Source organism: Streptomyces sp. ISL-10 (genome assembly GCF_018614575.1).
GTDB lineage: Bacteria > Actinomycetota > Actinomycetes > Streptomycetales > Streptomycetaceae > Streptomyces.
Genome location: NZ_JAGGOJ010000032.1, coordinates 113,627 through 163,247 on the forward strand (window position 1 = coordinate 113,627; position 49,621 = coordinate 163,247).

At 68.3% G+C, this 49,621-nt stretch carries 42 protein-coding genes and 7 pseudogenes (1 of these 49 only partly in view); 26 read left to right on the plus strand and 23 right to left on the minus strand.

Translation table 11 applies throughout. From position 1 onward, the window contains the following. From J7E88_RS29765 to J7E88_RS29780, 4 genes and pseudogenes are all read left to right on the plus strand, one after another. Positions 1-355, plus strand: the end of a protein-coding gene (locus tag J7E88_RS29765; RefSeq protein WP_215186529.1) for an MFS transporter. It extends 1,094 nt beyond the left edge of the window; only the last 355 of its 1,449 coding nucleotides appear in the window; its start codon lies off the left edge, out of view; it ends in the stop codon at positions 353-355. Continuing rightward, positions 355-750 (plus strand): cupin, encoded by a 396-nt coding sequence (locus J7E88_RS29770; protein WP_215186593.1) that lies wholly within the window; start codon positions 355-357, stop codon positions 748-750. The genes J7E88_RS29765 and J7E88_RS29770 overlap by 1 nt, the downstream gene beginning before the upstream one ends. 580 nt (positions 751-1,330) lie before the next feature. Then, positions 1,331-1,528, plus strand: coding sequence for a hypothetical protein (locus J7E88_RS29775; protein WP_215186531.1), 198 nt, complete (start codon positions 1,331-1,333; stop codon positions 1,526-1,528). 330 nt (positions 1,529-1,858) lie between these two features. After that, positions 1,859-2,012 (plus strand): annotated as a pseudogene (locus tag J7E88_RS29780) (IS5/IS1182 family transposase); the annotation flags it as partial. A gap of 85 nt (positions 2,013-2,097) precedes the next feature. Here J7E88_RS29780 and J7E88_RS36450 read toward each other — a convergent pair. Together J7E88_RS36450 and J7E88_RS29790 are read right to left on the minus strand one after the other, a co-directional pair. Beyond that, a complete protein-coding gene (locus tag J7E88_RS36450) occupies positions 2,098-2,490 on the minus strand; it encodes a hypothetical protein (protein ID WP_251023406.1) in 393 nt (130 codons plus the stop codon). Between the two features lie 32 nt (positions 2,491-2,522). Further along, the gene (locus J7E88_RS29790; protein WP_308307654.1) at positions 2,523-4,955 is read right to left on the minus strand and encodes a SpoIIE family protein phosphatase; all 2,433 of its coding nucleotides are present in this window, start codon (positions 4,953-4,955) and stop codon (positions 2,523-2,525) included. Positions 4,956-5,115: 160 nt separating this feature from the next. Between J7E88_RS29790 and J7E88_RS36455 the strand changes: the two are divergent. Then, positions 5,116-5,533: pseudogene (locus J7E88_RS36455) on the plus strand (amidinotransferase); the annotation flags it as partial. 202 nt (positions 5,534-5,735) lie between these two features. On the opposite strand, the gene J7E88_RS29795 reads toward J7E88_RS36455, so the two are convergent. Beyond that, complete coding sequence (locus J7E88_RS29795; RefSeq protein ID WP_308307655.1) at positions 5,736-6,461, minus strand: GAP family protein; 726 nt, start codon at positions 6,459-6,461, stop codon at positions 5,736-5,738. A 390-nt stretch (positions 6,462-6,851) separates the two neighbouring features. On the opposite strand from J7E88_RS29795, the gene J7E88_RS29800 reads away from it, so the two are divergent. Then, positions 6,852-7,436 carry a DUF6245 family protein gene (locus J7E88_RS29800; protein ID WP_215186533.1) on the plus strand — a complete coding sequence of 195 codons (585 nt, stop codon included), beginning with the start codon at positions 6,852-6,854 and terminating at the stop codon, positions 7,434-7,436. Between the two features lie 580 nt (positions 7,437-8,016). On the opposite strand, the gene J7E88_RS29805 is transcribed toward J7E88_RS29800, so the two are convergent. The 4 genes and pseudogenes from J7E88_RS29805 to J7E88_RS29820 form a co-directional block, all read right to left on the minus strand. Continuing rightward, a complete protein-coding gene (locus J7E88_RS29805; RefSeq protein ID WP_374196342.1) occupies positions 8,017-8,634 on the minus strand; it encodes a recombinase family protein in 618 nt (205 codons plus the stop codon). Between the two features lie 245 nt (positions 8,635-8,879). Beyond that, positions 8,880-9,203 (minus strand): GNAT family N-acetyltransferase, encoded by a 324-nt coding sequence (locus tag J7E88_RS29810; protein WP_215186537.1) that lies wholly within the window; start codon positions 9,201-9,203, stop codon positions 8,880-8,882. Beyond that, the gene (locus tag J7E88_RS29815; RefSeq protein ID WP_215186539.1) at positions 9,200-9,637 is read right to left on the minus strand and encodes a hypothetical protein; all 438 of its coding nucleotides are present in this window, start codon (positions 9,635-9,637) and stop codon (positions 9,200-9,202) included. Before J7E88_RS29815 ends, J7E88_RS29810 begins: the two co-directional genes overlap by 4 nt. 99 nt (positions 9,638-9,736) lie before the next feature. After that, positions 9,737-10,171 (minus strand): annotated as a pseudogene (locus tag J7E88_RS29820) (single-stranded DNA-binding protein); the annotation flags it as partial. Positions 10,172-10,310: 139 nt separating this feature from the next. Between J7E88_RS29820 and J7E88_RS29825 the strand changes: the two are divergent. After that, complete coding sequence (locus tag J7E88_RS29825) at positions 10,311-10,526, plus strand: helix-turn-helix domain-containing protein (RefSeq protein ID WP_215186543.1); 216 nt, start codon at positions 10,311-10,313, stop codon at positions 10,524-10,526. Between the two features lie 131 nt (positions 10,527-10,657). Here J7E88_RS29825 and J7E88_RS29830 read toward each other — a convergent pair whose 3' ends face one another. The 3 genes and pseudogenes from J7E88_RS29830 to J7E88_RS29840 form a co-directional block, all read right to left on the minus strand. Continuing rightward, on the minus strand, positions 10,658-13,588 hold the full coding sequence (locus J7E88_RS29830; RefSeq protein WP_215186544.1) for a Tn3 family transposase: 2,931 nt from the start codon (positions 13,586-13,588) through the stop codon (positions 10,658-10,660). Positions 13,589-13,781: 193 nt separating this feature from the next. Then, a complete protein-coding gene (locus J7E88_RS29835) occupies positions 13,782-14,207 on the minus strand; it encodes a hypothetical protein (RefSeq protein WP_374196339.1) in 426 nt (141 codons plus the stop codon). A 377-nt stretch (positions 14,208-14,584) separates the two neighbouring features. Further along, positions 14,585-14,785 (minus strand): annotated as a pseudogene (locus J7E88_RS29840) (IS5/IS1182 family transposase); the annotation flags it as partial. Positions 14,786-15,089: 304 nt separating this feature from the next. Between J7E88_RS29840 and J7E88_RS29845 the strand changes: the two are divergent. Both J7E88_RS29845 and J7E88_RS29850 read left to right on the plus strand, forming a co-directional pair. After that, the gene (locus J7E88_RS29845) at positions 15,090-21,224 is read left to right on the plus strand and encodes a DNRLRE domain-containing protein (protein WP_374196340.1); all 6,135 of its coding nucleotides are present in this window, start codon (positions 15,090-15,092) and stop codon (positions 21,222-21,224) included. A gap of 1 nt (position 21,225) precedes the next feature. Continuing rightward, positions 21,226-21,405, plus strand: a complete 180-nt coding sequence (locus J7E88_RS29850) for a hypothetical protein (RefSeq protein WP_215186548.1) — start codon at positions 21,226-21,228, stop codon at positions 21,403-21,405. Positions 21,406-21,497: 92 nt separating this feature from the next. Here J7E88_RS29850 and J7E88_RS29855 read toward each other — a convergent pair. The 5 genes and pseudogenes from J7E88_RS29855 to J7E88_RS29875 form a co-directional block, all read right to left on the minus strand. Beyond that, positions 21,498-22,109, minus strand: a pseudogene (locus J7E88_RS29855) (transposase); the annotation flags it as partial. 369 nt (positions 22,110-22,478) lie between these two features. After that, positions 22,479-23,234, minus strand: a complete 756-nt coding sequence (locus J7E88_RS29860; protein WP_215186596.1) for a class I SAM-dependent methyltransferase — start codon at positions 23,232-23,234, stop codon at positions 22,479-22,481. A gap of 205 nt (positions 23,235-23,439) precedes the next feature. Then, positions 23,440-24,855 (minus strand): hypothetical protein, encoded by a 1,416-nt coding sequence (locus J7E88_RS29865; protein WP_215186550.1) that lies wholly within the window; start codon positions 24,853-24,855, stop codon positions 23,440-23,442. A 347-nt stretch (positions 24,856-25,202) separates the two neighbouring features. Next, entirely contained in the window at positions 25,203-25,520 is a 318-nt protein-coding gene (locus J7E88_RS29870; protein WP_215186552.1) for a helix-turn-helix transcriptional regulator, read from the minus strand. Between the two features lie 10 nt (positions 25,521-25,530). Further along, entirely contained in the window at positions 25,531-26,610 is a 1,080-nt protein-coding gene (locus tag J7E88_RS29875; protein WP_215186554.1) for a tyrosine-type recombinase/integrase, read from the minus strand. A 754-nt stretch (positions 26,611-27,364) separates the two neighbouring features. On the opposite strand from J7E88_RS29875, the gene J7E88_RS29880 reads away from it, so the two are divergent. The 3 genes from J7E88_RS29880 to J7E88_RS29890 all read left to right on the plus strand — a co-directional run bounded on the left by J7E88_RS29880 (position 27,365) and on the right by J7E88_RS29890 (position 28,203). Beyond that, the gene (locus J7E88_RS29880) at positions 27,365-27,550 is read left to right on the plus strand and encodes a hypothetical protein (protein ID WP_215186556.1); all 186 of its coding nucleotides are present in this window, start codon (positions 27,365-27,367) and stop codon (positions 27,548-27,550) included. Continuing rightward, on the plus strand, positions 27,547-27,780 hold the full coding sequence (locus J7E88_RS29885; protein ID WP_215186558.1) for a hypothetical protein: 234 nt from the start codon (positions 27,547-27,549) through the stop codon (positions 27,778-27,780). The genes J7E88_RS29880 and J7E88_RS29885 overlap by 4 nt, the downstream gene beginning before the upstream one ends. A gap of 132 nt (positions 27,781-27,912) precedes the next feature. Then, entirely contained in the window at positions 27,913-28,203 is a 291-nt protein-coding gene (locus J7E88_RS29890) for a transposase (RefSeq protein WP_308307657.1), read from the plus strand. On the opposite strand, the gene J7E88_RS36460 is transcribed toward J7E88_RS29890, so the two are convergent. Next, on the minus strand, positions 28,187-28,582 hold the full coding sequence (locus J7E88_RS36460; RefSeq protein ID WP_308307658.1) for a GNAT family N-acetyltransferase: 396 nt from the start codon (positions 28,580-28,582) through the stop codon (positions 28,187-28,189). The two genes, J7E88_RS29890 and J7E88_RS36460, sit on opposite strands and share 17 nt — an antisense overlap. 387 nt (positions 28,583-28,969) lie before the next feature. Here J7E88_RS36460 and J7E88_RS29900 point away from each other — a divergent pair, with 387 nt between their 5' ends. Continuing rightward, positions 28,970-29,695, plus strand: a complete 726-nt coding sequence (locus tag J7E88_RS29900) for a hypothetical protein (RefSeq protein WP_215186560.1) — start codon at positions 28,970-28,972, stop codon at positions 29,693-29,695. A gap of 527 nt (positions 29,696-30,222) precedes the next feature. Here the strand turns inward: J7E88_RS29900 and J7E88_RS29905 are convergent. After that, positions 30,223-30,939 carry an SDR family oxidoreductase gene (locus J7E88_RS29905; protein ID WP_215186562.1) on the minus strand — a complete coding sequence of 239 codons (717 nt, stop codon included), beginning with the start codon at positions 30,937-30,939 and terminating at the stop codon, positions 30,223-30,225. A gap of 143 nt (positions 30,940-31,082) precedes the next feature. Between J7E88_RS29905 and J7E88_RS29910 the strand changes: the two genes are divergently transcribed. Together J7E88_RS29910 and J7E88_RS29915 are read left to right on the plus strand one after the other, a co-directional pair. Continuing rightward, positions 31,083-32,030, plus strand: coding sequence for an AraC family transcriptional regulator (locus tag J7E88_RS29910; RefSeq protein WP_215186564.1), 948 nt, complete (start codon positions 31,083-31,085; stop codon positions 32,028-32,030). A gap of 299 nt (positions 32,031-32,329) precedes the next feature. Further along, a pseudogene (locus J7E88_RS29915) lies at positions 32,330-33,457 on the plus strand (IS701 family transposase). A gap of 534 nt (positions 33,458-33,991) precedes the next feature. Here the strand turns inward: J7E88_RS29915 and J7E88_RS29920 are convergent. Continuing rightward, the gene (locus tag J7E88_RS29920) at positions 33,992-34,723 is read right to left on the minus strand and encodes a DUF4386 domain-containing protein (RefSeq protein ID WP_215186566.1); all 732 of its coding nucleotides are present in this window, start codon (positions 34,721-34,723) and stop codon (positions 33,992-33,994) included. Positions 34,724-34,855: 132 nt separating this feature from the next. Between J7E88_RS29920 and J7E88_RS29925 the strand changes: the two genes are divergently transcribed. The 3 genes from J7E88_RS29925 to J7E88_RS36465 all read left to right on the plus strand — a co-directional run bounded on the left by J7E88_RS29925 (position 34,856) and on the right by J7E88_RS36465 (position 36,949). Beyond that, a complete protein-coding gene (locus J7E88_RS29925) occupies positions 34,856-35,566 on the plus strand; it encodes a TetR/AcrR family transcriptional regulator (RefSeq protein ID WP_215186597.1) in 711 nt (236 codons plus the stop codon). Between the two features lie 180 nt (positions 35,567-35,746). Next, entirely contained in the window at positions 35,747-35,908 is a 162-nt protein-coding gene (locus J7E88_RS29930; RefSeq protein ID WP_215186568.1) for a transposase, read from the plus strand. Positions 35,909-36,331: 423 nt separating this feature from the next. Continuing rightward, positions 36,332-36,949 (plus strand): transposase, encoded by a 618-nt coding sequence (locus J7E88_RS36465; protein ID WP_251023408.1) that lies wholly within the window; start codon positions 36,332-36,334, stop codon positions 36,947-36,949. Between the two features lie 43 nt (positions 36,950-36,992). On the opposite strand, the gene J7E88_RS29940 is transcribed toward J7E88_RS36465, so the two are convergent. Together J7E88_RS29940 and J7E88_RS36470 are read right to left on the minus strand one after the other, a co-directional pair. Next, positions 36,993-37,499: a hypothetical protein gene (locus J7E88_RS29940; protein ID WP_251023409.1), complete on the minus strand. Its 507-nt coding sequence runs from the start codon at positions 37,497-37,499 to the stop codon at positions 36,993-36,995. A 180-nt stretch (positions 37,500-37,679) separates the two neighbouring features. Continuing rightward, positions 37,680-38,138, minus strand: coding sequence for a TraM recognition domain-containing protein (locus J7E88_RS36470; protein ID WP_251023410.1), 459 nt, complete (start codon positions 38,136-38,138; stop codon positions 37,680-37,682). 626 nt (positions 38,139-38,764) lie between these two features. Between J7E88_RS36470 and J7E88_RS29950 the strand changes: the two genes are divergently transcribed. From J7E88_RS29950 to J7E88_RS29965, 3 genes are all read left to right on the plus strand, one after another. Continuing rightward, positions 38,765-39,265, plus strand: coding sequence for a hypothetical protein (locus J7E88_RS29950; protein WP_215186570.1), 501 nt, complete (start codon positions 38,765-38,767; stop codon positions 39,263-39,265). 922 nt (positions 39,266-40,187) lie between these two features. Beyond that, entirely contained in the window at positions 40,188-40,562 is a 375-nt protein-coding gene (locus J7E88_RS29955) for a transposase (RefSeq protein ID WP_215186572.1), read from the plus strand. 112 nt (positions 40,563-40,674) lie between these two features. Continuing rightward, positions 40,675-41,166 carry a hypothetical protein gene (locus J7E88_RS29965; RefSeq protein ID WP_215186576.1) on the plus strand — a complete coding sequence of 164 codons (492 nt, stop codon included), beginning with the start codon at positions 40,675-40,677 and terminating at the stop codon, positions 41,164-41,166. Between the two features lie 180 nt (positions 41,167-41,346). Here J7E88_RS29965 and J7E88_RS29970 read toward each other — a convergent pair whose 3' ends face one another. Continuing rightward, a complete protein-coding gene (locus J7E88_RS29970) occupies positions 41,347-42,207 on the minus strand; it encodes a DUF6233 domain-containing protein (RefSeq protein ID WP_215186578.1) in 861 nt (286 codons plus the stop codon). Between the two features lie 600 nt (positions 42,208-42,807). On the opposite strand from J7E88_RS29970, the gene J7E88_RS29975 reads away from it, so the two are divergent. Both J7E88_RS29975 and J7E88_RS29980 read left to right on the plus strand, forming a co-directional pair. Further along, positions 42,808-43,932 carry a PP2C family protein-serine/threonine phosphatase gene (locus tag J7E88_RS29975; RefSeq protein WP_308307659.1) on the plus strand — a complete coding sequence of 375 codons (1,125 nt, stop codon included), beginning with the start codon at positions 42,808-42,810 and terminating at the stop codon, positions 43,930-43,932. A gap of 109 nt (positions 43,933-44,041) precedes the next feature. Beyond that, positions 44,042-44,290 carry a hypothetical protein gene (locus J7E88_RS29980; protein ID WP_215186582.1) on the plus strand — a complete coding sequence of 83 codons (249 nt, stop codon included), beginning with the start codon at positions 44,042-44,044 and terminating at the stop codon, positions 44,288-44,290. A gap of 211 nt (positions 44,291-44,501) precedes the next feature. Here J7E88_RS29980 and J7E88_RS29985 read toward each other — a convergent pair. Both J7E88_RS29985 and J7E88_RS29995 read right to left on the minus strand, forming a co-directional pair. Continuing rightward, positions 44,502-45,853 (minus strand): annotated as a pseudogene (locus tag J7E88_RS29985) (ISL3 family transposase). A gap of 169 nt (positions 45,854-46,022) precedes the next feature. Continuing rightward, positions 46,023-46,856: a universal stress protein gene (locus J7E88_RS29995; RefSeq protein WP_215186583.1), complete on the minus strand. Its 834-nt coding sequence runs from the start codon at positions 46,854-46,856 to the stop codon at positions 46,023-46,025. A gap of 464 nt (positions 46,857-47,320) precedes the next feature. On the opposite strand from J7E88_RS29995, the gene J7E88_RS30000 reads away from it, so the two are divergent. From J7E88_RS30000 to J7E88_RS30010, 3 genes are all read left to right on the plus strand, one after another. Further along, on the plus strand, positions 47,321-47,740 hold the full coding sequence (locus J7E88_RS30000; protein WP_308307660.1) for a hypothetical protein: 420 nt from the start codon (positions 47,321-47,323) through the stop codon (positions 47,738-47,740). Between the two features lie 277 nt (positions 47,741-48,017). Next, positions 48,018-48,898 (plus strand): IS5 family transposase gene (locus J7E88_RS30005; RefSeq protein ID WP_215186599.1). Its coding sequence is split into 2 segments (ribosomal slippage): positions 48,018-48,378 and positions 48,378-48,898, totalling 882 coding nucleotides; the frame shifts between segments, so codons are not numbered across the junction. 120 nt (positions 48,899-49,018) lie between these two features. Further along, complete coding sequence (locus J7E88_RS30010) at positions 49,019-49,525, plus strand: DUF6624 domain-containing protein (protein ID WP_215186584.1); 507 nt, start codon at positions 49,019-49,021, stop codon at positions 49,523-49,525. Positions 49,526-49,621 lie beyond the last annotated feature (96 nt).

Consider the following 49,621-nt stretch of genomic DNA (forward strand, 5'->3'; position numbering starts at 1 on the left):
CCTCGTCACCAGCGTCGGCGCCGGACTGGTCCTGGCCCCGGTCGCCGCCGCCGCGACCAGCGGCGTCGCCCCGCATGAGGCCGGCATGGCCTCCGGCCTCATGAACAGTTCCCGTCAACTCGGAGGTGCCATTGGCCTGGCGGCCTTGGCCACTATCTCCGCGCACCACACCGGCACGACCACCGACCCCGCCGCGCTCAACGACGGCTACGCCCTGGGCCTGGCCATCGCCGCCGCCATTTTCGTGCTCGCGGCGGTCGTGGCCATCGGAGTGCTGCCGCGCCGCCGGACCGTCACACTTCGCCCGCAATCCACCGCTCTCGCAGACGATCAGCTGGAAGGAACACCGTCATGATGACGACCACCACCGTCGACCTGTTCGCCTCGGCGCTGCATTTCCAGCCCGACGGCGATGTCCGAGCCGTCGAACGGCAGATGACAAGCAGCGGCTCCGGCGTCTGGCAGATCGCCACGTTCCACGTCGAGACCGACGCCGACGTACACGCCGACCACTGGGAGATGCACCCGGAAGCCGAGGAAGCGGTGTGCTGCCTGACCGGCGGTGTCCGCCTCTACTTCCGTCCCGAGAGGCCCGGCGGCGCCGAGGACATGGTGCAGTTGCAGTCAGGCACCGCCATGATCGTCCCTCGCGGTCGCTGGCACCGGCTGGAGTTGGAGGCCCCCAGCGACCTGATGTCGATCACCCTTCGCAACGGCACCCGCCTCGAAAAGCGCACCGATACCCACTGAGCGGAAGTGGCCGGCAAAAGGGCCGCTGGGCCACCACGAACCCCGCCCGAGGACTTGGCGGCGCCTTGCCCGCCAGCACAAGGTGTTCATCGCGCTTGCCGGGGACATCGCGCACCCGACCGGACCCCACAAGGTGACGATCGTCCGGGGCGGCACCGTTGTTCACGCGTTCACGGTGTCAGCTGAGCCCTCAGCCCGTTCCATCACCCTGGAGCAGGGGCCGGTTCGCCCCTCGGCGGTGCGCGGCTGGGGCACGGGCCGGGCGGTCAGGTCCAGGTCAAGGCGTCTGTTCATGTCTAGCTCGAACCGGTCGTAAGGGTTCACGTGCGTCCAGAACAGAGGTGACAGTGTCGGCCGGTCCGCGTCGGTCAGGGGGTCGGCCACCGCTGTCGGCCGCCGTCCTCCGGCACGCTGACGGAACCGGGCAGCCTGCAGGTCTGGGCACAGAAGTCCGTACGCGGTGGTGCACGACGAAGTCGTACGCGACTGGGGATGTTCGCCCCGTACTTCCCTCGAGGAGGGGGAAGTACGGGGAAGACGTGCTCAGGTGGCGATGGAGGGTTCGGTGCGGGTGCGGTGGATGAAGTCGCGGACGGCCGGCTCGCGGCGCCAGGGGGCGAGGGCGGCGTTGAACTCGCGGACGGACGTAGTCCTTGGCCCGGGAGGACTGGACGCGGGCGAGGATGTCGACGGACCGGTTGCCCAGTTCGAGGCCCTGGTCGAGGTCGCGGGCCTGGAGGTGGGCGATCCCCACGATCGCGAGCCGCATTCCGACTGAGCGGGTGAACACCCCCGAACGAGGCCGTCGATATGGCCCAGGGCGCCTTCGAACGAGCCAAGGGCCAGGCCGCCCCGCGTGTCCTGGCGTTCACCAAGCTCATCGAGGCCCGTGCTCACGCCCGCGAGAACAACGCCAGGGCCGCCTCACGCGCTCTGGCCGCGTCCGAAGACCTCATCATCCAGGCCGACCAGAGCAGCGGCGACGAGCCGGCCTGGATCGACTTCTATCACCATGCCCGCCCCTCCGCGGATGCCGCCGAGGCCTTCCGCGACCTGAAGAACCCCAAAGCATCGCTCGCCTGGAACCAGCGGGCCGCCGCCACGCGCCAACCGGTCCCAGACGAAAATCCGTGCCCTGGTGGAGCAAGCCGTCGCCACTCTCAAGTCCTGGCGGCTCCTGCGCAAGCTCCGCCATCTCGACCGCCCGCCTCACGAGCCTCGTCCAAGCTGTCCTCACCCTGCATCTGGCCAGCTCAAACTGAGAATGGAAAGAGCTCAGTGTCTGCTTTTCCCTGACGGGAGCGAGGACCTGGGCGCGCTACGTCCGCCGGTGGAGTCGATGCTCGCTCAGCTTGCGGAGCCGCCTCGTGTGCGGACGACTCGGTCGCATAGTTCATTGCGCCGTAATGACGGTTGACGCGCCGGGTTGGCCTTGGGCTTCTTCTGCGCCTTCAGCCTCTCTAAATGTGCCGCCTGCTCTTCCGGCTTCCTGTTCCCGACTCGGCGCAGGAGCTCCGCCGGCTCCTCCCCTGAGACCAGCTTTTCCTTCAGCTCGAGTGGGACGACGATCCGTGCGGCGACGTCGACGAGCAGCGCGGGGATCCGCGGTTCGGCGTCGCGGAGTTCACCCCGTTGCGCTGGTGCGAGCAACCTCGGGTGCTGCTGTGTGTGGAGGCGGTGTGCGCCGAGGTCCGCCGCCTGCTGACTTGGGTCAATCGCAACCGCGCTCTGCTCGGGCACGTGAAGTCCTCGATGCCAGCTGACCTGGACGGTCAGGTGAGCGTGCCGGTCAGCGGTTGTTCGGTCCACACGGTCTTTCCCTCTCGGGTGTAGCGGGTGCCCCAGCGCTCGGCCATCTGGGCTACCAGGAAGAGGCCGCGCCCGCCCTCGTCGGTGGTGCGGGCCCGGCGTAGGTGCGGTGATGTGTGGCTGGCGTCGGTGACCTCGCACACCAGGCACCGTTCACGGATAAGTCGCAGGGTCGCGGGACCGCTGGCGTACCGGTAGGCGTTGGTGATCAGTTCGCTGACGATCAACTCTGTGGTGAACGTCAAGTGCTCCAGCCCCCAGTCGGTGAGCTTGGCGGAGGTCAATGCGCGGGCGCGGGCGGCACTGGCGGGCTCCAGCGGCAGATCCCAGGAGGCGACGTCGTCCGGTGGCAGCGCGCGGGTGCGGGCGATCAGCAAGGCGATGTCGTCGGTGGGGCGCGTCGGCACGAGCGCGTCGACAACCGTCTGGCACGTCCGTTCCAGCGCGTCCGCAGGGCGGGTGAGCGCTGCGCACAGCCGGGTCAGGCCCACGTCGGCATCGATGTGGCGTTCGCCGATGATTCCGTTGGTGTACAGGCAGAGCAGGCTTCCCTCAGCCAGTTCGATCTCCCGGGCCTCGAACGGCAGGCCGCCCAGGCCGAGCGGTGGGCCGGCGGGCAGGTCGAGTACGGCCACCTGCCCGTCCGGGGCAGTCACCACCGGTGGCGGGTGCCCGGCGCGCGCCGCGGAGCAGCGTTGGGCGACCGGGTCATACACGGCGTACAGGCAGGTAGCGCCGACGACTTGCTCGCCCACGGGCCGTTCGCCGACCGCCTCCTGTTCGGCTGCCAGCAAGTTGACCAGGTCGTCCAGGCGGGAGAGGACCTCGTCCGGTTCCAGGTCGAGGCTGGCGAGTGTGTGCACAGCGGTGCGCAGCCGACCCATGGTGGCCGCGGCGTGGACGCCGCGGCCCACGACGTCGCCGACGACGAGGGCGACCCTGGCCCCCGACAGGGGAATGACATCGAACCAGTCACCGCCCAGGCCCGGGGCCCCGCTCGCGGGCAGGTACCGCAAAGCCACCTCGACGGCCGACTGGTGCGGAACCGCCCTGGGCAGCAGGCTGCTTTGCAGGGTGAACGCGGTCTGCTGCTGCTGGGTGAAGCGCCGGGCGTTGTCGATGGAGACGGCGGCGCGCGAGGCGAGTTCGAGGGCCAGTGTGAGATCGTCCGCCTCGAACGGATCCGGGCGGCGTGAGCGCCACAGAGTCATCACGCCCAGCACCAGGCCCCGTGCGGCAAGCGGCACCACCATCAGCGAGTGGACGCCCAGGTTGGGAGCGTGGGCAGGCCGGCGGGGTTCCATTGAGAACCAGTCCGGCGGCAGAACCGGTTCGAGGAGGGGCCGCCCGTCGGCCAGGCACCTGGCCTGGGGTGTGTCTGGTGCGAACTCGACCGGCTCGCCCTGCGGGTGCGGCGGGACGGGTTCTTGGGCACCGACGCTGCAGATGCCCACCCGTACCACTGGCCCTGCCAGTGCCTGCGCCGGTTCCTCACCGCGCGTCACCGGCTGCAACAGGTCCACCGACGCATGGTCGGCGAGGTGCGGGACGATCACTTCAGCGAGTTCCCGTGCGGTCTCGCCCACGTCAAGGGTGGTTCCGATACGCGTGCTGGCTTGGCTGAGGAGGGCGAGGCGATGCTGGGCCCGCTGGCGTTCGGTGATGTCCTGGATCATTTCGGCCACGCCCAGGACCCGGCCGGAGGGATCCTCCATCCGGAAGGATGAGACCAAGGCGACCCGCTCTCGCGCCGGGTCCCGCTCCAGGCGAGCGTACTGCTCGGAGTAGACCATTGATCTTCCGGTCTCCATCACCTGGCGCACACGGTCCACGGAGGTCCGTGCGTCATCGGGGAGGAGCAAAGCGCCGGTGGGCATGCCTCGAAAGTCTGCGGCCGGGACGCCGGTGAACCGTTCGATCGCCCGGTTGACCCGCTGGATCCTCATCTCGGGGTCGTGGACGACCAGGCCGATCGGGCACTGGTGGTACAACCCGTCGAGTACCGCGCGGTCCCTCTGCCACTCCAGGACGTCGGTGGCGAGCGCTCCGGCAAGAAGCCACTCACGGACCCGGTCATCGCGGGAGATCTCATGGACGCTCAGCCCCAGCTCCACGCGCTGTCCGCCGCGGTGTCGTACCGCGAGTACCCCGAACCAGCCGCCGGCCCTCCTGCACCTGGCCGCGGCGTCCTTGGCGGCTGGCAGATCGCGGGGATCCACCAGGGCGTCGGATGCTGGACGACCGATCACGGCTGTGCCCGGGTGGCCGAGCAGTTCCTGGGACCGGCGGCTCCAGCCGACCACTGTTCCTCGGTCGTCGAGCACCGCCAGGACGGCGAGGTGCGCGGCGAACGGATCGTTATGGCTCTCGAAGAAGTCCGTCACCGGCTTGTCCACCGCTGGACACCCCCTCGTACGCGTTTGCCGTTGTTCTTGCCGTCTTCGTCCACGGCCGGTGCAGGATGACCTGCTGATGCCATGTCAGGCCATTGAATCCGTTCGGGATCCAGAGACCTCGCCGGCCGGGCGGCACGGCGTGGCGGCGGACTGCCGTTGTATGGCAGCGCCAGGCCATGGACGAGTTCCGCACGCTCCGCCCAGATCGACCCCACAGGGAAACGCAGACCGCTCAGCCCGCCCCGCGCGTGCGCAATCCGTTTGGCCGCCCGCGACCGACAGGCCCGTACATCCGGTCGTGGCCTGCAACATCCCACGATGTGCAGCGCGGTTGCAGGGGCTTGCCGCCGGCTTCACGTATCCACGCATGCTGATCGAGTCGGCGCAGCATGAGTTCGATCAGTTCACCACTCCTACAGGCCCTCGGCATCGCCGTCACGCGACCAAGACGCGGTCGACCACAGGCAACGCTTTGGCACCCCCAACTGGTCGCGCGGCTTTCCAGCACCTGCCCGTGTGACAGCATGCTCGTGATCGGCGACGAGATCATCGAGACGCCGATGGCACGGCCGTGGCCGGTGTTTCGAGACGGGCTCTGTCGCTGATCCGCCGCCTGGCGCGAACCCGACACCTTCGTTCGCCGACGCCGACGGCACCGAACTCCGCAGGGTCGGGGCCGTGAGGCGCGTTTGGCGCAGGATTCGAGGCCGCCCGCTGCCACTACTACGGCACAACTGCCGCCTCGGCGCCGTCTGGGGCAGATCGTCAAACGGCGGCTCATCAGCTGAGGATGACTGCGATGAAGATCATGCAGGCAGCGATGTTGACCAGCCAACTGTGGGAGTTCACCCACTGCCGCAGCCGAGGCATCATCCGCTGAGCGCGCTTGCCGAACAGCAGATAGAGCAGGAGCGGCAGCGCCGCGATCAGGATGGTGGCCCCGATGAAGGGCAGCGCCGCACCCAGGCCCACATCGTGCTGCTCCATGTGTGCGCCGACGGTCAGCATGACCGCAATGTCGGACGGCATCAGCAGAATCACGACCAGAGCGATCCAGAAAGCCCTGCTCGGACCGACGTCCATCAGCGTTCCGAGCCATTTCGGCGGCTCGGCCGTCTCGCGCTTCACGTATGTCTTCACCGCGGCGATCAGCAGCAGGCCGACCAGTACGAACTGGACGATGGTTTCCACCGATCCCTTGTCGGATGGCATGCTCGCCGAGCCCGCGTGGCCCAGGAGAGCGAAGATGCCCCGCGTGACTGCGACCCCCGCCGTCGTGGCGACCGCCACGCCGAGAAGGTACGCCAGGGACACGCGCACCGCTCGCGGGGTGGTTACGAAAATGATGAAAGGCCGTGGGTTCGAGTTTTCCGAAGGGGGCTCGTAGCCGAACTCGCGGGTGGTGCGCCCAGAACGGTACTGGGGCGGGCTCGGGTTCGTCTCGGCCCGCCGAACCGGGGGCCAGACCTCGACCTCGTACGAGTGACAGACAGCTGCGGCCGACACCGGGCCGGTGGGACACTGCGCCGGTGTTGGTTGGTTCTGTCAGTAGTTGGTGACGTCAGTTGTTCGTGAAAGCTGACGGCACCAGGTGATGGCCCAGAAAGATGTTCGCGAATTCTGCCGTCACCATCGGGGTTGCGGTGTCAAGCTGGATGTGCTCAGTAAAGGAGCACCCCCGATGCTGCCTGGCCAGTCGAAGGTCGAGTTGTACGCCGCGCTGCGGCGCGACTCCCGCGATGGCATGTCGAACCGGGCGTTGCAGTGCAAGTAGGGCTGCCTTTAAGGAAGCTGTCACCAGGGGCAAGGTAGCGCTCGGTGATGCTCTGGGTTACGTCACCGAGGGCGTTGCCACTTCTCCGGACGCGGGATGAGCGGCGTCGATAGCCTTCCCGGGTGAGCGAACAGCAGAAGCACCGGGACGAGACTCCGGCCACGGTAGAGCAGATCGCAGCGGCGATGTCCGCGCTGGGGATGTACCACGGGGAGAACACTCCCAAGGAACACGCGGAGGAGGCCGCCCGGCTCGGCGGCCCGGACGCCTACCGGGTGCGGATGGTCAACGCGCTGCTCGGGGTGGTGCAGACCGAGGCGGCGCTGGCCGATGGCGTGAAGCTGGACGACGACGCTCATCACGCCGCGTGGGAACAGCAGCTCACCGCCGCCGGGGCCGGACTGGACGAGGACCCGGCCAAGCGGGTCGAGTTCATCCGGTGGCAGGTGCTGCGGGCCGGGACACCGCTGCGGCTGATGGCGCAGAACCGGGAGGTCGGGCCGATCCCGCTGGCCGCCGCGCATGCCGCCACGGGCCTGCACACGCTGCTCGGGGTGATCGCCGCCAGCCAGGGCGCGGTCGCCACCGGCGACGTCGCCACCCTGGCCGCCCAGGTCGAGCAGCTCCAGGCCGCCCGCGAGGCGCTGGAGACGGCGATCGGGAACACCGATCTGCTGCTGGACATGCTCAAGTCGGTCGGTCTGTAGGAGTTGTTGATGACGCAGGCGCCTACCCCGGGTGATGTGCAGCAGGTCCGCGAGCGGCAGCTGAACGAGGCCGCGGCGAAGAAGGCCCTCAAGGCCCATCGGCGCGAGGAGAACGAGCGCAACCGGGCGGCCCAAGCTCGCGCGCCAGGCCCGGCTGGCTCTGCCGCCCGAGGAGCGGCTGGCCGCGACGGCCGCGAGCATCGACGCGAAGTGGGTCATGCCGAAGGCGCAGGTCGACGCCGAGGAGGTCAAGGCCGCGCAGCGGGCCGCGATGACCAGGGTCGAAGTGGTCGAGGTCGTACGTGAGATCACCGTCGAGGTTCCGGCGCCGCCACTGCCCGCCGGGTCGTACACCGAGTGCGAAGTGTGCGTCGGGCGCGGGATGCGCGACCGCTACGGGCAGGTGTCGGCCGCCACCGAGCGCCTGGTCCTCAACGACGCGGCGGGGATTGAGGTTGCCACGATCGAGACGTGTCCGACGCATGTGCCGTATGTGCAGGCCACCGCGCGCCGCCGTGGCTTCACCACGGCGAGCGGGTGGCGGCCCGTTGCCTGCTTGGGCGGTATTCCGGCTGACCGGTCAGTCCGAGGGTGCGGCAGGGCCGGGCAGCGCGGTCGCGGGCTCGGCCTCGGCGAGGGCCGCGCGACCGCCTTTGAGTTCGGGCACGTACTTGTAGATGGTATTGCGGGAGACGCCCAGGAGCTTCGCGATGGAGGCGACGGTGTTGTCCGGCTCGGACAGCAGTTGGCGGGCGTGGCGGATCTGCTCGGAGGTCATGGCCGGGGGCCGGCCGAGGCGGGCGCCGCGGGCGCGGGCGGCGTCCAGGCCCTCGTTGGTGCCCTGGACGATGAGTTCGCGGATGAACTCGGCGAGCGCGGCGAAGACGTGGAAGACGAGCCGCCCGCCCGGTGTGGTCGTGTCCAGGTTCTCGTGCAGCGAGGTGAAGCCGATGCCGCGCTTGCGCAGTCCGGCGACGAGGGCGATGAGGTCCTGGATGGAACGCCCGAGCCGGTCGAGGGCGGGCACCACGAGGGTGTCGCCCTCGCGGACGTAGTCGAGAGCCTTCCAGAGCTCTTCGCGTTCGGCGTTCTTGCCGGACTTCTTGTCGGCGTAGATGCGGTGGCACCCGGCGGCTTCGAGTGCGAGGAGCTGGCGGTCGAGGAGCTGTCCCTTGGTCGAGACCCTCGCATATCCGATCAACTTCCCATTCGGGATGGACGGGACGGGGGCGAGGAGGTCCGGTTCGTCGTCGAGTGGCAGCGGCACGGGTGGAAGTGTACGCAAAACGGGGGTGGTCAAGTTGTGGGACACCAAGACTTTCTGACACCGTTTTACGGACACGATCTCGGTATCGGGGCAACCACTTCCCGTGATCGTTGATCTTGCTCATCTATCGACCGATAGATGAGCAAGATCAACAAAGGTGGTCCGGTGGGCCCCGCTCAGCGCCCGGCCAGAAGATCGCCCCACGGCAGCGACTTCGGGTCGCGGTGGCGGACGAACATGCGCTCGCTGTCGTCGCTGCCGGTCTGCACCGCCGGGCCAAGGTGGTGCATCTCGATCTTCGCGCCGACCCCGAGCACGTCGAAGCCGTGGGAGCGGTAGAAGTCCTCCAGGTGGGGCGAGCCGACGTCGAAGGAGCCGTACAGGGTCACGAAGCCGAGCTGGTCGTAGACCTGCATGGCCCGACGCAGCAGGGCACTGCCCCAGCCCTGCCCGCGCGCCGTCTCGTCGACGGCGAGCCCCCGGATCTTGCCCGCGGTCACGGCGAGCGGATCGCCACCACATCCGGGATGCCCATGGTGCGCATCCGCACGATCGTTGACGCCGGCGGCAACACCTCGCACGCCCCGACGATCTGGCCGCCGCTGTCCTCGGCCACCAGGACCAGGGAGCACGGCACCAGTTGCTGGGCCAGGTCCTGGCCCTTGAGGGATTCCAGATAGTGCTCGTGGAACACCTGGACATCGGTGTTCAGTCCGTCCAGCAGCACGGTGCCCAGCGTGTTGTCGTCGATCGCCGCCCGCGCGAGCTCGTCCAGCTCGACCCCGGCGGCGGGCAGCAGCTCGTTCGCCCTGGCCCATTCCCCGGGGCGGATGCGCCGGATCGTCCCGCCCTGTTCGGGCCAGCCGTCGATGACGAGCTGCGCGGGGATACGCCGTACGCGGGGCTGAGCCCGCTTCTTGAGCCTCTTCGCCATCCGGCCACGCTATCCACCGGCTGGTCAGCCAGAGGGCTGAATACGGGAGTTGAGTAACGGCCCGGGTCAGAAGGGGTGAGTTTCGGACGGTGCAGGTTCCCCGGGTCGCCCGGTGTTCGCGGCCGGACTCGGCGCAGGGCCCGGCCCGGCCTGTCCAGCACCGCCGGGGCGGTAGGTCTTGGTGACCTTGGCAGTCGCGTACGTGAGGGAGGCGGCGATCTCCTCGGCGTCGATCTCGACGACGGTGCGGCGGATGCCTTCCTTGTCGTCGAAGGTGCGCTGCTTGAGGCGGCCGGTGACGATGACCCGGGCGCCCTTGACCAGGGACTGGGCGGCGTTCTCGGCGGCCTGGCGCCAGATCGAGCAGCGCAGGAACAGCGGCTCGCCGTCGACGAATTCGTTGCGCTCGCGGTCGAAGACCCTGGGGGTGGACGCGATCGTGAACCCAGCGACAGGGATACCTGAGTTGGTGTGCCGCAGTTCCGGGTCGGCGGTCAGGTTGCCCACCACCGTCACCAGCGTCTCGCCCGCCATCGCTGCCGCCTTTACCGTCGCCTTGCAGGTCAACCTCACCGTACCGGTGGCCACTGACACGGTTCGGCCCAACCGGTAGCCGCCGCCCGCCCCGGGCACGATCATGGCCGTATCTGCTGTCCTTTCGGAGGGGAATCCCATGGCCAGGAAGAAGCCGGCCCGCAAGCTGATGGCGGGCCCGGACCGCGACAAGGTCGCCGCCGACCTCAAGGCCCAGTACGAGAGCGGGGCCTCCATCCGCTCGATCGCCGAGGCCACCAGCCGCTCCTACGGCGGCGTGCACCGCCTTCTCGCCGATGCCGGGGTGAGGTTCCGTTCCCGCGGCGGCGAGCTGCGCAAGAAGGCGGGCGCCTGACCCACGGGCCTACTCCGTGCTGTCGTCGCTGTCCTCGTCGGCTTCGGCATTGGCGGCGGCCGGCCCGGGCGTGGTGGTGTCGGAGAGGCTGAGGCGGCTGGACATGTTCAGCTTCACCTCGCCATACGGCGTCATGTGGGTGGTGAACAGGGGTTGAGGCCGCGGCGGTCCTCGGGGGTGAGGACGTCGGCCCACTCCGGCTCGGCCAGAGCGTCTTGGATCATGAGGGTATTAATGTAGACAAGCGCGGCTTGCAGGACATGCAGGGAGCCGATAGCCAGCTCGTGCTGGTCACGGTGGTTGCTGGAGAGCTCGCCGCTCTTGCCGAAGAAGATGACGTCGTTGACGTCGTTCCAGCCCTCGACGACGTTGAGCCCGGAGTTGATCTCCCGCTGGAGCTCGCGGTCACGGAGATATTGGCACATAAAGATCGTTTTCTGTGCGCGGCCGAGTTCGAGCATGGCCTGGTAGACGGGGTGGGAGGCGTTGCGGGTGAAGCGGCGCAGGATGGCCTCGGTGGAGGCGGTGCCGACCCGGATGGCGGTCGCGTAGCGCACGAGCATGTCGTAGTTCTGCTCGATGAGGTCCCACTTGATGGGGCGGGTCATCGCCGGGGCGAGCCCGGAATAGGGGTCCGTGCCGTTGGTGGGGCCGGGGCGGTAGAGCTTGGCCTTGTTGATCTGCTTGATGCGGGGCAGTAGCTGGTAGCCCAGGAGCTTGGTCACCCCGAAGCCGATTTCCGACTGGCCATGGGAGTCCACGTAGTTCCCGGCGACGTTCATGGCGGTGCCGTGGCGCATGACGCCCTCGATGGCGGCGGCGACCTCGGAGGCCGAGCAGGTCAGGATCTTGGAGTGAATAACCATGCGGCCCTTCTCGATGTTCCAGTACACCAGAACACCCTGTGACCTGCGATAACGCGAATGCCATTCGGTGAAGATGTTGCGGTCCCAGGCCGCGAAGTGGGTGGAGTCGCTGGCCACGGTGGTGGTGCCCTGGCCCCAGATCGTTTCCTGGCGGGCGGCGAAGGTGGCGTTCGCGATGGCCACCGCCATCGCCTTCAGCCCGGTGGGGGTGAGGTAGCGCCGTGCGGTGTAGCGGATGTCCTCCTCGGTGTGCGGGTGGTCTCCCGAGGCGACCGCGCGCAGCCCGGAGTTGGTGCCGTAGCCGTAGGTGCACAGCAGCAGGCGCTCGGCCAGGACGGCCGGGTCGAGCCCGGAGCGGGTGCCCACCCCGGTCAGCTCGGTGAGCACGCCGGTGCGCAGGACGGCTTCCTTGAGGAACTCGATCAGCGGCGTGGTGCCCCAGCGCCCTTCGATGTACTTCTTCAGGCGGCGCAGGTTCTTCGGTTCGGGCACCGGCTCCAGCGGGGTGAGCTTGATGGCGCCGCCCAGGTGCTTCTCGGAGATCTCCAGCCAGGGCAGCTTGGGCAGCGCGGTGTGGAGCTTGTCGAGTTCCTCGCGCATCTCGCACCGTACGGCCTCGGTGTACTCCAGGGCCTGGTGCGGGAGGTCGAGCTTGGCGTAGTTCTCGTCGCGCTTGGCGTCGAAGTCCTGGGGGAGGTCTTCGTCGGGGTTGCGCCAGCGGTCGGCGCCGGTGACCCAGATCTCCTTGCAGCGCAGGCAGTCACGCAGGGCCTGTAGCACGCAGCACTCGTACACCAGCCGCACGATGCGCGTCTTGCCCTTGGGGTCGGTGTCCTGCGCGAACTCGCGCCACTCGGCCTTGACGACCTTCTCCAGGCGCACGTGGGTGCCGGGCGGGTAGTAGGTGGTCTTGGCGTCCGCGTGGGCCAGGATCAGCTCCAGGCCGTCCAGGACGGGGCGGTGGTCGTTGTTGTTGGAGCGGAAGTCCAGGACCCGCAGGAGCTTGATCAGCCCGGTGCGGTAGTGGCCGGTGTAGGAGGCTTTGAAGACGCGCTGCTTGTCGCGGGCGTAGCCGCCGCGCTTGGACTTGTACCCGTGCAGCGGGTCGGCGATCCCCGAGGTGCCGCCGAACACGGGGTAGATGGCGTCCTCGACCAACTCGCGCGGGGCTTCCAGGGAGACCTCGGCGATCCGGTTGAGCAGGGCGCCCTTGTTGCGGATCTCCTTGTAGCGCTTGGCGAACTCCTCGGTGAGCTTCTTCTCGGCCCGTGCGTTGATCTTGTGGACGATGGAGTTCAGCAGGTCCACGAGGGTGTCGGTGAGCTCGCGCTCGCGCTGGTGGACCAGGGCGGCCAGCAGCACCAGGCGGACCGGCCGGGGGTGGTCGCGCAGGTGGCTGGGGGACTCGACCGCAGCGCGGGCCCGCCACCCGCTCACCACCTTGGGGTGGATGCCGGCGAACAAGCCGGAGGGCAGACCGATGGCGCGGACCGCCTTCAGCTTGGCGATCTCGCTGATCATGGTGGCCAGGCTGGCGTTTCCGGGGCTGGCCTTGATCTCGGACAGCACATCGACGTCGGGCTCCTGGGCCTCTTCCCCAGCGTCGGCGGGCTTGGCCGCCTCGTTCGGGTCCTCGTCGTCGGCCGGGGCGAGGAGGGCTTCGAGGGCGGCGGCGGGCTCTGCTTGGAGGCGGGCGGCCGCGGTGGAGATGAGGCGTTCGTCGGCCTGGCGGATGCCGGAGTCGACGACCCGGGCGACCCGCTCCGCGGTCGGCGGCTCGATGCGCTCGGTGCGGCAGTGGGCCAGCAGCTGGGTGCGTACCTGCTCGGTGCGGCGTTCTTCCTGCGCGATGTGGACCGCGAGCCAGGCGGCGAGGGCCTTCTGGTCGGCGACGGTACAGATCCGGAAGCCGGTGGCCTTGCGGATCTCCTTGCGGTGGGCCTTGGCGGTGCGACCGGTGAAGTCGTAGAAGCCGATGTCCCCGGCCGGGGCCTTCGCCTGCCGGGCCAGATGATCGACCGCGTCGTCGGGCAGCTCGAACCGACCGCGAGGGAAACGGCCCTTGAACAGCAGGAACTTGAGCATCGCGGTGAAACCCAACCGGGTCGCCCCGGTCTTGTTCCGCAACAAGGCCAGCTCGCCTGGGTCCAGGGTGAAGTGTTCGACGACCCCGTCCAGCCCCAGATCCCGACCCACGCGGGCGCCCCCTGTGCTCATCCGCCCGTATCTCGCCGGGCCATTGCCGTGCATTCACTCGTTCAGCCCAACGAGTCGGCCCGGCGGCGGAAACGGCCGCCGGGTGACACGGGGTCCGCGACGGGGGAATGCCAGGCGCCCGGGCGGGGGCCGTCACTCTCCCCGCCCGGGCGTCTGGAGCGTACGGGCCGTCTCAGGGCCTGGGCAGCGGCAGGCCGGACATCTGCGGGTGCCGCAGGTGCTGCCCGCCGTCGTAGACGTGCAGGGTGAAGGTCTCCGGCCCCGGGGCGCTGGCCACGTCGTACGCGTCCAGGACCCGCTCGATGCGCTCCCACAACTTCACCGGGCCGCCCTCGCACACCCGCCAACTGCCGTCCGTCGGGGTGAGGGTGGCGGCGGAGCCGGTGACGACGTCGACCAGGTGCACGGTCTCGCCGACGGTGACCATCTGCGCGTCGGGTACCGCGCTCTGGGCCAGGAAGCGCAGGTGGAACGCTTCGTCGGTCGCGGCGGTGATCCGCTGGGGGCTGTGCCGGGCCGTGCGCGGCTTCACCGGCAGGCCCGCGGGCCAGTGGTCGGGGTTCCCGAACACCGGCGCCGCGTGGGTGCGGGCCGACATGAACGAGACCGTGCCGCCCAGCAGCTGCCCCTCGGCGGTGCCGTTGCCGTCGACCGTGAGCAGGACGCGCGCGTACCCGTAGAGCGGCCTGAGCGGCGTGCTCAGTGGCCTGCTGGGTGGCTTGGGCGGCAGTCTCGGCGGCCTGCTCGGCGGCCCGGGCGGCGACTTCGGCGGCGCGGCGGGCGGCCTGGGCCTGGCGTAAGGCGCCGTATAGGGCGAGGCCGCCGGCAAAGACCCCGGCGCCGGCGCCCCAGGAGCGCGCCCATCAGTTCGGGTTGCATGGGGCTGATGATGCAGGGCGCCCCGGCGGGGAAGGGGCGCTTCTGGCCGGGTGGTACAGAACCGCGACACCCGGTGACCGCTCGCACAACTGGCCAGCGGATCACCCGGCGGATCGCGGAGATCAGCTGGGTGACCGTGTCCTGGGTGGCCACCGCGTCGTCGAGCACCGTGGAGTCCAGCGCACGCCGCCGCTTCCCGCTCAGGATGCCGGTGGCGGCCACGACCTCCTTGACCCGGGTGAAGATCCGACCCGGGTCCGCCGAGCGTTGCAGGCGGCGCCGGAAGTGACCGGAAGTTCCCCGCGTAGGAGGGCGCGGCACCGCATGGCGCCGCACTCCCCATCACCCGTTGAGCAGGCGGTAGCGGCGTTGGGCCTTGACGTACCACGCACGAGCCGGAATTCGGCATTGGGCATCGGCCAGGATCCGGCAGGCCTCTCGAGGCAGCTTGCGTGACCGCACACACGGCCGCCGGCGTCGAGTGCGAGACGGTCAACGCGGTCTGATCAGAACGTTTTCGCACCAGTGTCGTTACCCCTGCTTATGATCAGCACTCGCAGCTGCGTCAAGCGGCTGTTTCAAAGGGAGGGACCACAACAGAATGAGTGATCGAAGAACGCCGCAGAGCCATGCGGCAGGCAGGTGGCTGAGAGCTAGCACTCTGCCCCGTATAGCCCTTGCGGTAGCCGGTCTGATGGCAGCCGAGGCGGCTCTTGTCGTCGGTACGACGGGCCAGTCTGTGGCCTTGCCTTCTCAGCAGCCGTCATTGCCCGCTGCTGAGGAGACCCGCTATCCGACGGAGGCTGCGGATCTGGCGTCTGCTCAGGTCGCGGCCCGGTTGTCGGGGAAGCGCGTCGAGGCGCTGTCGGAGCGTACGGAGTCGTCGACGACGTGGGCGAATCCGGATGGTTCGGTGACGCTGGACGCGGCCTCGGGTCCGATTCGGTTCCGTGACGAGGCCACCGGTAGGTGGCGGGACATCAACGTCGATCTGACGAAGACGGCCCAGGGGGTGGTGGCGCGGTCGCATCCGCTGGGTCTGAAGCTGGCGGGGAAGACCCCGACGGCGCAGGCGGCCAAGGTGCGCGCGTCGGGTGCGGCGGGTGAGGTGAAGACCTCGGCGGTGCCGCTGGTGACGCTGAAGGCCGGTGACGACAGGGCGATGACGCTGTCGTGGCGGGGCGTTCTGCCGGAGCCGTCGGTGTCGGGCACCACGGCACGCTACGCCGACGCGCTGACGGCAACCGACCTGATCATCGAGTCGACCCGTACCGGGTTCGAGCAGTACCTGGAACTGAAGAATCGTTCCGCTGTCGAGGCGAACGGTTCGGTCACGCTGACGCTGGAGGCCAAGGGCGTCAAGGCCCGGGCCAACGCGGACCGTTCGGTGACGTTCCTGGACGCGAAGTCGGGCAAGCAGGTCGGCGTACTGCCCGCGCCCATCATGTGGGACGCGACCGTGGACCCCCGGTCCGGCGAGCACACGCGCCGCGCCGATGTCGGACTGAAGATGACGCAGCGCGGCAGCTCCGTCGACCTGACGCTCACGCCGGACGCGAAGTTCCTGGCCGACCCGGCGACGAAGTACCCGGTCACCGTCGACCCCGCGGTCAACATCGGGTCGAGTTTCGACACCTTCGTCCAGCAGGGCTATGCGACCGATGTGTCGGCGCAGACCGAGCTGAAGCTGGGTAACAACGGCTCGGGCCAGATCGCGCGTTCGTTCCTGGCCTTCCCGATGGCCAAGATCGCGGGCAAGCAGATTCTGGGCGCGAAGCTCAACCTGTGGAACCACCACTCCTGGTCCTGCACGGCCAAGAGCTGGGAGGTCTGGGACACTGGCTCCGCCTCGACCGCCACCCGCTGGACCGCGCAGCCGGGCTGGAACAGGAAGTGGGCGACGTCGACCGCCACGAAGGGCTTCTCGTCCTCGTGCGCGGACGGCTGGGTCAACCAGGACATCACCACCCTGGCAGCCGCCTGGGCAGGCAACGGCAACGGCACCAACACCCTGGGCATCCGGGCGACGGACGAGGCGGACCCGTACGGCTGGAAGCGTTTCAACTCCGGCAACGCGGCCTCTAACACCCCGTACATGTCGGTCACGTACAACACCAAGCCGGGTGCGGCGACTCCCGTAGCCCCGCTCTCCGGGGCGGCGACGAACGACACCACGCCGACGATCACCGGTAAGGCGACGGACGCGGACGGCAACACCGTCCAGCTGACGTACGAGATCTGGACGTCCACCGGTACGGCAGCTCTCCAGACCGGAAAGTCCGCGTACGTCGCCTCGGGCGCGAACGCGCCGTGGACGCCGACGACCGCGCTGCCCCAGGGCTCGTACAAGTGGCGGGCCGCGGTCTACGACGGCTCGACGTGGAACGGGACCTGGTCCGCGTGGCAGACCTTCACCGTCGACACCACCGCCCCCGCCAAACCCGCCGTTTCCTCCGCCGACTTTCCGGCGAACACCTGGTCCGGCACCCCGGACGCGAACGGCAACTTCTCCGGTTCATTCACCTTCACCCCGCCCACCAGCGACGTGAAGACCGTGGAGTACAAGCTGGACACCGGCGCCTGGACACCGGCCGCCACGACGGGCGCGGCAGTCAGCAAGACGCTGTCGTTCCCGGCGGGCAAGCACACCGTGACCGCCCGCACCAAGGACGCGGCCGGGAACATCTCCGCCGAGACCTCGCACGTCTTCTACGCGGGCTCGGGTGCGGCGCTGCTGACCCCGGGGCAGGGCGAGCGCCCGGCCCGCCGTGTCGGCCTGTCGGCTGAAGGCCAGTCCTCCTACACCGGAGTGATCTACCAGTACCGCCGTGGTGAGACGGACACGTGGAAGGACGTCCCGGTCGCCGACGTGCGACAGGGCTCGGACACGGTCTCGGGCTGGCCCGTGCCGGTCACTGGCGGCAAGCCCGCCGGTCTGACCTGGAACATCACGGACACTCTGGCCGAGGACGGTCCGATCGAGGTCCGTGCCGCGTTCACGGACGGCACCACCTCGGCGTACTCCCCGGTGAACGAGATCACCGTGGACCGCAACGCGGGTACGGCTCCCTCGGAGGAGGCGGGTCCGGGTTCGGTGAACATGCTTACCGGTGACTTCTCACTGTCGGAGAGTGACGCGTCGCTGTTCGGTCTGTCGGTGTCGCGTACGGCGTCGTCGCGGCGCCCGGATGCGGGGGCGAAGCAGGACGGCCAGGCGCCGATCTTCGGTCCGCAGTGGACCTCTGGCACGACCGCGGAGATCACCGAGTCGGACTGGGCATATCTGAAGAAGACCTCGGCCACCTCGGTCGCGCTGGTCGATGTCAATGGTGAGGAGCTCGGTTTCACAGCCACCACGGGTGGTGGCTGGAAGCCGGAGCCAGGCGCCGAGAACATGACGCTGACCGGCTCGCTGACGGGGTCGTTCGCGCTGAAGGACACCGAGGGCACGCTCACCGTCTTCTCCAAGCCCGATGCGGCGGCCACTGCCTGGCAGGTGGCGTCCAGCACCAGGGAGGGCCTGGCGCAGTCCACGACCACGGTGATCTCCGAGACCGTGACCGTGGACGGCAAGAAGCTCGCCCGCCCGAAGCTGGTCATCGCGCCGACCTCGGCCGTCTCCGCTGCCACGTGCACGGCGACGCCGTCCACGAAGGGCTGCCGGGCGCTGGAGTTCCTCTACGCCACGACCACCACGGCGACTGCCACTGCCTTCGGTGACGTGGCCGGCCAGGTGAGGGAGATCCGGGCCTGGTCGACCGAGCCGGGTGCGGTCGCAGCGACGTCGAAGTCGGTGCAGAAGTACGTGTACGACGGATCCGGTCGCCTGCGGGAGACGTACAACCCACGGCTCAGCTCCGCGCTGACGACCTTCTACGGCTATGACGCGGCGGGCCGGGTCACCGACCTGACCCCGCCCGGCGAGCTGCCCTGGTGGTTCACCTACGGCAAGGCGGGCAACGCCGCCACCGCCGGTGACGGCATGCTCCTGAAGGCCAACCGCTCCGGTCTGCAGCAGGGCACCAAGGACGTCGAGTCCGGCACCGCGTCCATGAGCCTCGTCTACGACGTGCCGCTCACCGGCGGCAACGCCCCATACAAGCTCGGTGCCTCGGACGTCGCGGCGTGGGGTCAGACCGACGTCCCGACGGACGCCACCGCTGTCTTCCCCCCAGACGTAGTTCCTGCCTCGCACGATGGTGCCAGCCTGTCTGCTGCGGACTACCGTCGTGCGTGGATCACCTACACCAACGCATCCGGGCGCCAAGTGAACATGGCCACGCCGGGTGGGAACATCACGACCGTCGAGTACGACCACCACGGCAACACCGTGCGTGAACTGACGGCCGGCAACCGGGCCCTGGCGCTCGGCGGCACGGACGCCTACAAGGCGACCCTGACCGAGCTGGGCATCATCGGCCTGTCCACTCAGGACCGCGCTGACCTGCTCGCCACGAAGACCCTGTTCGACTCCAAGGGCATTCGCCAGACGGACAGGTTCGGCCCGCTGCGTCGCATCACGCTGACCACCACGGGTGAATCTGCCGTGGCCCGCTCCTGGATGGTCAACGAGTACGACGCGGGCCGTCCCACGGACGGCACCGCGAAGGTGGAACACCAGGTCACCAAGGTGACCGTTGGCGCACAGGTCCTCGGTACCACCACGCTCACCGACGGGCGGGCGGTGCAGACGGTCTACGACTGGGGCAAGGGCCTGCCGGTCAAGACGGTCAAGGACCCGGCCGGTCTCGCGATCACCGAGACCACCGAATACGACGACCAGGGCCGCGTCACCAAGCAGCTGCTGCCCGGAGCCACCGGCACCGACGCCGCGACCCGGGTCACCACGTACTGGTCCGCGACCGGAACCGGCACCTGCCAGGGCCGCCCGGAATGGGCCGACCAGGTGTGCACTACCGGACCCGCCGGCGCGATCACCGGCGGCGGCACCAACCCGGGTCAGCTGGGGGCCACCACCACTGAGTACGACTGGTGGGGCAACCCGGCCAAGGTCACCGAGACCGCGAACGGTGTCACCCGAACCGTCACGACCACCTACGACACTGCGGGCCGTCCGGTCACGTACGTCATGGCGGGCGGGCTCGGGCAGGCCGTTCCGGAGTCCACGACCGAGTACGACCCGGCCACCGGCCAGGCCGTGAAGACGGTCTCGCCGACCGGCGGGGCGATCACGAAGGAGTTCGACAAGCTCGGCCGGCTCGTCTCGTACACCGACGCCGACGGCGGCGTGACCCGGACCGAGTACGACCTGCTGAACCGGCCGGTCAAGACCACCGACACCGCCCCGTCCACCGTCACCTACGCCTACGACACCACCGTCGAACCGCGTGGCATGGTCACGAAGAGCGCCGACTCGGTCGCAGGCTCGTTCGAGGCCCGCTACACCGCCGACGGCTCCGTCGCTACCGAGAAGCTCCCCGGCGGCTACACCCTCAAGGTCGAGGAAGACACCACGGGCGCGACCACGTCCCGGGTCTACACCCGGGACAGCGACGGCCAGGTCGTCTACTCCGACACCGTCGAGGAGTCCGTCCACGGCCAGGTCACCGCACATGCCGGCTGGTCCTCGCAGAACTACACCTACGACGCCACCGGCCGTCTGACCGATGTCGCCGACACCGTCGGTGACGTCTGCACGCGCCGTACCTACGGCTTCGACAAGCGCACCAACCGCACCTCCCTGACCACCGCGGAAGGCGCCGCAGGCGCCGACTGCCCCACCACCGGAGGAACAACCACCACCCACACCTACGACAGCGCCGACCGCCTCATCGCCACCGGCTACGTCTACGACGCCTTCGGCCGCACCACCAACCTGCCCGGCAGCCAGATCGGCTACTACGCCAACGACCTGGTACACCAGCAGACCGCGAACGGCCAACGCCAGACCTGGCAGCTCGACGCCAACCAGCGCCTGCGCTCCTGGACCGTCGAGGAGAACACCGACGGCACCTGGAACCAGAGCGCGTCCAAGGTCAACCACTACGGCAGTGACAGCGACAACCCCCGCTGGATCACCGAGGACACCACCAAGGGCACCGTCAGCCGCAACGTCGACTCTGTCGGCGGCGTCGCAGCCATCACCGGCACCGGCGGCGGCACAATTCTCCAGCTGACCAACATCCACGGCGACGTCGCCCTCCAGCTCCCGCTGAACCCGGCCGACGCCCCCCTGGTGCTGGACAACGACGAGTACGGCAACCGCCGCACCGGCCAGCCCGCCGTCCGCTACAACTGGCTCGGCGGCAAGCAGCGCTCCAGCGAGACTCTTAGCGGTTTGACCCTGATGGGTGTACGTCTCTACGACCCCACCAGCGGACGGTTCCTGTCCAAGGACCTGATGTACGGAGGCAACGCCAACGCCTACGATTACTGCTTCGGCGAGCCGATCAACTGCACCGACCTGAGCGGAATGTGGTCGTACAGTACGTGGAGCAGGTGGTGGTCTCCCTACAGGCACATCTGGGTGTACCTGAATAAGAGTGAGACCCGATGGGCGGCCGCCGGTGCTGGGGCAACCGGGCAACTTCTTGGCGTTATCGAGAAGTGGATACCGGGCTGGGGCAAGCTCCTCGTCGGATACATGCGTCTGTACGTCTGGTACATCACATCGGTTGCGAGCTACGCCGCCCTGCGCGGAAAATGCCTTGGCCTCCATGCCTGGATGGCCGCCAGCTGGTATGGAGCTCCGTCCGCCTGGTCAAGGAGATGCTGACATGACGAACCCGTCAATTGCACAAAAGATCGTCTGTGTAGGGGAACTTGTATTCGCAGGAATTCTCGGCACTCTGGCGGTCGCATTCATGATGAAGGGTGACTGGTTCGCACTGGTTCCTGCCATTGCGTCCCTGTCATGCCTCACCGATGGTGTGCGCAGAAAGGGCAGTTGGAGCTGACTCGCGGAGGGGCCTCACGCACGTGTGGGGCCCCTTTCCCCATGTCGGGGGTCCTCTTCGACGTTGCCGGCAAGGTGGGTCGGTCGTGCCCGGCGAGGTGCGGGGGCGACGCCGGCGAAGGCCGCCAGAGCATCTGGCGAGTCGAATTCCTCCAGGCCGCCGCCGACAGCGGCGAGGAACTCCGCGCCGAGCACGGTGCCGATGCCTGGGACGCTCAGGAGGATGTCGGCGAGTTCGTGCTCGCGAAACCGGCCCTCGGTGAGCTTGTCGACGTCGACCCGGCGGCCGGTCAGCAACTTGAGCTCGATGGCGGTTTCGTCGCCGGGGCGGATGGGGCGCAGGTCGCGGCGCATCCTGGCCTGGTCGGCGATGACGTAGGCGTCGCGGGCGTCGGTCTTGCCCTCGCCGCGGTAGGCATCCGACGCCCGGTTTCACCAGCCAGCCAGGGATATAGAGAATCTCCTGGCCGTGATTGAGCAGCAGGGCCAGCAGCAGCGCGGGTTCTCCGCCGGTCATGTCGATGGCCCAGGTGACCTTCTCACCGTCGGATAGGTCCAGGACGTCGCCGATCAGCTTCAGCAGCTCCGGCTCGTCGTTGGCCACCCGGCGAGCAGGGTCTTGCCGTCCGCGTTCAAGGCCAGGCCGTGATGGTGGCCTTTGCTCGCGACGGCACGGAGCTGGGCGCACGAAACCCCGACAGACAGCCAATAAGTTACTCGCTGGTCACTCTGCCCCTGGTGACAGCCTCCTTAAAGGCAGCCCAAGTACGGCGTCACCTGGAGCACGGTCAACAAGGCCCTGACCTCGGCTTGGCCGCAGCCACGCACGACAACCGCTTCGGCGCGGCCGTCGAAGCTGGATCCGTTCACGCCGCTGATCGACGAGATCCTGCTCATTGATCTGGATGCGACCGGGAAACAGCGCCACACCGTCACCCCGGATCTACCGCCGTCTGATCGACGAGCACTCCTCGTCCGAGGCGTTGCGTTGACCACTTGAACCCGCACCGATGAGAGGGCGCAAGCGTCCTGCGAGCAACCGCGCGGTCCGGCCAGGGACTGAGAGTCCGGTGTTTATACCTTGCTCGCGACCACCATGTAGTTCTCGGCCTCAAGATCGAACGTGCTCAGTTCTGTCTGGAGTCCGACCCGGTGCAGCTCGACTTCGAGTTCCTCGTACCGGTAGGGCCAGCAGGACAGCAGTTCCGAGCGGACAAGAACCAACCCGGTCGCATCAACTTGTGCGATCGCAATCTCGATGTGGTGCTCCTCCTCCCAGTGCGGCGCAATCTCCCAGCGGTAGACCACGACGGCATCGCGACCGTTCCGGCGGACGAGTCGGTCACTGATCTCCAGCCGGGAACCTCTGGCCCTCACGAGTTCCCAAGTGCGGGATGTGAGTACCAAGCGGCCGCCGGGGCGCAGAAGCCGTGACATCGACTCCAGAGCAGCACCCCTGCCTGTCGCGCCCGTGGCATGGTGAAGCGAGTTGCCAACGCAGAACACCATGTCGAACGTGTTGTCCTGGAAATGGTCGGGCAGCTCTTCCCAGTTCGCCCGTACGGCCCGGACGGGTGCCCCGAACTCCTCAGACAACTCTGCGGTCCGACGAACCATCGCCTCGCTGGCGTCAGTTGCGACAACCTGCATGCCACGACCGGCGAGGCCAACCGCCAACTGTCCGGTTCCGCACGAACAGTCGAGGACGTGAGCGTTCGACGGCAGGAGATTGAGGACGTCGTCGAACGACGCAGCGAACTCGGCTGGAGGCAACTTTGCATCCGAGATGAGCCATTCGTACACCTCGGCAAGCACGTCATAACCTGTCACAACCACTACCTCCGTCACGCGGCAGACTCACGGTAGGACGTCAAGTCCATCAGCGGAGCAAGCCGGGCACCAATGGTTTTCGCAAGGATGGCTCTGACGGCCGCCCCATGCCTGACGTGTCGATCTACGACCAGCTGTTTCCCAGCCGGCGAGCCGCCGTGGCCGCCGCTGGGCGCACGCCGGCCCCGAGACCTACCCGGGCCCCTTAAGGCCCAGCAAGATCATTCTTGCCGGGATGCGGTGCTGGTCCCGCGTTGCGGAGGCTGTACTCGATGAGGCCGGGCTGGTCGACGGTGCCGGTGTAGCGCAGGGCCGCGCCGACGGACAGACCGAACAGGTCGCAGATGCGGCGGGGGTCGCCGCCGGTGGCCTCGGCCTCGTGGAGGAGGCGGTCCTCGCGGAGCCGGCGGGCGGATATGCCGAGCACGTCGTTGATCCAGACGTTGCTGACCGGCTCGACGCCGCAGCCAGTGGTCTGAGAGACGAACAGGTGAGGGTTGGCAGTGCGGGGCCAGCGGTGGTTTCGGTAGTCCAGGTAGGTCGCCACGCGGGCGCGTACGGGCTCGGCGAGCAGGACAGTCCGGTCGGGCAGGAACAGGCGTCCGTCGCGCAGGTCAATGGTCTTCAGGCCGCGTAGTTGCCCGGAGGTGAGCGCGTGGAAGATGACCAGGGCGGCCAGGGCGGCTCGCGGCGCCTGCCGGTCGTGGAGGATTTCCCGGAGGGCGTCGACCTCGACGGGCAGGGGAATGGTGGAGGTCGGCATGCCGCAGAAGATCCGGGCGGTGGGGTCGGTGAAGATGATCCGCCGGGTCTTCAGCGGCCGCAGGATGTGCCGCAGGCCCTGGAGCATGTCCACGCGTGGGGTGCCGCTGTCGGGCAGGACGGCGAGGACGTCGGCACGGGTGACGGACCTGAGCGAGTTCTTGCCCTGATCCGCCCAGGTTCGCAGGGCGGGAAGTGCGTGTGTCACCATCCGCTGAATCCATCGGGGCGGACGCGCTTTGACACGCGGCGCGGTGGTACTGCCGGACAGCTTCAGTTCGAACCAGGTGGTGAGCTCGCCGAGCATCGGTTCGGGAAGGCCGACAGTGCGCTCGCGGAACCAGGTAACGACGCCGGGGGTGCGGTCGTCGTCCAGCATGCCGAGCTGTGCCAGCAGCTTCAGCAGAGGTCTGACCGGCAAGAGCAGGTCACTCAGCAACAGCACGTCGGACGCCCTGAACCGGGCGCCGGGCGTCTCCTGGATGCTCAGCAGCACACGTAGCCCGCGGTCCAGGCCCCAGGCGGTGTGATACCCCAGCCCGTGGCGTTGCGCGTAGTCATCGACGGCGGCCTTGAGCGCCGCTGTAACCTCGGGCGCATCGACCTCGGGAAAACCCCGCTCCTGGCCGCGCCGCAGGTCCCGGCCAGGTGGAGGGAACATGCCGAGCTGCTGGTGCTCCGCCGGTCTCAGCGGCGGCGGAGGCTGCGGAGCCGGCTCGGTCCGACGCCGTGCCCCCTTCGGGTTCAGCAGTTCCAGGCGCCGTCCCATGTTCGCGAAGTACAGCTGCTGCCCGTGCCGGTTCGCCCCTTCCAGATCCAGGGCCTGGCGGCGGGGCCGCAGCATCTGGGCCTGCTTCATGCACAGCCGGCACGCGCCGGTCTCGGCCAGATGCAGGACGCGCCCGCAGATCCGGCAGGGGCCGGTGCTCGGGTAGAGCCGACGCCACGCACGGCATCCCACGCACATCCGGCCGTAGCGCCGCAGCATCCCCCAGGCGAAGCAGTCCGGGCAGGACGCCGGACGCTCGGCTGACGAACCGCGGTAGCAGCCCCGGCACTTGAAAGCCGTCCAGTAATCCTCGGTCGACCCGCACTGACGGCACGGCGGCGGGTCGCACGGCTGCGGCCGGCAACGATGGCAGTACTTCGCACCTTGGCTGGACACGGGCCGCTGGCGGCACCGTGGGCAGGTCTTCGGCGGCGTCATCAGAGCGGCGGAAGGGTCCGGCCGCGGCCCAGCCGCGGCACCACCGACGCGGACCCGGTGGCCGCCTGCGGCTCGGCCTGTGGCCTCCTGGCCGCCGCCACCTCCGGCTCGTGCACGAGCAGGTCCGCCGTGGTGCACTGAAGCACCAGGCAGATGATGTCCAGGTCATCGAGCCGGACCGTCGTCGGCGTCCCCGTCCACAGCGCCGACATCTTGCCCGTGCTGATCTCCAGCCCGGCCTCCGCCAGGCGCCGGCGCATCTCGGTGGACTTCCAGATCCCCCGCTCGGCGGCCTTCATCCGCAAGTTCCAGCGCATATCCTCTTCCTCAGCCCAGGCCCAGCCGGGTCGAGACCCGCTGGTTCGCCGTCGCCCACGTCTGCTCGATGTGGTTCTCGTGTACGTGGATGTACCGGGTCGTAGTGGACAGCCATTCGTGGCCCAGAAGCTCTTGGACCGCCTTCAGGTCAACGCCTTGCAGGTAGAGCGAGGACGCGCAGAAATGCCGTAGGACGTGCGGTGTCAGGCGTCCGGCCCACGCGGGCAGAAAGTCCGTCACCGCTCCCTTCAGGCCCGACCGCAGCGCGTCGTCACCAGCCCGCAGGCAGAACCCGGTCAGAGGGTCGCGGCGCTCGCTGGGGAACATCGGGGCGTCGGGGTTGGCGTAGTCGTCGCCGAACTGGTGCCGCACGTCGCCGAGCCACCAGTCCATCAGGGCGTCTGTCGAGTTGATGGCCGGCACAAGGCGGCCCTTCGGCCCGCGCCCGCGACTGCCCTTGCCGTGCCGGACGTGCAGCTTGCCGAAGTCGCCCAGGTCCGGCCGCCAGTCCCGGATGTCCAGCTTGAGCGTCTCGGTCATGCGCGTCCCGACCCGTCGCCACAGCGAGGCGACCATGTAGTCCCGGGCCGCGGGCAGGAACTTCCTCGCGCTCCCCAACGACTCCCGCCACCCGTTGAACAGCTGGTCCACCTCAACCTCGGAGGGCGGGATGCGCTGGGTCCCGTACTCGCTCTTGGCCGGGCGGTTGAACTCGTCGATCGGCTGCACCAACACGTGACCGGTCAGCGCGTGGATGTCTCCCTGGTAGCGAGCGATCAGGAAGTCGAAGAACTGCGCGAGCGTCCACGCCTTGCTCTGGACCGTGCTGTGCGCGAGCCGTTTGACCTTGCGCTGGTCCGCGAGAAAACGATCGGCGTCCTCCGGACCGCTCGTCCATACCGGCTGACCGAGGAACCGCACGTACTCGAAGATCGCCCGCCGGTCGTCGGCGATCGAACTGTCCGCCATCCCGGCGCCGACCCCGGCGAGCAGGAACTGGTCGACCAGCTCCTGCTCGAAGTCCTCGTACTCCTGTGCTGTCGCCAGTCGCCGCGGCGTACCGATCGACCGGACGACCGCGAGCGTCATCGACGCCTCAGCTCACTGCGAACGACCATGCGTCATAGATAGCGGCAGAACGTCAGGAATCTCGACGGAACGTCGAAGTCTCCAGGCTATCGAGTGAACCCCCGCTCACCAGTGCCGCAGGTCAGAAGATGATGGGCCGAGCAGAACGAACTCGCGGGAGTCCCGACAGCGGCCATGATCTGTGGGCCCACCATCATGGTGACGGCGAGCGGGAGAATCCTGAGGTCCACCGTTCCCCTTCCGGCACCGAATCCGACGACGGACGCCGCCGCCTCTCTCCCATTGGTTCGTACCGGCGTCGGTACGGCATCCATTGGTGCGCTGTCCGGGTCGCTGCCGTCCGAACGCACCCGCTCCCACCGAACTGGGTCCCCGGCAGGGGGCCCGGCCGCGCCGCCCGCGCAACGCGCACGCCTCTCAGCTGCTGCGCGCCTGCCAGCCACACCCTGGCCTGCACTTCGGCGTTGTCGTCTTCACCGGCGCCATGGACTCCGCGACGGACGCGGTCCAGGGACTCACCGAGGACCAGGCCCTGATGCTGCTGGACCTCTACCTGCTGCGTATCACCGCCCGCGTATCGGGCGCGCGGCGCCATTGACACCAGGTCACCCAGGGGCCCCGGAGGAATTCCGGGCCCGCCGCCTCTGGAGAATCGAGAAAGGGAGAACCATGAAATTCACGATCGTCGGCAACCGGTACGACTGCTGGGATCTCGCCTCGACCTTCGCAGTCGTCACCGAGGGAGAAACTCTCGATGAGGCCAAGCAGAAAGCGGCTGAGGCCGTTCTGGGGCACTTCCCGTTACCGCGCCGAAGGCGAGGCGGGTGAGAGCCCCGAAACCTCCTGGGGCGGCGACAACGGCACCTACGTCGTCACGGCGTTCGAGGCGGACCTGAGCACCCAGACCATCGAGCTCGCGACGTTCGTGCTGATCGCATGACCGCCGCAGCCACCCAGACGTTCACCGTCATCGGCCTGAGCCTGGACGTCGACTGCGCCGAGCTGCTCATCGCCGCGGTCCTGCCCGGCCCCGTCGCCGACCAGATCGAGTTGCTCGCCACGAGCGAAGACGACTCCACCCGCTGGGCCGGGGAAATTCGACGCCCCGACCCCGATACGGCCGCCGCCCTCGCGTACGCGCACTGCCGCAGGTGGGGCGACGAGGACTGATCCAACCCGGTACGTGAGAGCGCCTAGCGCCCGGCCCACTGGCGACCAAGCTGCACCTGGCCATCGAACAGGGCCGGAAGCCCATGTCCATCGTGATCACGGCCGGGCAGGCCGCGTACCCGGCCAGGTCGGGTGCGCGCCGACAAGGCGTACGCCTCCCGGAAGAACCGCGCTCACCTGCGGCGGCGCGGGATCCTCTGCACCATCCCGGACAAGGCCGACCAGGCCCGCAACCGCAAGAAACGCGGTTCGCGCGGCGGCCGGCCGCCGAAGTCCGACCCGCAGGACTACAAGGCTCGGCACGCGGTCGAGTGCGGTATCAATCGCCTCAAGAGGCACCGGGCCGTGGCCGCGAGGTACGACAAACTCGCGGTCCACTACGAGGCCACTGTCCTCGTTGCCGCCATCAACGAGTGGTTGTGACGCACTGGTCCGACGACAGCTCGAACACCCGTACTCGCCGACCCCCGGTGGGATTGACCGTCTCACGGACCGGATGCATCCCCAGTTTGGTCATGATCCGTTCGGAGGCGTCGTTGCCCACTTGAGTGGTGCTGGCGATCCGCTCCAGCCCTCGCTCTTCGAACCCGAACCGTACAGCGGCCGCAGTGGCCTCGGTGGCCAAGCCCTGCCCCCAGTGGGAACGTCCCAGCCGCCAGCCGACCTCGTAGCACGCCGCGTAGTGGATGGTGCTCTGGAAGAGAGCTTGGCCGGACAGCTGCCAGCGCACGTTGACCGTGCACCACTCGTGGTCCCAGAGGCGGTACGCGCGGGCATCGGTCACCTCCCAGGGCTCAGCCACAACATCGTGGGGAAAGACCCATCCCAGGGCTACCATCCCGGGCACCGCCGCGACGAAGGAGCCCGGCTTCATGACCGCGGGGAAGCTTGCGGTTGCCGGGGCATGCTGCAAGTCACCCCACCGGGACAGCGCCTCGCCACGGGCATGCACTGCGTAGCGCGCAGCAGCTCCCACAGCGCCTCCTCGTCGACGGTGACAGGGGGCGCGAACTGGCTCAGTACGCCGTCCAGGTTCGTCAGGTGCACCGCGATGCGGGCATGGAACCTGGCTATCCCCTCGAACCACGACTCGACCTGCTCAACCGTCAGCTCATCGGCACACAGAAACACCAACGAGCCCCACACGACATCCGTCACGCAGATGCGGTTGCAGGATTAGGCTGACCGGATGACAGCTGATCGCACAGCAGCCAAGTACCGCCGCATCCTCGCCCTGGCCGGCGCGGCCGGGATCGCCCTTGCCGGGAGCGCCTGTTCCTCGTCCGGGAGTTCCGGCGGGGCCGCCTCGGGCGGTGAGAGGCTGTCCTACGACCGGGTCGCCTCGACGGCGAAGCAGCTGACGAGTACGTCGGCCTGCCCGTTCGGCCTAGACCCGGCGGCGGCGCTGAAGGCGGCCGGTGCCGAACGGACCGTCACCACGGCGGCGTCCGGCGGCGACCCCGCGGCTCAGGGGACCGTCGACCCGGGCCGGCCGGCTGAGGCCTGGCCCAGCGGGCAGCCCACGCCGTCCGGGCTCCCCTCCAACCCCGCCGTCCCGCCGCACACGTCCGTCGTCTGCAACTTCACGGCTTCGGAAGCCCCGGTGGAGATCGACCTCGTGGCCGCGTCCGAGGGCGGGGTGGCGGTGAACCTGGCGCTGCCGCAGATCGCCCGCCTCGGCACCCTCCGCGCCGACGAGGTGATGGCGTTCTCCAAGGACAGGCCCGGGATCGGCCAGACCAGGGTCACCCCGGGCCGGGGCACGGTCGCCGTCGCACGGGTGGCGGTGGCGGGCAAGGGCGACTTGGCGCTCGTGGTCTCCCAGGGATGGCCCGTCACCAAGGCGGACCCAGCCCTGGCCGGCGAGTCGCTCAGGAAGGTCGCCGAGGCACTCGCGGCCCAGCTGCGGCCCTAGGCGGCGCCGACAGGCGACCCGCCGCGCACGGCTCGCCGCCCGACCGGAGCGAGCCGGTGCGGTACCCGGGAGGGCCGAACCGGAGGTCGCCAGGGCCCGCGACCGGGGCCGCCTCGGAGCCCCGGGTGGCTCCGAACGAGTACCACGACTCGACCTGCTCAACCGTCAGCTCATCGGCACACAGATACACCAACGAGCCCCACACCACATCCGTCACGCAGATGCGGTTGCAGTATTAGTACTGCAACGGTCTTTGCCGTGACGGTTGGGCGGTTTCGGGTGGTGCGTGGCCGCGTCGTTTGTAGTGGCTGATGCGGGCTTGGTGTTGTCGTCGGCGGCGCCAGTGTGACCAGTGCAGGACGTGGTCGATGGGTGCTGGCCGGCCGCGAGTGAGGCGGTGGATCAGATTCGGGCCGGGCGGTTCGGATCCGCACGTCTGGTCGGCCTTGCCTCGTCGACTGCCGCGGCAAGGAGCGCGTCGCGTCGGTGCGGCGTTGCTCCGTTGGCTGTCATGCGTGGCGCCTATGTCACACCAGCGCCGCGCCGCCGTCTACCGCGAGTGTGGTGCCGGTGACGTAGGCGTTGGACAAGACCAAGAGATAGGCCGCCGCGGCTTCCTCGGCAGTGCCGACACGCCGCGTGAGCAGCTCGGACCCGGCGCCCTGGAGGAAAGCCTCCGGGTCCGGGACACTGCCGTCCCACAGCTCGGTGCGGATCACACCGGGCTGGATCACGTTGACGCGCAGAGGGGCGAGTTCGACGGCGAGTGCCCGGGACAGGGCCTCGATGCCGCCGGTGATACCTGCCGTGAGCGCGGTCCCGGACAGGGGGCGGATCGCGAGGACGCCGGAGCTGAAGGTGATCGAGCCGCCGTCGCGCAGTCGCGGTGCAGCGTACTTGGCGGAGAGGAACGCCCCCCAGAACCGGCGCTCGAAGACGGCCCTGGCCTCCTGCGGGGTGGTGTCGACCAACGGCTTGATCAGCAGAGATTCGCCCGCGGTGTAGACGAGGTGGTCGAACTCCCCGACCTGCTCGAAGAACGCGGCGATGGCGTTGCCATCTGCGACGTCCAGGCGGCGGCCTTCGGCCGGCTCGCCCAACCGCTTCGTCGCGGCGTCCACGCGGTCCTGATTGCTGGAGGCGACCACGATGTCCGCGCCAGCCGCCGCGGCCTGTTGGGCTACCGCGAAGCCGATGCCGGAGGTTCCACCGATGATCACGATCTTCTTGCCAGCCAGAGACATGGGATCCATTCCTTCGTCGATGCAGTGCCGGGGTTCGGCAACCGCCATGGCAAGAACGTACGCCTCCGCATCGAGACGGTGAATGACTTGAGATCTCGATTCCCTGTCATATCGTCTTGCCATGCAGGCACTAGAGTGGTGCTATGGACATCCTGAGCGACACACTCGAAGTCCTGCGGACGGGACGCCCTATGGTGACTCGCACCGACGCGCACGCCCCGTGGGCCCTGAAGTTCCAACCCATCTCAGGAGCCGGATTCCACGTGGTCGTGGAAGGACACTGCCACCTGCTGCCACCGCACGGCCAACCGCTCGCGCTCGGACCCGGCGACATCGTGTTCCTGCAGCGCGGCAGCGGACACACCCTGTGCGATGTGCCGGGCCGCGACCCGGTGGACTTCGTACCGGAGCGCGTGGACCGTTCCTCGCCGATCGGCCGGGTCACCGCGGACGGACCGGGGCCGCACACGGTGCTGGTGTGCGGCGCGTACGCGATCGACGTTGATCGCCCGCATCCGCTGTTCAGCGATTTACCGGAGGTCATCCACCTCCCCGCGGTTCCGGGCCGCCACCCGGTGCTGCGCTCGGCGGTCGATCAGCTGTGCGCCGAGTTCCACGCGCCGCAGCCGGGCTCGGACGCGGTCGTCACGGCGCTCATCGATCTGCTGCTGCTGTACATCCTCCGGTCGTGGTACGCCGAACTGCCGAAGGAGCGGACCCGGGGTTGGACGTCCGCGCTGACCGACCCGGCAGTCGCCCCGGCCCTGAAGGCGATCCACGACGATCCCGGCCACCCCTGGACCGTGGAGTCGCTGGGCACCCGCGCCGGGCTGTCCCGCGCGGCGTTCGCCCGCCGCTTCGCCTCGGTGGTCGGCGAGCCGCCGTTGACCTACCTGACCAACTGGCGGATGGCCACCGCGGCACGGTTGCTGCACCAATCGCCGGCCCCGCTGAGCACAATCGCGCAGCACACGGGGTACACGTCGGAGTTCGCCTTCGCCAAAGCTTTCAAACGACACTTCGGATCGCCGCCGGGGGCCTACCGCAAGCAGGTCAAGACGGCAGGCGACGAACCAGGCGGATACAACTGACGGTGAGGGCCAGGACATCACCGCAGCGGATTGGGAAGCGGTGGTCGCTGCCGATCCCCGGCCTCGCGGTGGCCCCGATGTGGTGGAGCGCCGGGCGGATCGTGTCCAAGAACCCAGCGATGCGGTGATCGCGACGATGCGCGAGGTAGGTTCTGCAGGCGAAGGTCCAGGTTGACGACGGCGATTACCACGACGCCTGATACGTGCGGCCATCGCGAGACAATCAAGGGTTTGTGTGGACTCTTGAAGATCGTGCGGTGGCCGCGGGCCGTAGCGTAGACCCTGCTCGATGGCAGGCGTTGTTCGACCACGTCACGGCTCGGATTGCGGGCCTGTTCGGTCGAGTGGAATCTCGGGCACCGCGGCCCGCGCCAATCTGCTCGGGTTGCTGTCCGGGGCCGAGCGCAAGAACTGCTGGCAGCTGGCGGAGCACGCCGGCCATAGCCGTCCCGGTCCGATGCAGCGGCTGCTGCGGTCCGCCTGTTGGAACGCGGTGCGGCGCGCGACGAGGTCCGCCGCTACGTCGTGGACCATCTCGGCGCCGGTGACGTTGTTTTGATCGTGGATGAGACGGGCTTCCTGAAGAAGGGTTGTGTTCGGCGGGTGTCCAGCGGCAGTACACCGGAACCGCCGGGCTGATCGAGAACAGCCAGGTGGGCGTCTTCCTCGCCTATGCCTCCAGTAGAGGGCGGGCGTTGATCGACCACCGTCTCTACCTGCCCGAACCCACATGGAGCCGGGACTCCGAGCGGCACCGCAAGGCCGGAGTACCCGAGGACGTCGTCTTAACGACCAAGCCCCATCTCGCCCTGCAGATGATCGAGCAGGCGTTGGACGCCGGAGTGAGCACGTCGTGGGTGACCGGCGACGAGGCCTACGGTCAGGACCCTGGCCTGCGGGCCGGGCTGGAGGCCCGCGGGGTCGGCTACGTGCTGGCGGTGTCCTGCGCGACCAGAGTGCGGATCAACCAGGGCCGCACGGCGATCCGCGCGGACGAGGCCGCCTTTCGCCTGCCCGCCTCGGCCTGGCACCGGCAGAGCGCCGGCTCCGGGGCGAAGGGGCCCCGCTACTACGACTGGGCCTGGGTGCACATCGGCACTGACGAGCACCGCCACCTGCTGATTCGCCGCAATCCCACCACCGGCGAGCTCGCCTTCCACCTGTGCTGGTCGCCCCGGATCGTGCCGCTGTCGGAGCTCGTGCGCGTCGCCGGTACTCGCTGGTGCATCGAAGAGTGCTTCCAGGCGGCCAAGGGTCAGGTCGGCTTGGACCGCTACCAGGTTCGCAACTGGACAGCCTGGCACCGGCACGTCACCCTGGCCATGCTCGCACTCGCGTTCCTTGCCGCGGCAGTCGACGACGCGAGGCCGACGAGAGACGTGCGGATCCGAACCGCCCGGCCCCAAGCGGAGACCCGGTCGACCTGACCGTCCCGGAGATCCGCCGCCTGATCGGCGCACTGTTCAGCCCGTCGATCACAGCCCTGAACGCACTCCTGCACTGGTCGAACTGGCGCAGAAGCCACCAAGCTTCGGCACGTCGCAGCCATTACCGGCAGCGGCTCTCCGCCCTCTCCAGCGCGTAGATCGCGAAGTCACGCTGGAGCATTATCTGCCAGTTCCGTGTCTGATCGGATTCGCAGGCGAGACGACCAGGCCGACCCCGCCTGCCGCATCTGGATGCTCCCGAGAGGGCGACCTGACCGGCGGCCTGACCGCTGGGATGGAGAACTGTCAAAGGTGCCGAGGCCGTTTTCGTCCGGTCCTTCGGGAGGCCAGGTCAGGCCAGGTCATGGCTCGGCCGGCCGCGGCGACGAGTTCGTTCGTTGCGGCGATGGCGGCCTCGCGGCTGGAGGCCAGGACGGGGTGGCGTTGCGCAGGTTGAACGCGGCCAGGGCAACTCGGCGAGCCGGCTCGGCGAGGGACTGTTCCAGGACGGAGACTGCGACCAGTGGCGATCCGTCACCCGGCTGCGGGGTGCGTGGCGACGCGGCTTTTCCCCTCACTGTCCCCGTCGAGGAGGGCAGCCGGTGTGAACCCCTTGACGATGAGCCAGACGGCAAGACTCACTTCCCATGCGAACACGGGGATCGCCGCGACCGACCCCGCCACGGAAATCTGCTCGTACAGCCCGAACATGACTCCGGTCGCCGACGCGCAGATCAACGCGCCCCCTACGATTCCCAAGACGGCGATGAACCGTGGGACGAGCCTGGCGCGGTACATCAACCATGCCAGGACCAGCGAGTTCGCTCCCAGGATGAAGTTGGGCCCCATGAGGAACGTCCAGTCATGGATGGCCACCAGGGTCTGGCCGGCTGTGACGAGCGAGGTGGCATCACTGTCCGCCGCTCCCTCGAAGTCCCGCCGCAGCTTCACCACCGACAGAACGCTGATGATGCCCACGATGATGACGGCGGCTTCGAGGAGGCGGGCGCACACATAGCCCAGCGCCGCCCCCTCGTTCTGCTTTTTGAGGACCGGAAACAGCACGACTCCCGTGCCCACGACGGCCGCCGCGAGGACGATCTCGAACAGTGCGCCGAGGAACACCCGCGTGTCGGCGCCGGGGCCGACGATGTAGCCCGCGTCCTGCAGAACGGGGCCGTACAGCGCGAGCCCGCCGATCGCGGCGACTTCTGTGAGAAGGAAGAACGCTCCCGCGACGACTGCGGTTTTTCTGGTTGGTACCACCAGGACCCACCCCCAAAGAAAGGTGTACGGCGTACACCGAAGGCTCACGGTAGGTGTACGACGTACACTCGTCAAGCGGTGCGCGGATATGGTGCGCGGAAACGGCGGATCACTGAGGGGGCTGGCGGCGATATGGCTCAGCGGGCGAAGGCGGTGCGCCGCACCCCTCTGACCAGGGACCGGGTGCTGCGGGCGGCTGTCGCACTCGCCGATGGCATCGGGATCGAAGCGCTGAGCATGCGCAAGCTCGCGCAGGAGCTGGGCGTGGTGCCCATGGCTCTCTACAAGCACGTCGCGAACAAGGAGCAGCTCTTGGACGGCATGGTTGATGTCGTCATGGGCGAGATCGATCCGGCGGTTCCGGGGTCCGACTGGAAGGGCGCGGTTCGCCAGAGGATCCTTTCGGCGCGACGTGCTTTCCTCGGACATCCATGGGCGGCTCAGGTGATTCAGTCGCGAAGCAGCCCGACGCCGGTCGTGCTCGCGTACATGGACTCTGTGATCGGTATGTTCCGGACCGGTGGGTTCTCCGTCGATCTGACGCACCATGTGATGCACGCTCTGGGCAGCCGGATGATGGGCATCACGCAGGAGCTGTTCGACGCTTCGCCCAGCCCCGATCCGCGAGCGCAGTCGGCCGCGCCCCAGGAGGGCGCGGGGGAGTTCCCGTACGTGATGGAGCTGGCCGGCGCGGTGGCTCATGACGAGGGGTCCGTGGTGGGTCAGGGTTGTGACGATCAGTTCGAGTTCGAGTTCGCGCTGGACCTTCTCCTGGACGGGTTCGAGAGGCTGCGGCAGCAAGGGTGGTCCTCTGCAGGCCGCTTGCAGGACAAGGGCCGATGACATCGGGCGGGCTGCCGGTTGTGGCGGCGTAGGGATGATTCTGTGACTGCTGGTGTCGGCGGTCGTTGGATGAGGCGTGAGTGCTCGTCGTCTATACCGCTGATGTCTCCGATGCGCGCTGGGCTTTGATCGAACCGGTACTTCACCGCCTGGCGAACCGGCCCTGGCACGACGGCCCGGGTGCACGATCTGTGGGAGCTCGTCAACGCGATCCTCTACGTCAGCCGCACCGGCATCCCGTGGGAGCACTTGCCGCGCGACTTCCCGCCGTACAAGACGGTCTACGCCTGTTACGCCCAGTGGGAAGCGGACGGCACCACCCAGCAGGTCCACGACCTGTAACGGACAAGCCCCGCCGAACTCACGCCCCGTTGACCAGTTGCCTCAGCACTCCCAAGAAGCCGTATCTCAACTGATCTTGGAACCTGCAAGTCGAACGGAGTTCCTGGTCGGATGATCTTCCGGCCGTACGCGCATGAAGGCAGGGCCCCCTGGTAGCTCGGGGTGCGACCCCATTCCGAGCGGTTCCCGGAGGCCCTGTTGTCGTTGTTGCACGCGCTCGAGCTCGTTCACTTCAACTCGCCCGCCGTGTCGTGAGATTGCCTCGCGCACGTGTACGGCAACGCGGCCGATCATCCGACCGGGTGCGCCGGTATCCCTCGGACATGACGGACGCAGAGTGGGCGGAGGACCGGCCTTTGCTGCCGGGTTCCGGCCTGGCTCCAGGGTAGAGGCGGGCAGCCCGAGGGCTATTGCCACCGCCAGATGCTGGACGCAATCCGCTACTTGGTCGCGGGCGAGGGCTCGTGGCGAGCGATGCCCGCGGACTTCCCCGCCTGGGGCCGCGTTCACGCCTTCTTCCGCCGCTGGCGTGAGCACGGGCTGATCGCCGCCTGGGGCCGCTTTTACGCCTGCTTCGAGTTCCATGAGCGGCTGCACGGGACGGACCGTGAACGCGAGGGCCGTGAGGCCGAGTCCACGGCGGGGATCATCGATGCGCAGTCGGTGCGGGCCGCCGCGACAGTCCCGGCCTCCTCACGCGGCTACGCCGGCGGGAAGAAGGTGCCCGGGCGAAAGCGGCACATCGTGACCGACTGCCTCGGCCTGCTCCTGGTCGTCGCGGTCACCGCCGGGGGCAGGAGCGACAGCACGGTGCCGAGCATTGGCCACCCACTCCAGACTCCTAGAGATGGGGATTGGCAAGGATCGACTGCCGGCGTACGTGCATGCCGACGGCTGGCCACATGGTGGGGAATGGGGCGTGCGGCGTCCCGGTCGAGGTCGCGGTGCGGACGCTCGCGGAGGGGGTCGAGACGTGTTCACACCGACGACTGCGCCTCAGTGCAGCTTGCCCCACTGCTGCCGGGGTGTCTGCCATGCTGAACTGCTCGGTAGTCGTGGTTGACCAAGGTCAACTGAGAATTGGTCACTCACGTTGAGGGCCTACACCGACTCCCGGCGGCCCGGCTTCGGTGATCTTCTTTCGGTAGGCGGGGTCAGTGCCCCAGACCGTCCTGGACTTTTGCTGGTGGTACCCGTTGGTGCACTCGCCGAGCCACATGCGGCCGATCCGCTCGATGCCACGGGACCAGGCGTCATGCCATAGGTAGGGTCCGGCGGCCGCGTCCTCCTCATTGCCGTATGCCGACTCCCAGCCGGTCCACAGCGCTGTCAGCTCGGCCACGACGGCGCCGGGCTCCCACCAGCAGGCATGCGGGAGTTGCTCGTTGGTCAGCTCATACATGTCGGCCACGCGGATAACCCACGCGGTGAACTCGCCGCACAACGCCTCGCGTTCGGCCTCCTGGACCTTGTGCCACGTGATCGGGGCGGCGGGGACGCGCGCGCTGTCGCTGCCTCCGTCCTCACCAGACGCGCCCTTCTTCGACGCGCCGCGCACGGCACCGGCGTTGTCAAGTCGGGCCAGGCGCACGGTGGATCCGTGAGTTCGCTGTTGATGGACTCGAGCGCATCGAAGAGCGGGCCAAGCGGATCGTCGTCCTGGCGGTGGGGCTGCGCAGGCCTGGGGGACGGGCCTTCCTCCAGGCGTGCAATACGCCGTGCGAGACTCACCAGCTCTTCGTGCATGGCCTGCAGGACGCCCTCGGGCCACTCAGCTGCCGGCGGCATGGCTGTTCACCTTCCTGAGAGCTTCCTTGGTGGCCTCGCTGATTTCCTTGGCGCGGGGGCCTTCGTGGATCCGCTCGAACTTGACCCGGGTGACCGGGGTGCGGCGGTGGACGACCAGGTCCTCGCGCTCCTTGATCTGCCGGATGTCGCCGGGCTCGAGTACTGCCCTGCGCCGGGTGGAAATGCTGATCGAGGCGCGGTCGCCGTCATCGCTGATCGACTCGGTGTCTTCCTCGAACTCGCCGGCCAGTTGGCTGTATGTCTTCAGCTCCTGCTCGTCCGAGACACCACCCAAAATGCCCTTGACGGTGGCGGCGGCGAACATCTTCCTGACGCCGAGCTCTCCCCATCTCTCGTGGGTTTGGGCAAGGTTCTGCAGCACGGCGACCACGAAGATGTTCTGGCTGCCGGAGACGGACACGAGCGAGGGGATCTGCGGCAAGGGGGGCCACGTTGGCTGGCTCGTCGCCGAGGAGCGCGAGCGGCGGGTCCAAGCGGCCGTTGGGCATCCGGGCCGCGATCACGGTGTCGAGGATGGCCCGGCTGAACGCCGCCATGATGGGCGCCAGGCTGGAGCCCTCGTCCTGCTCGCCGATGAGGAAAACGGTGCCGCCTTCGGTGAGCCACTTCGTAATGGAGAAGTTCTTCTCCTCTTGGGGGACTTGCCGAAAATCGCGGCGACCTTCTGGTAGCACAGGGCGAGAATGCTCTGCTCGGCGGTGCGCCAGCTCGCCGTCCGCTCCTCAGGCGCCGCAGCATGCTGGGCGGCCAGGGCGCGGGCGAGGTTGGGCTGGTTATGGGAGGACGGGATGTCGACCGGCTGTCGTTCGGTGGGGGCGGTGGCCCAGCGCAGGATGTCCTGATCACGCTCAAGGCCCTTACCTACGCCCCGACCGGTGGGATCGTCGCCGCGCTGACCAGACGACACCTCCCGACGGCGCCTGCACAAGAAGGCGCTACAGCTTCGACGACAACAGCAACCGGACCGCCCTGGCCACCGCCGCCAGCCACGTCGGCACAGCCTGCACCTCCACCGGAGCAACGGCTATCTCCAGCAGCTATGACAGCGTGGACCGGCTGATCGCCACGGGTATCGTCTACGATGCCTTCGGCCGCACCACTACCCAGGCCTCCGGTGCCACAGTCGGCAATTACGCCAACGACCTCGTCCGGCAGCAGACAGCGGGCACGAGCCGCCAGACTTGGAGCCTGGACGCGGCCGGACGCCTGGCCAGCTGGACCACGGAAACGGGCGACTCCGGCACCTGGAGTCCAACCGGCGCGAAGACCAACCACTACGGAAACGGCCGGCGACAGCCCCGACTGGATCAAGGAGGCTACCGCAGGCACCATCACCCGCAACGTCCGAGGCATAGGCGGCACCATGGCAGCTACCACCACTGGCACCGGCGCCGTCATCTTGCAGCTCGCCGACATCCACGGCAGCAACGTTCCCGTGAAACCGCCACCGGAGCCATCCTCATGGGCGTCCGCCTCTACGACAGCGTCGTCGTACGCTTCCTCAGCGTCGACCCGGTGTACGGCGGCAATGCGAACGCTTACATATAGCCAGCTGACCCGGTCAACAAGTACGACCTGGACGGTCGCCACGTCATCAAGAATTACAACAAGACCTCACTGAAGTGCGGCTACTGGAGCTGCACACTGAAGCTGAGTCGCACGAAGACAGAGCGATTCATTGACACCCTGAACGGTGCTCCAAATCTTGGGGCTATGGGTAGCGCCATCGCCGCACTCGTCGGAGGCATCAGCGTGGGTAGGGCTGCACTCATAGCAGGTGTCGTCTGGGCCGCAGCAGATTTCTACGCCTGGTACCTGGGATATCTACTGAAGTGGTATTCCGGGCGCGGAACCAAGATAGTCGCCACGTATTACTACGGGTCCCACTATGCATGGCATCAGTAGTCCGTAGTTCTGATCTCCAGGAGGTGTGTTGTGCCTAGAAGACCCATCCTTTCCTCACGGGCAGGGAAGCTATCTCTCCTTTCCCTCCTAACGGGTGTAGCGATTTGGTCCTGGGAGCTCATCCAAACGTGGTCGACCGGGCATGAATGCAATGCGGGCGGAGGAAGGCTCACCGATACGGGCTGGATGTTCCTGATCGCCGCTGGCTTGTTCGCCCACAAGCATCACTGGCGGAGCGTACGGCGGGAGTAACCCCCCGGCGAGACAGCTGAAGTATCACTCAGCGCGCGAACCCTGAGTTCGAACGCTGAGACATAAATCGTTGGCAGTGGGACGGAGACCTCCGTCTCACTGCCAACTATGGTTAACCCAGGCAACGCCGGACGGCTGAGTATGCGATCAAAACCTGTGAGATCTTGGGTCCCGATTCGTGTCACGCATTCTCGCTCGAGTGGCCGCCCGCCTGGTGGAACCGTCGAGCCTGCTTGGTTGATTGAAAGCGATCTGAGATGACTATGCGGCGACTGTCTGTAATAATCGTGATTCCCTTGCTACTTCTGTTGGGATGTTCGGAAAGCGAATCCGCACAGCGCGCTACGCCCGCTGGGACGCCGATGCCGTTCGCGACGACCTGCGTGCCTACGCCGTCGAACACCTCGGCACCGATGGTGGCGTGCTGATCGTGGACGAGACCGGCTTCGTGAAGAAGGGCCACGCCTCGGCGGGCGTGCAGCGGCAGTACACCGGCACCGCCGGGCGCATCGAGAATTCCCAGGTGGGTGTATTCCTCGCCTACGCCACAAGCCGGGGGCGGGCGCTGGTCGACCGTCGGCTCTACCTGCCCGAGCAGTCCTGGTGCGGCGATCCCGAGCGCCGCCAGACGGCCGGGATACCCGAGACGGACCGTTTGCGACCAAACCCCGCCTGGCCTGGGAGATGATCGCCGCCGCGCTGGAGACCGGGGTGAAGGCATCGTGGGTGACCGGCGACGAAGCCTACGGGCAGGACCCGCAGCTCCGTGCGCCCTGGAGACACGCGGCACCGGCTACGTGATGGCCGTCGCCTGCTCGATGCGGGTGCGGATCAACAACGGCCGCACCCCTGTCCGCGCGGACACCGTCGCCGGCCGCCTGCCCGCCACCGCCTGGCAGCGCCAGAGTGCAGGAAACGGCGCGAAGGGCCCGCGCCATTACGACTGGGCCTGGATCCACACGGGCACCGGCGAACACCACCACCTGCTCGTCCGCCGCAACCGCACCACCGGAGAACTCGCCTTCTACCTGTGCTGGTCACCCGCCACGGTCACCCTTGCGGAGCTGGTCCGCGTCGCCGGTGTCCGCTGGAGCGTCGAAGAGTGCTTCCAGGCCGCCAAGGGCCAGGTCGGACTCGACCACTACCGGGTCAGGCACTGGACCTCAAGGCACCGGCACATCACGCTCGCCATGCTCGCCCTGGCTTTCCTGACCGCCGTCGCCGCCGCACGGCCCCCAACCCGTCCGGCGATCCGCACCACCCCGCCAGCAGCCGCGACACGATCAAGCTGACCGTCCCGGAGATCCGCCGCCTGCTCGCAGCCGTCTTCAACCCACCAGCCCTGTCAGCAACCGGGCTGCTGCACTGGTCCAACTGGCGTAGACGCCACCAGGCAACAGCCCGACGCAACCACTATCAACGGCGGTCCCGCGACGAACCTGCTGGATAGATCACGAAACCGCACTGGAGTACTAATCCAACATCCCAAGCTCGGAGTCGGGTCGGCGGAACTGGCACGCCTCCACGTTCTCGGTGAGCAGCCGGCGTGCCTCGATCGTGGATACAGCCTTCGCTCGCTTCGCCATGCGGCGATCCCCGACGTGGACCTCGAACGGCCGGGGGTCCTGCCCGATGCCGCGGGAGATCACGAAGCCGGGATCCATCGGCTGCAGCCTCCCCTCGGGGCCGGGCCGCGGCCGCAGCGCGCCGCTCCTCCCCGGCGATCCGCCGGTCGGTGCCACTCGGCATCCTCGCCGCCGTCGCGTGCCAGCGGTTCGAGAAGCCGCAGCACGGCGTGCGCCTCTCCCGCAGTGAGCAGGGGCTCGCCGTCGCCGGGGAGGTCGATCAGCTGGTGGAGATCCGTGCCGGGTCAACGCCACGCAGATGGTGCCGGTCACGACGAAGCCGGCGGCCATGGGTAGCGGGAGCGCGCCTCCATCCGGGAAACCCCCGGGGGAGAGGAGGCGGGCGCGCCGGTCATCTCCAGCCGCTCGCTCTGTGCTCGAACCGAAGTCCTGCTGCCGCGTCGGCGGCGCCCGGAGGGCATCCGCAAGGGGCGGACGGGGCGATATCGGGTGCTTTTCGGCGGCCTTGGTGACCTCGACCGCTGGTGACATCGCTGGCTTCGTCTCGCTCTTGAGTGTCTGGCGGGCCTTGACGAGGTCTTCGCCGTTCAGCGAATCCCAGAAAGAATGCGTGGCGATGCGGATGGGCAGGTCGGTGCACTCCATCCGCAGTCGCTTCACTGCCTGCTTCTGCTCCTCGGTCCAGCCGGGGCTGTCCTCGCGGCCGCCCGCGACCTCGCCGGTGTGCGGGTGCTCCTGCCCGGCCATCCGGGCGTCGGCTCCACGTTCCACGGCAGCGTGCGGCACAGGGCAGCCGGCTCGGAAGTCGCCTGGTGGAGACGGGTCTGCGCGGCGCGCCGGTCGTCGGGGAAATCGCTTCCGGCCATGGTCGCAATCATATGTCCGTTCGATTCCGTGTGGCGGTCGACGCACGACAGGTGTGACGTCGATTGGGATTGAGCGCTTCACTTGGCGGCTGAGTGCTTCAGCTGGCGGGTGAGCGCCGGGTGGCGAGCCTGGAGGCGTACTCGCTGGGTCCGGCAGCCGCGCAGGTAGCGGCCTTAGGCGGCGGGCTCTCGAGCAAACGAACGGTGAATGCGAGCCGTCCGTCCTGCTTGCGGTGCTCACCGGCTGAAGGCGGTTGGTCGATGTGAGAGGCGATGGAGCCGAGGTGCGGCGCCCGGGGCACCGTAGCGCTGCGGGAGGTGTCGGCCCAAGGGCCCCGGACGCCCGGGGAGCGAAGAGTGGAACAGTCGACTTCAGCGAGGCAGGCTTGTACCCATGCGGACGCTCTTCCGCCTATCTCCTCCGCCCGGAGCGGGCGGTCATAGCCGGGCCCTTTTCCGAGTCGCGCAGTGCGTGCCGTTCGTGATCATACTGTTCGGGCTGGGGATCGAGCTCTCGCCTGCGCACGATATCTACACCGGCCCTCTCCTCGTCGCGATGCCGGCACTGGCTTCGCTGACGATGGGCCCGAAAGGCACCCTCTCGGCAGCGGCTGGAGCGCTGGCCGTCAGCCTGACTACCACCACGCTGCACGAGGCGTGGGGTGGCATGCTGATCTACAGCAATCTCCTGGGCCTCCTCGTGGTGTCCGTGGCCAGTGTCATCACGAGTAAGACTGTGCGCGCGCGCAGGCAGAGCGAGCTCGACCAGGTTCGCCGGGTCGCCGTGGCAGCACAAAGAGTCCTGCTGCGGCCCGTACCGGCCCGGCTGGGTCCGGTGCGGGCGGCCAGCATGTATCTCGCGGCTGAGACGGGAGCGCAGATCGGCGGCGATCTGTACGAGGCCGTACAGACCCGGTACGGGGTCCGGATGATCGTGGGGGACGTCCGTGGCAAAGGGCTGCCTGCTGTGGGTTTGGCTTCAGCCGTGCTAAGCGCGTTCCGGGAGGCCGTGCACTATGAGGACGACCTGGTGGAGGTGGTGAACCACTGCGCGGCTGCGCTGCACCGGGAGCGAGCTGCGCCGGGTGCAGTCGATCAGGACGAGAGGGAAGACCAGGCGGAGGATTTCGTCACTGTGCTCGTGGCTCAGGTGCCCGACGGCTTCGAAGTCCAGGTGGTCAATCGCGGACATCCGGCTCCGTTGCTGCTGCGCCAGGGCGAGGTTCACGCCCTGATGCCGAGCTCACCACTGCCACCCCTGGGCCTGGACGACTTCATCACCGGTCTTCCCGCCAAGGCGGAGAGCTTTCCGTTCGCACCTGGTGACCGTCTGCTGCTGCACACCGACGGCGTGATGGAAGCCCGCAATTCCGACAGGGAATTCTTCGCCTTGGCCGAGGCCATGGCAGCGGTGCCCACCTGCACGCCGCCGCAGTTCCTGGAACAACTCCACCGGGCGTTGATCCGTCACACCGGGGGCCACTTGGCGGACGATGCGGCGATGCTCGTCGTTGAGCGGCTCGACGAAGAAGCAGGCAACAAGCAGGCGGCGCAGCTGCTGCCTCCTGAAGTGACAGACCGCATTGATCTTCCGGACACGTCCTGAGCGCGGTGCTTGGCGAAACCCGCCGACTGCAGCGCTCAGTCACATCGATCTACGGAGTGCCGTTGCCGGTGGGTGGACTGGTCCTTGCGCGCGGCCCGGGCACCGGTGCGTGCGCCGGTGTGCGCAGGAGGCCGCATTTGACTTCCATATCGCCGGCCGCATCCTCGGCCACAAGACGCTGACCACCACCCAGGTATACCTCGCCGTCTTCCAGGACGAGCTGGTGCGGACCTACCGGGGCTTCCTGGACCGGCGCAGGGCCGACCGACCACAAGAGGAATACCGCGAGCCGACCGAGCAGGAGTGGCGCGACTGCCAGCAGCACTTCAAGCTGTGCAAGGTGTCCCTCGGCACCTGAGGCCGCTCCTACAGAACCCCCTGCAGGCAGGAACACGCCTGCATCCGCTGCCGGTCCTGCAGATCGGGCCCCGCCAACGACGCACCTCATCGAGACTGGGGAGCCGGTGGTGCGGGTGCCGTCGTCCTTCCCCGCGGGATCGTGCCCATGATCGGGAGTTACACCGAACGATTGGCTCTGGCCCGTAGTCGGTGGTGACGCCGGGTGTCCGTCAGGGCAGGAGGATGCGGTGGCGGAGGAGGTCGAATCTGGCGCGTCCGTGCATCTGTCTCATGATCCTCTTGGTGCGGGTGTTGACGCCTTCGGTGCGGCCGTTGTGGTAGGGCAAGGTGAGGCCGGCGTTCACGGCGGGCCGGTCGATTTCGAGGCCGTTGGTGAAGCTGCGCAGGTGGGGCAGGTCGACGGCACGGGCGGCCGTGATCCACTCGGTGAGTTTCACGTCGTTGCCCTCGCCCGGTTTCAGCAGGGCGGCGAAGCCGCCTACGAGAGACCCTGATTGAGGTAGCGGACCAGGAGGTTCGCGCTGCCGGTGTAGCCCAACTCCCGGATCTCTTCGAGGAGGTGGGTGACAGCAACTGCCGGTTCGGCCGCGCGGCGGGCGCGCAGATGGTGGCGGTAGGGGTCGACGAGGGTGGGCCGGTAGGCGGGGGCGATGCGCAGGGCCTGGGGTTCGGCCATGCGGGCATAGCGTTTGACGGTGTTCAGGGCCAGGCCCAGGCGGCGGGAGCAGTCGAGCAGGCCGACGCCCTGGCCGAGGAGGTCATGGATCTTGTTCCAGCGTTCGCGGGTGGTCTGCTCGCGTACTCCACCGGGGCGGGGCGGGTTGATGGTGGCCCAGCAGCCGGTGTGCGCGCGGACCTCGAGCTGGACTTTGTCACAGAGGCTTCTCCAGAGGTGCCATCGGTCGCTGACCTGCACCGTGTCGGGCAGGGCGCGGCGGATGGCCTCGGCGTAGGTGGCCGAGCCGTCGCGGCACACGACCTCGACACCAGGATGTTCGCGCAGCCAGGACTCCAGGGTGGCCCTCTCGCGGTCGGGCAGGACCGCGACGCGTCGGCCGGTTTCGGCATCCGTGATGATCGTGGCGTAGCGGTGGCGGCGGCGCAGGGCGAGATCGTCCACGCCGATCACCCGTGGGACCGCCTGCTGCGGCAGCGGCAGGCGTCGCAGATAGCGCAGTGCGGTACTGCGGGAGACGGGCACGGCCAGCAGGCCGGCGAGGCGTGCGGTCGCCCGGCCGCATAACTCCCGCGCCACCTGGGATATCTGCCAGGCAAGCCGCACCGTGCGGCGCTGATGGCGCTCCAGCAGTCCGGGAATCTGCTCGCGGAAGGTCTGCCGTCGGCAGCCCAGGACCGGACAGACCAGCCGCCGTACGCGCAGGTGGACGACGACCTGGCGGCCGTCGACCGGCACGTCCGTCACCGTCCGGCAGTGATACCCGTGCCCAGCGCAGGATCGCGTGCTGGATCGTGGTGCGGGGCTGCCCGCTGAGGACGCTGAGCTGGTCGATCGGGTCCAGGCGGCTGGACCTGGCTGATCAGCGCCGCCGACGGAACTGATGGGTCCGCAGGGTGAGGGCCGGCGTCGGGCGAATGATCGTGAGGCCCTGGCAGCGATCATCTTCGTGGCGTCGGGCTGCACGTGGCGCGGCCGCCAGAATCGGGGCCCCAAACTGCAGACGGGTGAGTAGGAGAGCCGAGGTTGCCTGCGAGCGTCGCACGGTCTGGCTTCAGGGGTGGGCGATCACGGCGACCGGTGAGGAGCAGTGGTGGATCACCGCGTGGGCGACATGGCCGATGTGCGGGGCCAGCGGGGAGCGCCGCTCGCGTCGGCCGACGACTACCAGTTCGGCGCCGGCAGCCTCGTGGATCAGTACGGTGTCCGCCGCGCCCATGACAGGGCGCTCCACGACGGTCACCGACGGATGGGCGCGGCGCCACGGCAGCAGTTCGGCGTGCAGTTCCTCGGTGACGTTGCGTGCCACCTCGGTCTTCAGCGCGACAGGAAGCGTCCAGCCATGTATGGCACGCAGCGTGCAGCCCCGCCGTTCCGCCTCGGCAAAGGCGAAACCGAGTACGGCGTCCTGCGGCTCGCCGAGATCGGTGCCGACCACAACATCACCACCGGGCACGGTTCCGTGCTCCCGTACGAGAACCACGGGCGTCCGGGCGGCCCCGACGGCTGCCATGCCCACGGACCCCATCAGGACACCCGAGACCGTGCCGAGCCCGCGCGATCCCAGCACCAACAGCTCCACCTCTTCCTCCGACGCTTCCACCGCCAGCGCGGCGGCGGGTCTGCCGGAAAGTCGGCGCGTCTCGACCCTGAGCCCGGGATGCTCTTGCCGCACTGCGTCGCCGACGCCGTCGAGAAGGTCGTCTGCCCAGCGGCGGTGATCCGCCCGGTCGATCGTCGGCACCGCCACGGCCAGCGGAAGCGGCCACTCCTCGACGTGCACAAGGCGAAGCCTGGCGTCCCGCAGGACTGCCTCCCACGCGGCCCAGCCCGCGGCCGCCCTGCTCTCCGCCGAACTGTCCACCCCCGCGGAAACGACAGCAGTCATGGTGCCCTCCTCCGTGACCCGCACCTCCAGCCTCCCGCACCGGTGCCGTTTCGGCGCCTGCATGCCGGACGGGGGGCTGCGGCGCCCGTCCGCGGGCCCATTCGGAGCCAGGTCCCGTGGGGGGAGGTGGGTGGCGCTGTTCCGCCGAGCATGCGGGCCCCGGCGTACATCCCGCTGAAGGGTGGACGGTGCAAGCCTTGACCGTCTCAACGCGCTGCGTCGCTCGGCACGGGGCGAAGTGAGTCCGATGACGGGGGCTGGCGGGGAACACGGCCGGTCATGAGGATGGAGTTCACCATCCTGATGGGCAGCACCGGTGTCCCGGGGCGCAGCGCCGCAGGGCAGGCGCTTGGGGTGCGTGGTGGCAGGCACTGGAGACAGCGTGCCGGCCTCCGGTGCGGGCCGACGCGGAAGCGGAGGAGGCGGTCATGCGTGCGAGGGATCTTGCTGAGCCCTATCCGTTTGTGACCACGGACGACGAGGCGATGGCCGCGGCCCGGTTGCTGGCCGAACGGTCCCTGCCGGCCCTGCTGGTCCTCGATCGGGACGGGCAACCGTATGCGATCGTTCCCGGCTCCCAGCTCATCCGCCAGCTTCTCCCCTCTTATCTCGTCGACGCGCCGCGGCTCGCCGCCGCCGTGCCCGTCGTCGGCGGCGAGCTGGCAGAGCGGCTGGCTGGCCTCACGGTTGCCGAGTGGATGCCGCGCCGCCTGTACCCGCCGCAGGCCGCCGGGCCCGATGCACAACCCATAGAAGTCGCAGCCCTGATGGCGCGCTCCCACAGTCCGCTGGTGGCCGTCATCGAACGCGACGGTGATCAGGTGACGCTGCTCGGCACGGTCACGGCTGCCCGCCTCATGCAGCACTTCATCCGATCGGCGTGAGCCCGATCTTCAACGTGCGCCGGAGCGGTTCACCCCGGACAACGCACCAGTCGTCATCTCACTCACTCGAAGGTGGCGCGCCATACTTTTGCGCTTCCCGTGGACCTTGGCTGTGCTGCCTTCAGATCGTGCAGGCCGCCGTGACCTGACGCTGCTGTCGGTAGCAGGATGCGTCGTAGGCAACGATCTGAACCTGCCCAGCCACCTCCCGGCGAGTTGGTTAGGGCGTGTCCGGCGGATCATGTGACGTCTCGCGCTCTAGCGCGTTGGCATGTTCATGGGGCGGGGAGATCTTACGAACGAGGAATGGGCCCGACTGAAGCCGCATCTGCCCAAGACCGGGCAGCGAGGTGGGCGTTGGGCCAGTCACCGCAGGATCATCAACGGGATCCTGTATCGGAACCGGACTGGGGTGCCGTGGCGGGATCTGCCTGCGCGGTTCGGCAAGTGGAAGACCGTGTACGAGAGGCATAGACACTGGTCGGCGGACGGCACGTGGGACAAGATCTACGGGGCCGTCCTGGCCGACGCGGATGCCGAGGGCCGCATCGACTGGTCCATGGTGAGCGTGGACTCCACCACCTGCCGGGCCCACCAGCACGCCGCCGGAGCACGCAAGAAACCACCGCGGGTGCCGGGAAAAGACGCACGCCCCGACAGCACCGCCCCGATGAGGGACTCGGACGCTCTCGGGGCGGCCTCACCTGCAAGATTCACCTCGCCGGAGAAGGCAGGCGCCGCCCTCTGGCCTTGCTGATCACTCCGGGCCAGTGGGGCGACGCCCCGCATCTCATCCCCGTCATGGAACGCATCCGTGTCGGCCGGCTCGGCGGCGGACGCCCCCGCACCCGACCGGACCACCTCGGCGGCGACAAGGCCTATTCCTCGCGGCGTAACCGCCGCTACCTGCGCAGACGGCAGATCAAGCACACCACCCCCGAGCCGAAGAACCAGCGGGCGAACCGCCAACGCCGCAGCAGTAAGGGCGGGCGGCCCACCGGCTTCGACAAGACGGTCTACAAGCGCAGAAACGAAGTCGAGCGGACGATCAACGCCCTCAAGAGCTTCCGGGCCGTGGCCACGAGGTTCGACAAGCGTGTCTATGTCTTCCAGGGCACCGTGACCGTCGCAGCGATCCGGCTCTGGCTTCGGGGGTAGATCCATTATCTCGGTGCCGGGAGGCGCCTGTCACCGTTCTCCGGAATGATCTTTACACCCGATTTGCACCTCTAGGCTTGCAGGCGGACACAGAGCACGGATCTGACCTGGGAGTTGAGAGTGGCGCACGACGTTGCCGCACTGACGACGGAACTCACGGATATGGCTGCGGCCGATCACCAGTCCGCAGTCCGCGCGAACAGCGACGACCCGGCCGAGCAGCTGGCCTGGCGGCGGCTAACCGCCCGTCATGGTGACCGGCTCGGCGAGATCATGGACGAGTACGGCTGGCCGACGGCGGAACTGGTCGGTGAGAAGGCCGCACGCGCGGCATGGCTGATCGCTCAGCACGCCGACCGACAACTTGACGTTCAGCGTCGTGCCCTCCAGTTGATGCAGCAGGCGGTGGCGGAGGGCTCGGCCAGCCCGCGCGAGCTGGCCTTCCTGCGGGACCGCACGCTGGTCAACGAGGGCCGCAAGCAGGTCTACGGCACTCAGATCGCCGGTGTGAAGGACGGGGCACCGGTTCCGTGGCCCTGTGAAGAGCCCGAGCGTATGGACGAACTCCGTGGGGAAGTCGGTATCGAGCCCTTCGACGAGTACGTCGCCAAGTTCTCCATGGTCTGACGCCCCGTTTCCAGTCGCGTCCGGCGGATCATTGCCCGGGCTCGCCTGCCGCAGGCAATGATCTGCCGGACACGCCCTAGTGTCCTGCGCCAGAGA

Excerpts from the sequence above, each read along its gene's own strand:
- J7E88_RS29770 (WP_215186593.1), top strand. The coding sequence starts at position 355 with ATGACGACCACCACCGTCGACCTGTTCGCCTCGGCGCTGCATTTCCAG.
- J7E88_RS29775 (WP_215186531.1), top strand. The coding sequence starts at position 1,331 with ATGAAGTCGCGGACGGCCGGCTCGCGGCGCCAGGGGGCGAGGGCGGCG.
- J7E88_RS29815 (WP_215186539.1), bottom strand. The coding sequence starts at position 9,637 with ATGGCGAAGAGGCTCAAGAAGCGGGCTCAGCCCCGCGTACGGCGTATC.
- J7E88_RS29825 (WP_215186543.1), top strand. The coding sequence starts at position 10,311 with ATGGCCAGGAAGAAGCCGGCCCGCAAGCTGATGGCGGGCCCGGACCGC.
- J7E88_RS29835 (WP_374196339.1), bottom strand. The coding sequence starts at position 14,207 with ATGTCGGCCCGCACCCACGCGGCGCCGGTGTTCGGGAACCCCGACCAC.
- J7E88_RS29845 (WP_374196340.1), top strand. The coding sequence starts at position 15,090 with ATGAGTGATCGAAGAACGCCGCAGAGCCATGCGGCAGGCAGGTGGCTG.
- J7E88_RS29850 (WP_215186548.1), top strand. The coding sequence starts at position 21,226 with ATGACGAACCCGTCAATTGCACAAAAGATCGTCTGTGTAGGGGAACTT.
- J7E88_RS29865 (WP_215186550.1), bottom strand. The coding sequence starts at position 24,855 with ATGAAGCAGGCCCAGATGCTGCGGCCCCGCCGCCAGGCCCTGGATCTG.
- J7E88_RS29870 (WP_215186552.1), bottom strand. The coding sequence starts at position 25,520 with ATGCGCTGGAACTTGCGGATGAAGGCCGCCGAGCGGGGGATCTGGAAG.
- J7E88_RS29875 (WP_215186554.1), bottom strand. The coding sequence starts at position 26,610 with ATGACGCTCGCGGTCGTCCGGTCGATCGGTACGCCGCGGCGACTGGCG.
- J7E88_RS29880 (WP_215186556.1), top strand. The coding sequence starts at position 27,365 with ATGAGGCCAAGCAGAAAGCGGCTGAGGCCGTTCTGGGGCACTTCCCGT.
- J7E88_RS29885 (WP_215186558.1), top strand. The coding sequence starts at position 27,547 with ATGACCGCCGCAGCCACCCAGACGTTCACCGTCATCGGCCTGAGCCTG.
- J7E88_RS29900 (WP_215186560.1), top strand. The coding sequence starts at position 28,970 with ATGACAGCTGATCGCACAGCAGCCAAGTACCGCCGCATCCTCGCCCTG.
- J7E88_RS29905 (WP_215186562.1), bottom strand. The coding sequence starts at position 30,939 with ATGTCTCTGGCTGGCAAGAAGATCGTGATCATCGGTGGAACCTCCGGC.
- J7E88_RS29910 (WP_215186564.1), top strand. The coding sequence starts at position 31,083 with ATGGACATCCTGAGCGACACACTCGAAGTCCTGCGGACGGGACGCCCT.
- J7E88_RS29925 (WP_215186597.1), top strand. The coding sequence starts at position 34,856 with ATGGCTCAGCGGGCGAAGGCGGTGCGCCGCACCCCTCTGACCAGGGAC.
- J7E88_RS36465 (WP_251023408.1), top strand. The coding sequence starts at position 36,332 with ATGCTGGACGCAATCCGCTACTTGGTCGCGGGCGAGGGCTCGTGGCGA.
- J7E88_RS29955 (WP_215186572.1), top strand. The coding sequence starts at position 40,188 with ATGTTCGGAAAGCGAATCCGCACAGCGCGCTACGCCCGCTGGGACGCC.
- J7E88_RS29965 (WP_215186576.1), top strand. The coding sequence starts at position 40,675 with ATGGCCGTCGCCTGCTCGATGCGGGTGCGGATCAACAACGGCCGCACC.
- J7E88_RS29970 (WP_215186578.1), bottom strand. The coding sequence starts at position 42,207 with ATGGCCGGGCAGGAGCACCCGCACACCGGCGAGGTCGCGGGCGGCCGC.
- J7E88_RS29995 (WP_215186583.1), bottom strand. The coding sequence starts at position 46,856 with ATGACTGCTGTCGTTTCCGCGGGGGTGGACAGTTCGGCGGAGAGCAGG.